Raw genomic sequence first — 56068 nt, forward strand, 5'->3', positions numbered from 1 at the left:
AGGCTCCGGTACCCGGCTGCACCCCATCACCCTGGGCGTATCCAAGCAGCTGCTGCCGATCTACGACAAGCCGATGGCCTACTACCCGATCTCGGTGCTGATGCTCGCCGGAATCCGCGACATCCTGCTGATCTCCACGCCACAGGACCTGCCGCAGTACAAAAATTTGCTGGGCGACGGCAGCCAGTTCGGGGTGAGCTTCAGCTACGCCGAACAGCCGTCACCGGACGGCCTGGCCCAGGCCTTTCTGATCGGTGAGGAATTCATCGGTGATGACTCGGTGTGCCTGATCCTCGGCGACAACATCTTCCACGGTCAGCATTTCACCGAGAAGCTGCAGCGTGCCTCGGCGCAGCAGAAAGGCGCCACGGTGTTCGGCTATTGGGTCAAGGACCCGGAACGCTTCGGCGTGATCGACTTCGACGAGACCGGCAAGGCGCTGTCGATCGAAGAAAAGCCGGCGAAGCCGAAATCCAGCTATGCCGTCACCGGTCTGTATTTCTACGACAACGACGTGGTCGAGATCGCCAAGTCGATCAAGCCATCGCCACGCGGCGAACTGGAGATCACCGACGTCAACAATGCCTATCTCAAGCGCGGCGACCTCAACGTCGAGCGCTTCGGCCGCGGGTTCGCCTGGCTCGACACCGGCACCCACGACAGCCTGCTGGAAGCCTCGCAGTACGTGCAGACCATCGAGCATCGCCAAGGCCTGAAAGTCGCCTGCCTGGAAGAGATCGCCTATCAGCACAAATGGATCGACCGCGAGCAGTTGCTGCGTCGCGCCGATGCCCTGGGCAAGACCGGCTATGGCCAGTACCTGTTCAAGCTGGCCGGTGAAGACGCATGAAGGTCATCGCCACCGATATCCCCGATGTGTTGATCATCGAGCCCAAGGTATTTGGCGATGAGCGCGGGTTCTTCTACGAGAGCTTCAACGCCGCGGCTTTCGAGGCCGCGACAGGGGTCAAGCGCAGCTTCGTGCAGGACAACCATTCGAAGTCCCAGCGCGGCGTGCTGCGCGGGCTCCACTACCAGATCCAGCAGCCGCAGGGAAAGCTGGTACGGGTGGTGGCCGGTGAAGTATTCGACGTGGCCGTTGACCTTCGCCGCAGCTCGGCGACCTTCGGGCGTTGGGTCGGCGTCAGTCTGAGCGCGCAGAACCAGCGCCAGCTGTGGATTCCCGAAGGCTTTGCTCACGGCTTCGTGGTGCTCAGCGAAAGCGCCGAATTCCTTTACAAGACCACCGATTACTATGCGCCGGACCATGAGCGCTCATTGCTCTGGAACGACCCACAGATCGGCATCGAATGGCCGTTCCAGGAGTTGCCGCAGCTGTCACAGAAGGACGCCGCGGGCAAGATCCTCAGCGAGGCGGAGCTGTTTGCATGAAGATCCTCATCACCGGTAGCAAGGGGCAATTGTCTCAGGCGCTGCAGCTGGCACTCGCCGGTGAAGGAAAGGTCCTCGCACTGGGTCACAAGGTGCTGGATTTGGCCGAACCGACACAGATTCGTCACCAGGTTCGCCTGCTACGCCCCGACCTGATCATCAACGCCGCCGCTTATACCGCCGTCGACCCGGCGCAGGGCGATCGCGATCAGGCCTTCGCGGTGAATGCCACCGGCCCTGGCGTGTTGGCCGAAGAAGCCGCAGCGCTGGGTGTACCGCTGATTCACTACTCCACCGATTACGTCTTCGACGGGCACAAGACCGAGCCTTATTGCGAGGAGGATCAACCGGCCCCTTTGAGCGTATACGGGGCCAGCAAGCTGGCCGGCGAACAGGCGATTCAGGCAGTCGGCGGCGAGCATCTGATCCTGCGCACCAGCTGGGTCTACTCGTTGCAAGGGCGCAACTTCCTGCTGACCATGCAGCGGCTGCTGCAGGAACGCGAATCGCTGTCAGTGGTTGACGATGAGATCGGAGCACCGACCTGGGCCGGCACCATCGCCTCTGTCACGACGGAGATGATTCGCAAGTGGCGAAACGGAACCGGCGGGCCCAGCGGTTTGTACCATCTGACCGCCACTGGCGAGACGTCTTGGTACGGCTTCGCCTGCAGCATCGCCCGACACCTGGAGCAGCGGGGCCTGCTGCGCGCCAACATCGCCCCCATTCTGTCCACGGATTACCCCACCGCCGCTCAGCGCCCCCTCAACTCACGCCTTAGCTGCGCACGGCTGCAGCGTGACTGGAATATCGAGCTGCCGGATTGGGAAGCTGCACTGCATCAGTGTCTCGGCAGTACCAACGAGATGCTGGCAGAGCATAGCGTCCAGACCATACAGAGCGTTTGAATTTGCCCGACCGGCTCAGCCGGCAAGGTTCCAGCACCGGAGCACCGGCGATGGGCTGAACGTGCATAATGTCGCCCGACTCACAGGCGCATCCGCATGACACCATCCGAATCTCCTCGTCGCCCACGCTGGCGCAATCTGGCCCTGGTCGCTTTGCTGCTGGCGCCGCTGCTGTGGCCGCTGCAACAACTGGCCGAGCGCTACTACAGCAACGAACTGATCGAGCAGAATCGCCAGACGCTCGATCTCTACGTGGCCAACCTGCTCGGTTCGCTACGCCGCTACGAAGTGCTGCCACGCATTCTCGGCGACCTACCGGCGCTGCGCACTGCGCTGCGCCAGCCAAGCAGTCCGGCCGTCAAGGATCAGGCCAATCGCCTGCTCGACCAGCTGCGCAAGGAAACCGGAGCCGACGTCATTTATCTGATGGCACCGGACGGCGAAACGCTCGCCGCCTCCAACTGGAACGAGGAAGACAGCTTCGTCGGCCGCAACTTCGCCTTTCGGCCCTATTTCCGCGAAGCCATGGCCGGCAAGCTGGGCCGCTTCTTCGGCCTCGGCACCACCTCGGGCAAGCGCGGCTACTACTTTGGCGCGGCCGTACGCGATGGCAACAAGACACTCGGCGTACTGGTAGTCAAGGTGGATCTGGACCACACCGAGACCCTGTGGGGCAGCACGCCTGAACAGCTGATGGTCACCGACTACTTCGGCGTGGTGATCCTGACCTCCAAACCCGAATGGCGTTTTCGCGCCAGTCGCGCATTGGATGCCGACGAGCGTGAGCAGATCGCTTCCGAGCGGCCCTATCCGACGCTCGACCCTCAGGCGCTGACGCTCGACATCGATGCCTGGCTGATCCAAAGCCGCGAGCTCAAGGAAACCGGTTGGACGGTGCGTATTCTGGCGCCGATCAGCCTGGTCGAGCGGCCGGTGCAGACGGTGGTGGCCATCGGCGCCGCCACCCTCGCCGCTCTGTTGCTGCTGCTCGGTTTGCTGATGCAGCGGCGCCGCCATTATCTGGAGCGCATTGCGCTGGATGCGAAGGCGCGACAGCAACTCGAGCGCCGCGTACAGGAACGCACGCAGGACCTCGAAGCGTTGAACAGCCGTCTCAAGGAAGAGGTGCTGGAACGCGAGCAGGCCCAGCAGGAACTGGTCCGCGCCCAGGACGAACTGCTGCAGGCCGGCAAGCTGTCGGCGTTGGGCACCATGTCGGCCAGCATCAGCCACGAACTCAATCAACCGCTGGGAGCGATTCGCAGCTATGCCGATAACGCTGGCGTGCTGCTCGACCAGCAGCGCAATGAGGAAGCCCGCGACAACCTCCGGCTGATCAGCGAGCTGACCGCGCGCATGGCGTCGATCATCGCCCATCTGCGCGCGTTCGCGCGGCGTGATCGGCATGCGCCGGAGCGGGTGGCGCTGCAACCGGCACTCGATGATGCGCTGGCGCTGTTGGCCAAGCGCCGCCAGGCCATGGGCGTCGAGCTGATTCGAGATCTTCCGGACGCGACGCTGTGGGTCCAGGCGGGCGAAACCCGTCTGCGTCAGATTATCTCCAACCTGCTGGCCAATGCGCTCGATGCGCTCAATGAGCGGCCGCCGGTACGGCGCATCTGGCTGCGCGCCGAACGCAAGGACGATGGGGTGTTACTCACGCTGCGCGACAATGGCCCCGGGTTTTCCGACGCAGCGTTGCAGCGCGCCCGCGAGCCCTTCTTCACCACCAAGACCAGCGCTCAGGGGTTGGGGCTCGGTTTGGCCATCTGCGATACCCTGACGCGTGCCCTGGACGGCGAGCTGACGATGACCAATCATCCCGAGGGCGGCGCCCAGCTCAGCCTCTATCTGCGATCCGCCGATCCCGGCGTCACCTTCCCCAGCGAGGACTAGCATGACCAGCCAGATCGACCCGCAGTTTCAGGTAGTCCTGGTCGATGACGATCCGCACCTGCGTAAGGCGTTGAGCCAGACACTCGATCTCGCCGGGCTCAAGGTGCTCAGCCTGGGCGACGCGCGCGGTCTGCCGGCGATGTTACCGGTGGACTGGCCCGGCGTGGTGGTCAGCGACATTCGCATGCCCGGCCTGGACGGCCTCGAACTGCAGCAGCAGTTGCACGCACTGGACAGCGAACTTCCGGTGCTGCTGATTACCGGCCACGGGGATATTCAGCTGGCGGTGCAGGCGATGCGCGCCGGTGCCTACGATTTTCTCGAAAAACCCTTTCCCAGCGAGGCGCTGCTCGACGGCGTACGCCGTGCGTTGGCCTTGCGCCAGCTGGTTCTAGACAACCGCAGCCTGCGCCTGGCGTTGGCCGATCGTCAGCAACTCTCGGCCCGCCTGCTCGGACAGTCGCCGGCCATGCAGCGCCTGCGCGAACAGATTGGCGCGCTCGCCGGAACCCAGGCCGATGTGCTGATCCTCGGCGAAACCGGCGCCGGCAAGGAAGTGGTGGCGCGCGCGCTGCATGATCTGTCCAGCCGCCGCAGTGGCCCATTCGTCGCCATCAACGCCGGAGCGCTGGCCGAATCGGTGGTCGAGAGCGAACTCTTCGGCCACGAGGCCGGCGCCTTCACCGGTGCCCAGAAGCGCCGCATCGGCAAGTTCGAATTCGCTAATGGCGGCACCCTGTTTCTCGACGAGATCGAGAGCATGAGCCTGGACGTGCAGGTCAAGCTACTTCGCATGCTGCAGGAGCGGGTGGTCGAGCGCCTTGGTGGCAATCAGTCGATCGCGCTGGACATCCGGGTCATTGCCGCCACCAAGGAAGACCTGCGCCAAGCCGCCGATCAAGGCCGTTTCCGGGCCGACCTTTACTATCGGCTAAACGTCGCGCCGCTGCGCATCCCACCGCTGCGTGAGCGTAGCGAGGACCTGTTGTTCCTGTTCCAGCATTTTGCCGAGACCGCTTCCAGCCGCCACGACTTGCCGATCCGTGAGCTACGGCCTGAGCAGCGCGCGCAACTGCTCAGGCATACCTGGCCAGGTAACGTCCGCGAGCTGCAAAACACCGCGGAGCGCTTTGCCCTCGGCCTCGAGCTGGGCCTTGAAGAGCCCGCACATGTCCCAGACGGTATCGCCGCAGCGACCGCCAGCACGCTCAACGAGCAAGTCGATGGCTTCGAACGCGCGCTGATCGCCGCCGAGCTGGCCCGTCCCCACAGCTCGTTGCGCAGTGTGGCCGAAGCTCTTGGCCTGCCACGCAAGACCCTTCATGACAAGTTGCGCAAGCATGGCCTGGTCTTCAACGATGCTGGCGGAACCTCGCCGGATGATGGCGACTAGCTGGCGGATTTCCGCCACGCATTGAGCAAGGATCTCAGAAGACGAAGCGCCGCCATCGCGCCTCTGACAGCTGAGCCGCAGTGCCAACCCGCTCATCAATCGCGAATCCTCCTCCCGAGAACCGGCACTCCCAGGCCCCCGCATTCGCGAAAGGCGAAGCCCGGCTTGTTCAATGATGAATTTCCAGCGGCCAAGGGCGCCGAGTAGAGTCATCCGAAACGTGCATCACTCGAAAGATGAACGGAGCCGATCGCCAGCACAGCATTTCGCCGCTTGCGGCTTATGGCCATGAGCCGCTGACAATACGCCAAACCTGCGAGCCAGACGGGCCGGCTGAGAATTATTCGTCAGTATTTTGCCATCATGCGAGTAAACTCCCGCGTTACGAGTCGCATCGCCCTGCGCATTTGGCATAGGGCTTGCTCTCGCTAACACGATGAACCGGCAAGCCGAGCCGATTAGGGGCGCATGTTCCCGATGGCTTCTAGACTTGTCTTGCTGGTTACAGCCGAGCTTTTCGCTCCCAAGCGGTAGCTCAATTCACAACAAGAGGAAAACAACAATGTTCAAACTGACCGCCACCGCGCTTGCCTGCGCCCTGTCCCTGGGAATCGCAGGCCTGGCCCAGGCTGCCGATCCAATTCTGATCAAGTTCTCCCACGTGGTTGCCGACAACACGCCAAAAGGCCAGGGCGCCAACCTGTTTAAGAAGCTGGTGGAAGAGCGCCTGCCAGGCAAGGTCGAGGTTCAGGTCTACCCGAACTCGTCGCTGTTCGGTGATGGCAAGGAAATGGAAGCGCTGCTGCTGGGCGACGTGCAGCTGATCGCACCTTCGCTGGCCAAGTTCGAGCACTACTCCAAGGGCGTTCAGGTATTCGACCTGCCGTTCCTGTTCGACAACATCCAGGCGGTCGACCGCTTCCAGCAGAGCGAAGCCGGCCAGAGCCTGCTGAGTTCCATGGAAGACAAGAACATCACCGGCCTGGGCTACTGGCACAACGGCATGAAGCAGCTGTCCGCCAACAAGGAATTGCGCGAGCCAAAAGACGCCCGTGGCCTGAAGTTCCGCGTACAGGCGTCGGCGGTGCTGGACGAGCAGTTCAAGGCCCTGCGCGCCAACCCGCGCAAGATGAGCTTCGCCGAGGTCTACCAAGGTCTGCAGACCGGCGTGGTCAACGGTGCCGAGAACCCGTACTCGAACATCTACTCGCAGAAGATGCATGAAGTGCAGAAGCACATCACCGAGTCCGACCATGGTTTGCTCGACTACATGCTGATCACCAATACCAAGTTCTGGAACGGTCTGCCGGATGACGTCCGTGGCGAACTGGAAACCATCCTGGACGAAGTCACTGTCGAAGTGAACAAGCAGGCTGACGCGCTGAACCAGAAAGCCAAGGCTGACATCCTGGCCGCTGGCACCACCGAAATCCTGGTTCTGACGCCGGAAGAGCGTGCCAAGTGGCGCGAAGCCATGAAGCCGGTCTGGAAGAAGTTCGAGAACGAAATTGGTGCTGACCTGATCAAGGCCGCCGAAGCGTCCAACCAGGCGCAGTAAGCCCTGACCGGAGGGAGCGGGGGCATTCGCTCCCTCCGTTACGAGATTGGCAATACCGACAGTGCAGTGAAAAACACAGCGGCCAGGCAAACGTCACGGCAAGCCGATCCAGGCTCTGCGCCTCGCCTAGAACAACATTTTTCATTGCTCTGTCATCATCCGGTTACCAGACCGGTTCATGGCGCACGTTCCGTACGCCTGTCGAAACAACGCATTCCATCGGGAGATGTCATCCATGAACGCCCTCTGGCGGGTCTGGGACCATTTCGAGGAAGGATTCATTGCCTTCCTGTTGGCCGCCATGACTCTGGTGACCTTCGTTTATGTGGTCCTGAACAACCTCTATACCGTTTTCTACAGCCTTGGTGACACCTTTGAGGCGGCCAGTGATTTCTTCTTCGCACTCGGCGACTTCATCATCGGTTTGGCCCAGGCGATGACCTGGAGCACCGCGCTGACCAAGGCCCTCTTCGCCTGGCTGATCTTCTCTGGCCTCGCCTACGGTGTACGCACTGCCGGGCACATCGGGGTCGATGCGCTGGTTAAGCTGGCCCCGCGCCACGTACAGCGCTACATCGGCGTGATCGCCTGCCTGGTCTGCCTGGGCTACGCCGGTCTACTGACTGTGGCCAGCTTCGAGTGGATCCAGGCCCTGTTCACCGCCAACATCGGTGCCGAAGATCTGGGCCATTTCGGCGTCAAACAGTGGCACATCGGCATGATCGTGCCGATCGGATTCGCCCTGGTCTTCATCCGTTTTGCCGAAATTTTCGTGCGCATCCTGCGCAACGAACAAACCGGCCTAGGCCTTGCAGACGAAGCGGCCGAAGCGGCCAAGCTCGGTGAAGAGGAGCCGAAGTAATGACTATCCTGTTCCTCTTCCTGGCGCTCTTCGTGCTGATGTTCATCGGTGTGCCGGTGGCCATTTCCCTTGGCCTGGCCGGTTCGCTGACCATCTTCTTCTTCAGCCCCGATTCGGTGCGCTCACTGGCGATCAAGCTGTTCGAGACCTCCGAGCATTACACCCTGCTGGCGATTCCGTTCTTCCTGCTCGCTGGCGCCTTCATGACCACCGGCGGCGTGGCCAAGCGTCTCATCGACTTCGCCAACGCGACCGTCGGCCACATCCGTGGCGGTCTGGCCATCGGCGCGGTACTGGCGTGCATGCTGTTCGCGGCCCTGTCCGGTTCGTCGCCGGCTACCGTGGCGGCGGTCGGCTCCATCGCCATCGCCGGCATGGTCCGCTCCGGCTACCCCCAGGCCTTCGGCGCCGGCATCGTATGTAATGCCGGTACCCTGGGCATTCTGATCCCGCCATCGATCGTCATGGTGGTGTACGCCGCGGCCACCGAAACCTCGGTAGGCAAGCTGTTCATGGCCGGTGTGGTTCCTGGCATTCTGCTGGGCGTCGGGCTGATGGTAGCGATCTACATCGTCGCGGTGAAAAAGAACCTGCCCGCCATGCCGCGCGCGACTCTGCGCCAATGGCTGTCGTCGGCCCGCAAGGCGCTGTGGGGCCTGCTGCTGATGGTGATCATCCTCGGCGGCATCTACTCGGGCATGTTCACCCCGACTGAAGCAGCAGCCGTGGCGGCGGTGTATTCGGCCTTCATCGCGCTGTTCGTCTATAAGGACATCAGCTTTCGCGACTGCCCGAAGGTGCTGCTGGAGTCGGGCAAGCTCACCATCATGCTGATGTTCATCATCGCCAACGCCATGCTCTTCGCGCATGTGTTGACCACCGAACAGATTCCGCAGCAGATCACCGCCATGGTGCTCGAGGCCGGCCTGCAACCGTGGATGTTCCTGCTGGTGGTGAACATCGTGCTGCTGATCGCCGGCGCCTTCATGGAGCCCTCGGCGATCATCCTGATCCTGGCACCGATCCTGTTCCCGATCGCCGTGCAACTGGGTATCGACCCGATCCACCTGGGCATCATCATGGTGGTGAACATGGAGATCGGCCTGATCACCCCGCCGGTGGGTCTGAACCTGTTCGTCGCCTCAGCCGTGACCGGCATGCCGGTGACTCAGGTGATCCGGGCGGTGCTGCCGTGGTTGGCGCTGCTGCTGAGCTTCCTGATGATTATCACCTACGTGCCGGTGATATCCCTCGGCCTGCCGAACCTGCTGGGGATGTGACACCCCAACGCAAGCTTTGCCTTAAGCCCGGCCCCTGTGCCGGGCTTTTTTATCTGTCGTCGCAGCTATTCAGGTTTCAAAGCGCCAGCACATCTACCGGACGTCGGCGAAACCAGCCGGTCAGTGACAGTCGGTCAGTCTGGGTAACCAACACCTCGTGAGGGAAGTCGCCGGATAGAAACATCAGCAGATTGCCAGCCAGCGGTGCAATGTCGAGGCTGGAACCGTCGGCGAAATGCATGCGCAGCTCGCCGCCATCAGTCGGTTGCCAATCCGGATTCAGATAGAGCACCGCGCTTACGCAGCGGCTGTCGTCATCACGGAAACGATCCAGATGGGTCTGATAAAAAGCACCGGGCGGATAGAGCGCGAAGTGGCATTCGAATTCTTCCAGGCCGAGGAACAGCTCGCGATTGAGCGTCTGCCGCAGCTCGTCCATCAATGCCAGGTAGGCATCGCAGACCTCCGCCTGCCCCTCTTCCAGCCAGTGAATGTGGTCGCCGCGAATGCCTTCGCGCACCGCCTGCTCCTCGCCTCGGCCGACACCGGCGGGCGCCAGCGCCCCTTCGGCATAGCGTCTGCGGCACTCGTCGGCCAGCTTTCGGGTCACATCACTGGACAGGAATGAACTCTGCAGCGACCAGCCGCGTGCGGCCAGGTCGTCGATGATCGTAGAGAACGGCAAGGAAAGTGACTCCAACGGGTCAGGATGACGCTTCCCTTCGGCCTCGGTGGGCCCGCAGGGAAACAGCGGCTGAGTCTAGCAGCAGTGCTTTCGCTCCTCGACAAGCCCGGGTCGCGGCGCTGAAAATAAACCGCCCGCCACAGAGGAGCTTCCATGCGCGCCCTTATCGCTTGTGTATTACTCGCCTTCAGCCTGAACACGCTGGCCGATAGCTACGATGAACTTTACGAGGCCGCGGGCTGGACCGAACAACGCGCCAATTTTTCCGATGCCCTGACCGCCGCCCAGCAGCGCTACAAGAACAGCCTCCCGCCGGCGGTCTATCAGGCCCTGGTGACCAACAGCAACCGACGCTTCGCCGCTAATGCCATCGACCAGCGTGCCCAGCGCGCACTGCGCCAGAACCTGCCGGATCCTCAACCAGCGCTGGATTTCTTCCAGTCGACGCTGGGCCACAAGGTAGTCGCAGCCGAAACATTGGCCGGCCGACGCGAGCAGCTGGCCCGCTATGAAAATGGTTTGCCGCGAATGGAGGCCGGCAGCAATCGGCAGCTGTTGATTCGCCACCTGGCCCAGGCGTTACCGGCCGCCGAAGCCGGGGCCGAGGTGAGCCTGGCGCTGGCGGGGGTCGCAGCCGACAGTCTCAGCCAGATGATTCCCGGGCTGTTAGGCGGCGATCAGGCACAGGGACTGCTGGATAGCCAGCGCGAACGCTTGCAGCAACAGGTCGAGAGCGATCTGGACAATACCCTGCTGTATATCTATCGCGACCTGTCCGACGTCGAGCTGGAGAAATTCGTCGAGTTCGCCCAGTCAGAAGCCGGCCAGCGCTACTACCAGGCCGCGCTACAAGCCCTGCGAGCAGGTCTCGCGGTCGGCATGAGCGGCAGCGCGGTCTAGGCACAAGCGGGCGCCGCGCGCTAGGGCTGAGGTTATCGCAGCCGTTCGCTGAGAAAATCGAAGTACGCGTCGCGTATGGCTTCGCGTTCGTTGACCAGATGATGACGCGCCTCTGGGAGGCGCAGGATCTCCGGCTCGCTGAACTTACGCTCGAGCACTGGTAGGTTGTGCTGCCAGTCGACGGTCATGTCAGCGTCCCCCTGAATGATGATCGGACTGTGCGGGCTACGCGGTGCGCCTTCGATTCGCGGGATCCAACGCGACAGCGCGCCGACCCAGGCAGTGGGCAGAATATCCGGCTGCAGCGGGTCGTTCGATTGAATGAAGTCGAGAAACGCCGGATCGCCCGAGTTCTCACTGAAGCGCCGGGGGATCTGTTTGACGAAACGGCGCATGACTTCGTAGCTCATTCTGGACCAACCCCAGGCGCGCGGTCGCACCAGCGGCGCCAGGAGAATACCGCGACCCAGCTGCGGTTGCCGTGGATGGCTGAGCAGATAATCCAGCACGATTGCGGCGCCAGTGCTTTGTCCCAGCAGATGCCACGGCTGAGGTAATCGCAACGCGGCGGCCTCATGCAGCAGCCCCTGCAGAACCGTCTGATACTCATCGAACTCATTGATACTGGCGCGCGGCCCGCTGGACAGTCCATGCCCCGGGAGGTCGCAGGCGAGTACCGCGAACCCCATGCGCAGGCCCCAGTCCACCACATGCCGGTAGAGGCCCATGTGGTCGTAGTAACCGTGCAGGATCAGCAGCGTCGCCACCGGCTGTTCGGGATACCACGCCTGCGCGACCACCTTGTAGCCGTGCACCGCAAAGCACCCCAGCCGGCGTTGCACGTTGGCATGCTGGGGTAGATCCAGACCGTAATACGCCTGATAAAAGCGGGCTTGCGAGGAAAGCTCGCCATCATGACTGAGCGGTTTCAGCTGTGCGCGGAGGGTGTCGGGATCGATTCGCGAGGGCATGACAGGATTTCTAGCTCGAATTGAACGGAATATTCAGCTCTGCAACGCGACGTGGCAAGCTGGCGTATTCCCTGATGCGTATCCGCTGAAGAGTGCCGTCATGTCCGTCCGCAACAAATATCTGATCGCCGCACTCGTCGCGCTGCTCTGGGGCGGCGCCATGCTGGCCGCCTTCCGGTGGTTCGAAGCGCGTTATCTGAGGCCCTTCGAAAGCGAACGTGCGGCGCTGTTCTCAGGCGAAAAGCTGGCATTGCCCGAGGCCTTGAAAGGAGCCGGGCCGATCCGCTTGGTGCATTTCTGGGATCCCGCCTGCCCCTGCAACGCCGGCAACCAGCAACATCTGGCCGAGCTGGTACAGCGCTTCGGCGCCCGAGGCGTCAGTTTTTACGCACTGCAAAAACCGGGAAGCCACGGTCGTCTGCCGGAACAGCTGGCCGGCCTGCAGACCCTCACCGCGTTGCCGGGCGCGGAAGACCTGCCGGCCAGCCCGGCCGTGGGCATCTGGGATGCCAGTGGCCGGTTGGTGTACATCGGCCCCTATAGCGAAGGGGCGGTGTGCAATTCCAGCAACAGCTTCATCGAGCCGATCCTCGAAGCGGTGCTGGCCGGCCGGCAGGTCAACGCCACGCACTCGCTCGCGGTGGGCTGCTTCTGTGACTGGAACGGTTACCTGCCGGAGGGCTGAGATACCGCTACGGTAGCCAACCTGCCGTGGCCAGGCATTCCGGCCGACCGGCCTACCGATCAGCTATGCGCCGAGGGCGGCGTCGCCACGTTGCTGGTGGCTGGTTGCCAGTTCTGCTTGGCGCCCTCGTCCATGGCCTGCCGCATCGCGCGCACGCGACGCTTCTCGGCGCGGCGGCTGACGTACCAGGCAATGAAGGTTGCCAGCGACACCACCAACAAAATCAGGCTCGCCACGGCATTGATCTCGGGCTTCACGCCGAGTCGGACCGCAGAGAAGATTTCCATCGGCAGCGTGGTCGAACCCGGCCCGGAGACGAAGCTGGCCAGGACCAGATCATCCAGTGACAGCGCGAACGAGAGCATCCCGCCAGCTGCCAGCGATGGTGCAATCATCGGTATGGTGATCAGGAAGAACACCTTCCAGGGCCGTGCGCCAAGGTCCATCGCCGCCTCCTCGATGGACTGGTCGAGCTCGCGCAGCCGCGCCATCACGACCACCGCGACATAAGCCGAGCAGAAGGTGGTGTGCGCGATCCAGATGGTCGTGATACCCCGCTGCGCCGGCCAACCGATCAATTGGGCCATCGCCACGAACAACAGCAGCAGCGACAGACCGGTGATCACTTCGGGCATTACCAGCGGTGCCGTCACCAGGCCACCGAATAACGTGCGGCCGCGGAAGTTGGGAATCCGAGTCAGTACGAACGCCGCCATGGTGCCCAGTGCCACTGCTGTGACTGCCGTGTAGAGCGCAATCTCCAGCGAGCGCATCACAGCCCCCATCAGCTGGCTATTGTCCAGCAGCCCCGCATACCACTTCAGCGACCAGCCACCCCACACCGTCACCAGCCGCGAGGCGTTGAACGAGTAAATAACCAGCAACACCATCGGCAAATAGATGAACAGCAGCCCGAGGACCAGGATCAGGTTGGAAAAGCTGTAGCGCTTCATAGCTTGCCCTCCAACTCTTTCGCCATGCTTGTGGGTAGAGTGCCGGTTGAACAGGGCAGCCAGCTAGTTAGGTGAGTCATAGCTTGCCCTCAAGCTCTTTGGCTTGGTTGCGGTTGAACAGAATGATCGGCACCAGCAGGATCGCCAGCATCACCACCGCCAGGGCGGACGCCACCGGCCAGTCACGGTTGTTGAAGAACTCCTGCCAGAGTACCTTGCCGATCATCAGCGTTTCCGGACCACCGAGCAGCTCGGGGATCACGAATTCGCCCACCACCGGGATGAACACCAGCATGCAGCCGGCGATGATGCCGTTCTTCGACAGCGGCACGGTGATCTTCCAGAACGCTTTCAGATTGCTGGCGCCGAGGTCCGAGGCCGCCTCGAGCAGGCTCGTGTCATGCTTCACCAGGTTGGCGTAGAGCGGCAGGATCATGAACGGCAGGTAGGAATAGACCACTCCGATGTACACCGCCAGATCGGTGTTGAGGATGCGCAGCGGCTCGTCGATCAGCCCCATTCCCAACAGCAGGCCATTGAGGATGCCGTTGCTGCTGAGAATGCCCATCCAGGCGTAGACCCGGATCAGAATCGCCGTCCAGGTGGGCATCATGATCAGCAGCAACAGGACCGTCTGTAGATCCTTGCGCGCCCGGGCGATGGCGTAGGCCATGGGATAGCCGACCGCCAGACAGATCAGGGTGCTGAAGAAGGCGATGCGCAGCGAGCCGGCGTAGGCCGCCCAGTACAGGTCATCCTCGCTGAGGAAAATGTAGTTGCCGAGGTTGATCACCAGCTGCAGCTGTTGCTCGGCGTAGGTGAATATCTCCGTATAGGGAGGGATCGCCACGTCCGCCTCGGCAAAGCTGATCTTCAGCACGATGGCGAACGGCAGCAGGAAAAACAGCATCAGCCAGATGAAGGGTACGCCGATGACCAGTCGGCGCCCGGTATTCAAGCGTGAGCGGTTCATGCCTGCAGTACCACGCCGCTGTCGTCCCACCAATAGACGAACACTTCTTCCTCCCATGTCGGCCATTTCACGTGGCGTTCGGCGTTGGCGAGAAAAGCCTGCACGATCATCCCCGACGAGAGCTTGATGTAGTAGACCGAATGCCCGCCCAGATAGGCGATGTCGTGCACCACGCCCTTGGCCCAGTTGTAGCCCGGCCGCTGCAGCTCAGGGAGTTCGGTGCCGATCAGCAGCTTCTCTGGACGAATGGCATAGGTAATCTGTTTGTCCTGCGCACGGGTGCTGATGCCATGCCCGACGTAGATCGGATTCTCCAGACCGGGAGAGGCGATGACGGCGTGATCTTCCACGTCTTCGATCAGCTCGCCCTCGAACAGGTTGACATTGCCTATGAACTCACAGACCAGCCGGCTTGCCGGAGTCTCGTAGATATCCATCGGACTGCCGACCTGGGCGATCCAGCCCAGGTGCATGATGGCGATACGTTCGGCCATGGTCATGGCCTCTTCCTGATCGTGGGTGACCATCACGCAGGTCACGCCGACCCGCTCGATGATCTGCACCAGTTCCAGCTGCATCTGCGAGCGCAGCTTCTTGTCCAGCGCGCCCATGGGCTCGTCGAGCAGCAACAGCTTGGGCCGCTTGGCCAGCGAGCGGGCCAGGGCGACGCGCTGACGCTGGCCGCCGGACAGCTGATGCGGCTTGCGCTTGGCGTACTGACTCATCTGCACCAAGGTCAGCATCTCATCGACGCGCGCCTGCACCTCATCCTTGGGCAGTCCGTCCTGCTTGAGGCCGAAGGCAATATTCTGCGCAACCGTCATGTGCGGGAACAGTGCATAGGACTGGAACATCATGTTGATCGGCCGCTCGTAAGGCGGCATGTCGGTGATGTCCTGACCGTCGAGAAAAATCCGCCCTTCGGTCGGTCGCTCGAAACCCGCCAGCATGCGCAGCAAGGTCGACTTGCCCGAGCCGGAACCGCCCAGCAGAGCGAAGATTTCGCCCTGATGGATGCTCAGCGAGACATCATCGACGGCCACCGTTTCGTCGAACTTCTTGGTGACGCGGTCGATCTTCAGCAGCACCTGTTTGTTCTGACTCTCGCCGGTGAGGGCTTTTTTGTAGGCGCTGGAGGCAACGGCCATGCGCGAACTCCCGATTGGAAAAAAGAATGGGCCCGGACAGCACCGGGAATATCGATTCGATACGCGGCGGCAGCTCCGCCGCGCTCGTGTTGTTCGCGGCTTTTACTGACCGGACTTCACCTTGTTCCAACTGCGCGTTTTAAGACGCAAGATCTTTTGCGGCAGCTCGGCGGAGACATACAACCGGTCCAATACTTCCTGCGGCGGATAAACCGCGGGGTCATTGCGCACCTCCTGGTCCATGAGCCCGTCCGCTTTCGGGTTGGGGTTGGCATAGCCCACGTAATCGCTGACGGATGCAATCACCTCCGGCTTCAGCAGGTAGTTGATGAACGCATGGGCTTCGTCGACATTCTGCGCGTCGGCCGGAATGGCAAGCATGTCGAACCAGAGATTGCCGCCCTCCTTGGGAATGGCATAGGCGATGTCGATGCCTTTGCCGGCCTCATCGGCACGAGCGGCGGCCTGGAAGACATCCCCGGAGTAACCGGCAGCGATGCAGATGTTTCCATTGGCCAGATCGGAAATGTATTTGGAAGAGTGGAAATACCGCACGTAAGGACGCACTTCCAGCAGTTTGGCTTCGGCCTTGGCGTAGTCGTCCGGGTTTTCGCTATTGGGGTCCAGCCCCAGATAATTGAGCATCGCCGGAATCATCTCGTCGGCCGAGTCGAAAAAGGCAATGCCGCAACCGGCGAGCTTCTTGGCGTTTTCCGGTTCGAACAACACGGCCCAGGAGTCGACCTTCTCGACGCCCAGCGCTGCGGTCACTTTCTCGACGTTGTAGCCGATGCCGTTGGTACCCCAGAGATAAGGCGCCGCGTACGCGTTGCCCGGGTCGTTCTTCTGCAACTGCTTGAGCAACGCCGGATCCAGGTTCTCCCAGTTCGGCAGCTTGCTCTTGTCCAGCTTTTGGAAAGCCCCGGCCTGGATCTGCTTGCCGAGGAAATGGTTGGAGGGCACCACCACGTCGTAGCCGGTGCGGCCGGCGAGGAGTTTGCCCTCGAGGGTTTCGTTGGAGTCGAAGACGTCATAGACGGGCTTGATGCCAGTGTCTTTCTCGAATTCTTCCAGAGTGGTTTCACCGATGTAATCGGACCAGTTGTAGATATGCACCGTGGCAGCCTGAGCGGATGCAGCACCGCTGACCGCAGCGGTTAGAAGAAGCGACTTCAATGTCGAACGCATGAGAGTGTCCTCTTGTTGCAAGCCGCGCGATCAGCGGGCGAAAGGCGGGCTGTTTATTGGAAAAACCTCTAAAAATCAACTGGCACTGCGTAAAGAGCGATACGGCTACGCTCGAAAGGAGGCACTGCATGCAGATCGCAAGCCAGAGATGCGGGTCCGTACATGGCTTCCTTCAGGGTTTTGTTGCCAACCCGCCAGACCTGCAAGGGGATCTGGCGAGTTGGCTGTGCATCAACGACCGGACTTGATCTTGGTCCAGCTGCGAGTCATCGCCCGCTGGGTTTTCGGATCCAGGTCCGGGAAGGTATAGAGCTTCTGCAGGACAGCCTTGCTCGGGTAGATACCAGGGTCCGTGCGGATCGCCTCGTCCACCAGCGGGGTGGCCGCTGCGTTGCCGTTGGGGAACTGCACGTAGTCGGTAATAGAGGCCATCACCTCAGGCTTCATCAGGTAATTGAGGAACACATGCGCACTCTCGACATTCTTCGCGTCGGCCGGGATGGCCAGCATGTCGAAGAAAGTGCCCGCGCCTTCCTGCGGAATGTTGTATTTCACCGTGACCGTATTGCCCGCTTCCTCTGCACGCGCCTTGGCCTGGTAGATATCGCCGGAATAGCCGATGGCGACGCAGACGTTGCCGTTGGCCAGGTCCGAGATGTACTTGGAAGAATGGAAGTAGGCCACGTTCGGACGGATCTGCATGAACAGCTCCTCGGCCTTTTTCAGCTCATCGGACTTCGTGGTGTCCGGCTTGTAGCCCAGATAATGCAATGCGGCCGGCAGGATCTCCGTTGGCGAGTCAAGGAAGGACACCCCGCACGACTTCAGCTTTTCCATGTTCTCTGGCTTGAATACCAGGTCCCAAGAATCCACCGGAGCGTCCGCACCGAGCGCGGCCTTGATCTTCTCGGGGTTGTAGCCAATGCCGATGGTGCCCCACATGTAGGGAACCGAATACTGGTTGCCCGGATCGCTCGGTTGCAGTGCCTTGAGCAGGTCCTCATCGAGGTTTTGCCAGTTCGGCAGCTGGCTCTTGTCGAGCTTCTGGAATACGCCGGCCTTGATCTGCTTGGCCAGGAAGGGGTTGGACGGTACGACCACGTCATAGCCTGAGCTGCCGGCGAGCAGCTTGGCTTCCAGCACTTCGTTACTGTCAAAGACGTCGTAGACGACCTTGATACCGGTTTCCTTGGTGAAGTTCTCCAAGGTGTCTTCGGCGATATAGTCGGACCAGTTATAGACGTGCAGCACCTTGTCTTCAGCCTGCGCGGCACCGGCGACTGCGCCGGCCAGCGTCATGGCGAGTAGGGTCTTGGCAAAGGGTTTCATCCGTGCAGCTCCTGTTGTCGTCGTTAGTATCGGGGCTAGGGACAGGCTGGAAAGATGAGTGCCATCTTCCACCACTTCCCGGCAGCAAACTGAGGCAGTGCTGGCATCGACACACCCCTCGGTAAGTCAGGCCAAAGCACGCGCGCAGTCTGGCAAGGTCGGGGGCCGTTTTTCAACAACCTGAGCGTGCTGGCACGCTCATTGGTTGCATTCATCCCGGCGCCGGTGTGCATCGCCCGGTGCACCTCGCCCCGCTCAGCCGAGCGCGTCCTTGGCAGTCGCATCCAGACATAGGCGAACCTTGCCGATCAGCTCGTCGATCTGCTCTTCGTTTATCACCAGCGGCGGCGAAATGATCATGGTGTCGCCTACCGCCCGCATTACCAGGCCGTTACGGAAGCAATGTTCGCGGCAGAGCATGCCCACTCCCGGATCAGCGAAACGCTCACGGGTTTTCTTGTTCTTTACCAACTCCAGCGCGCCGAGCATGCCGACGCCACGCGCCTCGCCCACCAACGGATGCTCGACCAACTCACGCCAGCGAGACTGCAAATAAGGTGCCGTCTTGCTCTTCACCTGCTCGACGATTTTCTCTTCACGCATGATGCGGATGTTCTCCAGCGCCACCGCCGCGGCTACCGGGTGCCCCGAGTAGGTAAAGCCGTGATAGAACTCGCCGCCCTCGTTGAGTGTGTGCACCACTTCGTCGCGTACCACCACGCCGCCCATCGGCAGGTAGCCGGAGGTCAGGCCCTTGGCGATCGGCATCAGGTCAGGCGCATTGCCGTAGTAGTCGCTGCCGAACCATTCTCCGGTGCGCCCGAAGCCACAGATCACTTCGTCGGCAATGAACAGGATGTCGTAGCGGGCAAGAATCTCGCGAATCTTCGGCCAGTAGCTGTCCGGCGGAATGATCACGCCGCCGGCGCCCTGGATCGGTTCGGCGATGAAGGCCGCGACCTTGTCCTCACCCACCTCGAGAATCTTCTGCTCCAGCTGCTCAGCCACACGAGCGCCGAACTCCTCCGGCTCCATGTCGCCGCTCTCACCGAACCAGTAGGGCTGGTCGATGTGCTCGATCCCCGGAATCGGACCATCGCCTTGTTCGTGCATGGCTTTCATCCCGCCGAGGCTGGCGCCAGCGATGGTCGACCCGTGATAGCCATTCCAGCGGCCAATGACCACCTTCTTCTGCGGCTGACCCTTGATCGCCCAGTAATGGCGCACCATACGCAGCACGGTGTCGTTGGCTTCCGAACCCGAGCCGGTGAAGAACACATGGTTCATGCCGTCCGGCGCGATTTCGGCAATCGCCTTGGCTAGCGCGAGGGCCGGCGGGTGGGCAGTCTGGAAAAACAGGTTGTAGTAGGGCAGCTCGCGCATCTGCCGAGTCGCCGCCTCGACCAGCTCCTCGCGGCCATAACCCAGATTGACGCACCAGAGCCCGGCCATCGCATCGAGGATCTTGTGACCCTCGCTGTCCCATAGATAGACGCCTTCGCCACGGGTGATGATGCGCGTGCCCTTGGCGTTGAGTGCCTTGAAGTCGGTGAACGGCGGCAGGTGATGGTCGCGGCTCAGGGCTTGCCACTGCAGGGTTTGCGAATCGCTCATCGATCACCTCTTTAATCCGTAATGTTTGATGGATGAAAACCTCATCCACCCTGCGCCTCGGCCAAACGTAGGGTGGATCACCTTTGATCGATCTACCGGGTGGCGGTCCACCGAACGGAGCCATGGTGGATGAAAAAAGCGTCATCCACCCTACGGCTGTCCGTTACACCGAGAGCATCAGGAATTCGCGCTCCCAGGAACTGATGACCCGGTGGTAATTTTCTTGCTCGGCCCGTTTGACTGCGACGTAGCCGGTGATGAATTTCGGGCTCAAGTATTTCTCCAGTTGCCGACAGCTCTCCATCCGTTCCAGCGCGGCTTCCAGAGTCAATGGCAGGCGCAGGTTGCGCCGTTCATAGCCCCGCCCCTTCACCGCCTGGCTCGGTGGCAACTCCTCGACCATGCCGATGTAGCCACACAGCAAGCTCGCCGCGATGGCCAGGTACGGGTTGGCATCAGCCCCCGGCAGACGGTTCTCGACGCGACGGTTCTGCGGGTCTGAATCCGGCACGCGCAGGCCGACGGTACGGTTCTCCTCACCCCATTCGACATTGACCGGCGCCGAGGTGTCAGGCAGGAACCGACGAAACGAATTGACGTTGGGTGCGAACAGCGGAAGGAGCTCGGGAATGTACTTCTGCAGGCCGCCGACGTGATGCAGGAACAGCTGGCTCATGGTGCCGTCGCTGTTGGAAAAGATATTGCGCCCGGTCTCGTCGATCACGCTCTGGTGCAGATGCATGGCGCTACCCGGCTCGCCGGTCATGGGCTTGGCCATGAAGGTAGCCGCGACGTTGTGCTTGAGCGCCGCCTCACGCATGGTGCGCTTGAACACCAGGATCTGATCGGCCAGATGCAGCGCTTCGCCATGACGGAAATTGATTTCCATCTGCGCGGTGCCTTCCTCATGAATCAGGGTGTCCAGATCCAGGCCCTGGGCTTCGCACCAGTCGTACATGTCTTCGAACAGCGGGTCGAATTCGTTGGCCGCATCGATGGAGAACGACTGCCGGCCGGTCTCCTGGCGGCCCGAGCGGCCGACTGGCGGCTGGAACGGCAAATCCGGATCCTCGCAGCGCTTGGTCAGGTAGAACTCCATCTCCGGCGCGACGATAGGCTGCCAGCCTTTGTCGGCATACATCTTCAAGACGCGCTTCAGGATATTGCGTGGCGAGAGTTCGATGGGGTTGCCCATCTTGTCGTAGGTATCGTGAATCACCTGAGCCGTCGGTTCGATGGCCCAGGGCACCAGGAACACCGCATCCGGATCGGGTCGGCAGAACATGTCGATATCGGCCGGGTCGAGCAGCTCGTAATAGATGTCGTCCTCGACATAATCGCCGGTCACGGTCTGCAGCAGCACGCTCTCCGGCAGGCGCATGCCTTTCTCGTCGAGGAACTTGTTGGTGGGGGAAATCTTGCCGCGGGCGATGCCGGTCAAATCGCTGATCAGGCATTCCACCTCGGTGATCTTGCGTTCTTTCAGCCAGCCGGTGAGCTGGTCGAGCTTGCTGGACATAACGACCTCGATGTATGAAACAGGCACCGTGCAACTGCGCTTAACGGCGCTCTGCATGCTCCCGGCATGCTCGGGCAAAGCCTTGGAACAACGCCAGATAATAAGGGTGGTCGTGCACTTTCCATTCCGGATGCCATTGCACGCCGAGTGCGAAGCTTTGCGCATGCTCCACGGAGAAGGCTTCGATCAGCCCATCGGGCGCCAGCGCTTCGATGCGCAGCCCCCCCCCGAGGCGCTCGACGCCCTGACCGTGCACCGAATTGACCTCGATGCGCGGCGGCAGGCCGAGCCGCTCCAGCAGCCCGCCAGGCTGTACATGCAGGTCGTGGCTGAGCCCGTATTGAACCTCGACCGGATCTTCGGCGCGCTCGCGATGATCGGCGTAGGGGCCGGCTTCATGCACCTTCTGATGCAGGCTGCCACCGAACGCCACGTTCATCTCCTGAAACCCGCGGCAGACTCCAAATACCGGAAGGCCGGCCTCGACCGCCGCGCGAATCAGCGGCAGGGTCAGTTGGTCGCGAGAAGGGTCGTGCGGCGTGCCTTCGGCGCTGGCGGGTCCGCCATAGCGGTGAGGTTCGACGTTGGAAGGCGAGCCGGTGAGGAACAGCCCGTCTACGCTATCAAGAAGGGCGGCTGGATCGATGAGATCATCCAGCGCCGGGATGACCAGCGGCAAACCCGCGATAGCGACTGCACGCAGGTACTTGTCGCCGGCAATGTGAAAGTTGTGGTGGCCAATCTGCCTGGTACAGGCGGAAACGCCGATCAATGGCACGCTAGGCATGGGATACTCGTCTTTCCGGATGGGGCTCGTCGGAGAGTAGTCTTGTTCATTTTTATAGACAATAGCCGACCGTTGCCGCTTCGGAAAGCTGAGTAAGCGCTTTGCGATTTTTTCTCGAACCGCCCCAAAAACGCCCATTGTGGGCCTCGACGGGGCATTTCGAGGCGCTATTGACAGCGACCTGGCTTTTCGATTGACTCCGAGACAAGCTATTTGATGATTGAAATTTTTAACAATTAAGGTGCTTCATCATGCTCCCGCCGCCGCGTGCCGTTCAGCTCAACGAAGCGAACGCATTTCTCAAGGAACACCCGGAGGTCCAATACGTCGACCTGCTGATCGCAGACATGAATGGTGTCGTTCGAGGCAAGCGCATCGAGCGCGCCAGCCTGCATCGGGTGTATGAAAAAGGTATCAACCTCCCCGCCTCGCTGTTTGCCCTCGACATCAATGGCATCACTGTGGAAAGCACCGGGCTGGGGATGGACATCGGTGATTCCGACCGAACCTGCTTCCCCATCCCCAACACGCTGAGCAACGAACCCTGGCAGAAGCGCCCCACCGCGCAGCTACTGATGACCATGCACGAGCGCGACGGCTCGCCGTTCTTCGCCGATCCGCGTGAGGTGCTGCGCCAGGTGGTGAGCAAGTTCGACGAGCTGGGCCTGACCATTTGCGCGGCCTTCGAACTGGAGTTCTACCTGATCGATCAAGAGAACGTGAACGGCCGTCCGCAACCGCCACGCTCACCGATCTCCGGCAAGCGCCCGCACTCCACGCAGGTCTATCTGATCGATGACCTGGACGAATACGTCGATTGCCTGCAGGACATTCTCGAGGGCGCCAAGGAACAGGGCATTCCCGCCGATGCCATCGTCAAGGAAAGCGCCCCGGCGCAATTCGAGGTCAACCTCCACCACGTCGCCGACCCGATCAAGGCGTGTGACTATGCGGTGCTACTCAAGCGGCTGATCAAGAACATTGCCTACGACCATGAGATGGACACCACCTTTATGGCCAAGCCCTACCCGGGCCAGGCCGGTAACGGGTTGCACGTGCACATTTCGCTACTGGACAAGAACGGCAACAATATCTTCGCCACCGATAATCCGCTGGAAAGCGAGACGCTGCGCCACGCCATTGGCGGTATTCAGCAGACCATGGCCGCGTCGATGGCCTTCCTCTGCCCTAACGTCAACTCTTACCGCCGGTTCGGTGCTCAGTTCTACGTACCGAATGCGCCCTGCTGGGGTCTGGACAACCGCACCGTGGCACTACGAGTGCCGACCGACAGCCCGGACGCCGTGCGCATCGAGCATCGTGTAGCCGGCGCCGACGCCAACCCCTACCTGCTGCTGGCGGGCGTACTGGCCGGGGTTCACCACGGATTGACCAACAAGATCGCCCCGGACGAGCCGATCGAGGGCAACTCCTACGAGCAGGTCGAGCAGAGCCTGCCGACCAACCTGCGCGATGCCCTGCGCGAGCTGGACGACAGCGAGATCATGGCGCGCTATATCGACTCCACGTACATCGACATCTTCGTCGCTTGCAAAGAGAGTGAACTGGCCGAATTCGAACACTCGATCTCCGACCTGGAATACAACTGGTATCTGCACACCGTGTGACGCCCCGGGCCCCGCACCCGAGCGTGCGGGGCTCGCTGTTTCAGCGGCGCATCTGCAGCATTTTCCATCCGTTTCCGGATGGATCACGGAAACCGGCATCCACGTTGCCGTACCGATCTTCGGGCTCCTGCGTAAATTCCACACCCTGGTCGCGCATCCGCGTGTAGGCCTCACGGCAATCGTCGACAACCAGCACGAGGGGCGGCATCGCGCCTTTGGCTACCATTGCGAGCAGTGTCTGTGCGGTCGCCGCATCGTGAGTCGGCGGTCCCGGCAAGAGCAGCCCGAGCTGGAATGTCGGCTGATCGGGATGCTGTACCGTGAGCCAGCGGTAATCACCGTTGCGCACGTCCGTGTGAACGCGAAAGCCGAGTTTCGTGACATAGAACGCCAGCGCTTCATCCTGGTCACGAACGTACAAACCAGCCACTTCGATACCTTGAGTCATAGAGCCTCCTTTTCTTGGACTCCCGTTATATCGCCCGCTTTCCGACGTCGCTTCTCCGAAACTGCCATTGTCAGGGCGGGTCGCAGCGCTGCGCCGAGGACACAGGCGGGTACGCGACCGGGGTCTTGCATCCTGGACCGCTCGTACGCTCGGATCTCGCCCGGATTCCTGCCGGTTATGTCGCGGAAGGTGCGCCCGAACGTGCCCAGGCTTCGCCAACCTGTGCGATAGGCGATCTCGGTGATGGGCAGGTCAGTTTCTCGCAGCAATGTCGTGGCTCGCTCGATGCGTCGCGTGAGCAGGTAGCGATGTGGTGGAACGCCGAACGCCTGCTTGAACGATCGTGCGAAATGGGCCCCAGAAATGCAGCTGACGCGCGCCAACCGCCAGACAGGCCAATCCTCGGCCGGTGCGGCATCCATCCTATCCTTCGCGCGCAGCAGTCGACGCAGCAACTCGGGACTCTGGCTGGCGGTTTCTCCACTCATGCAGGATCCAAGGTTGAGTCCGGTTTCCCCGAATCAAGCCGCGGGCCGACTCGATTCAGTCATCAGCCCAGTGCGCAACGGTGCGCCTGATCATCAGGCGGTTATCACCACCGAGGGCGCACTGCGCTCGGCCGGTCCATGAAAGACGGCCTCGATATTGTTTCCATCAGGATCCAGGACGAACGCGCCAAAGTAGCCGGGATGATAAGGCCGTTCGCCCGGCGCGCCATTATCCCGACCGCCCGCCGCAAGCGCTGCCAGATGAAAGCGTTGCACCGTTTCGCGATCGGGCGCCTGAAAAGCGAGATGAACCCGGGTGATATAGCCATCGGCTTTGTCCACGAACAACTCATCGGCGTGAAAGAAGCCTGGCCCCTCTTGCAGTGCATCCTCGTGCCCCAACGCCGCGAACACCGCGCGATAGAAGTTTTTGCTGGCGTCAAGATCGGCGACCCGTAGGTGGATATGGTCAACGAGTCTGCCTCGGTGAAACTGCATGACGATCTCCTCGTAAGTAAGAGCCTGTAGAAAACACTTTGCAGAGCGACGCCAGACTTGAAGCGCCTTGCTGTTCTGCCGGAAATGCTGCGTCAGGGCTCGAGCGACTTGGCTACCCTGGCCGAACGAGTCTTGCGCGGCTTGGCGGCTTTCGGGGCAGGCATGAGCGCTGCGGTTTCAATGATGAGACGGCGAAGCACATCGGTATCGTCCAGCAGCTCGTCAGCGACAGGATAGTGCTTCGCGCCGGGATACGGCGGCCGTTGTGGCAGCTCGGGCGCAAGATCGGAGGCGGCCTGGGATGGCTTGACGAAGAGGCTGTTGTCACAAGCGAACGCCACGACCTTGCCGTCAAGATAGAGTGCGTACTCGCCAAACATCTTTCGATAGGTCAGGCGACCACCCAGACCAACCTGTTCAGCGATGTATTCCACGAAGTCGCGGCTGCTAGCCATACCTTCCTCGCACTCACATCTGAGTTGACGGGTTTCGCTCATGCTGCAGGATATTGACCAGCTTGCCCATCGGGTCCCTGACATAGAAGCGCCGAACACCCCAGGGCTCGATGACCGGGCCGTATTCCAAGGCGATACCCGCATCCTGAACACGACGCAGGGCGTCAGATAAATCATCCACCTCAATGGAAAGATCCGGGACAGCCGTGCCGGAGCCGCCCTGGCTTGCGAAGCTGACCTGCGCGGTCATGTTCGCCGGACTCGTATAGGTACGAATCCAGCCATGATCCATTGCCAGGTCAAGCCCCAGAACGTCTTTGTAGAATGCATGCGCAACAGCCGGATCGGCGACGGAAACGTTGGCCACGATACGTTTGACCTTCATGCGAACTCCCATAGGAGGCGACGCGCCATAGGCGATTGCCAGTAACCGATTTAAACCCCAGGTCAGCGTTGTGCATCATTTTCAGCGAGCAACGAATGAGCTGTGAGCTCGGCTTCGATGAACGCTGCAATCATGGCGCGATAAACGCTTTCCACCACGCGAGGGTTTGCCCCCTGCTCTTGCGCAAGCAAGCCGACCTTCGCGATGACCTGTTCTACCCGATCAGGGGCTTTTACTTCAGCCACCGTCGCTTTGAAGGATGCTGCTTGCGTGACGAACGTTCCTCGCTCGGCGAGTAACGTCACTATTTCTCTATCGACCCTGTCGATGTTGTCGCGGACTTCGCCGAGTGAGTGGCATTTGATGCCCATGGCCGACATACCCCGTTGGTTTCAATCTGACGTTGGAGACCTTTCCATAGGTCGATAAAGCGTTTGTAGCAGGCCAAGCCATTGAGCACCGTTATAGGTGAGCTTGGCCGGCATTTCCAGAAGGTGGGCGAACGCCGCGCTCAGGCTGAGGGCCGTCAGCATGATCGTGAGAAATCGCAGTGATTTCATCGTCTTGCTCCCGACGTGGCAAGCGCATGGCACTTCTTAAGCCGAGCCGTCAAGCGACGGTCCTGATGGGCAAGCACGTCCACCCACGCCTTTTTATGCGCGCTTGGCCAGCAGCGCCCATACACCCGCGATGGACAGAAGGGACCCGCCAGCCAGATTGAACCGCCGCTGTGCACGTGGCGAAGACAGCACCTTTCGAGCCGAGCCAGCAAAGACCGCGTACAAGGTCGCATTGAGCGTAGCCATGACCACGAACGTGATGGCAAGCACCCAAAGCTGCTGCGTGACACCCGCGCTCGGATCTATGAACTGAGGCAAGAAGGCTACGAAGAACACAATGCCCTTCGGGTTCAGCGCGGTTACGAGGTAGGTGTTCGCGAACAGCTTCCAACGTGAGCCCGGCGCGGCTGGTACGACCCGTTCAGTTGCCGAAATACCTGCGCGCAGGAGCTTGACGCCAAGATAGAGCAGATACAGACCGCCGGCCCACTTGATGACGGTGAACCAGAAGGCCGAAGTGGCGAGCAACGCGCCCAGCCCGAGAAGCGAGACAAGCAAGGCGGTTGAGTCACCCAGCGCCACAGCAGCAACGAGCGGCACATTGGCTCGCCGCCCATGAGCCATGGAGTAGCTGATGACCGTGAGAATGGTTGGGCCCGGGATGATCAGCAGGAGCGCAGACGCGGCGGCGAAGGCAAACCAGAGTTCGATGGACATGTGCGGTATTCCTTAAACGGCTAACGTTCGAACGAGAACGTGTCGTATATCCTGACGTTTGAGATGGGCGGGTTATTTCTCGCTGAGGGCGAGCTTGGCTCCGAGACAGGCAAAAGCGGCGGAGAAACTGTAGCGAAGCCACCGCTGCACGGTGGTGGACTCGATAACCATCCGGCGGAACGCATGGGCAACGAGCCCATAGATGACGAAGACAGTGAAAGTCATGGCCATGAACACCCCGCTGAGGAACAGCAGCTGCAACAGCGGCCGGGCCGTATTGGGCTCGATGAACTGAGGCAGGAACGCGAGAAAGAAGATGGTGAGCTTGGGGTTGAGGATGTTCAGTAGGAAGGCCTTGATGACCAGCTCCACGGCAGAGACCTTCGACAAGGTGCCATCGACGGCGAAGGCGGAACGGTCGCGCCAAGTGACGTAGGCGACGTAAAAGAGGTACGCGACGCCTGCGTACTTCAGCACCTGGAACGCCAAGGCACTGGTGTGCATGACGGCTGCCAGGCCGAGCACGGTGGCAAGAAGGTGCGGCACTATTCCGGCAGTGCACCCCAACGCGGCGTAGACACTGGCTCGGCGTCCCTGAGTAAGCCCTGTGGAGACGGTATAGATGACGCCCGTGCCGGGGATGAGCACAACGATGAGGGAAGTGAGAAGGAACTCGACACTGACCATGTTTGCTCCGTGCGCTACGCTTTGCGGCCTTGGTGACGGCTAACGATAGAACATGAGGCGGGTGTTGGCTCGTTCCATTGCGTGCAAACGGAGCGGTGTGAAATCCAGGAATGCGTTCTCCTCACACCACGCTTCTATACCAAGGCGTCGGTGATTGAAGAGCGGGGAGAACCGACCTGGCCGCCGTCTTCTACTCGGAAACCAACCCCGGCGCAAAACGCCACACAGCGCAACCTCAGCAACGACCCCGAGCGCTCGATGTAGGGCTGGCGTTTGGTTAGGGACCGGGGTTGGTGAGCGGAAGAAACGGTCATATATGGCCGTTAACATGCGCCGATAGATGCTGTAGTCCGCGATTACGACGTGAGGGATGGATACAGCCACAACAACTTCATACGACTCGTCAAAAATAACAGCGACGAGCTCATCGAAGTCCATTTTCTCCAGATTCCGTATTACCCCTAACTGCCTAGATCGATTGTCGGCAGTTACGCGGCGGGCTTTTATTTGAAATTTTCGACCGGAATCAGACTCGGCGTCATGGCCTGCCGCTGAGTTCTTTGCGAGCTTTAAATTCAAGGCTGAAGAAACCAGCCATTCGGCATAATCACCGACAGGGTTATTTTTCGTTCGAAGAATGCCCCTGTTTCTAAGCTCGCCTATTACGACGGCCTGGAGATTGAGCAGTTCTCGCGTAGTAAAGGTGGCTAGGTCCATGTCGTTAAAGCCTCTCTAACGCCTTAATTAAGTCGCGCCACGGAACGGCGTCGGTCGGAATGAATTGCTAGCTCCTTCTCATAGGCCAGATGCAAAGGGCTATACATTGCCCTCATCCGGAATCAAAGCCAGAAGGTCGGTAACCTCGACATTCCTACCCGCCTGAGATAGCAGCGTCGTTACCTGACCGCGGTGGTGAGTCTGATGGTTGAAGAAGTGAAGAATCAGGCTCGAAAACCGTTTATTACCCGGAACTCCTTTGGTGTTGCGGTAGCTGAGGACGAGCTCCAAGTCATCATTGGAGAGCTCACTGACCCAACTGCAGATCTGGCGATCCAACCAGAACCTTCGCTTGGACAAGGCGGCAACGTCTTCAAAAAGTATCTGATCCAGGCGACTCGGATATGGAAGCTCGACGATTTCGCGCAGAGCGGGCAGGCCGTGCGGCGGTGTAGCAAAGCGCTTCAGCCAAATGATATCGGCAACCAGGATGTGGTTCAGCGTACCCAAAATCGAACCAAAAAAAGCTCCACGGTCCATCGCCAGTTCATCTCTACCTAGCTGACCCGCAGCCTGATAGATCTTTGAATTCATCCATTGGTTGTAGGAAGCCATTAATTCGAAGTGATTTTTCAAGCTCATCGGAGACCTGCTCAGCCGTCAGTTACCCATCACATGTACCGAGCCTACCGACTGGTGCTGCGTCCAGAATGGGCTCCACCGACTCCGTCCGGTCTATCAATTCGCGCCTCTGTTACTTTAGACGACGTCTCGGCCGGAGCATGTAACCGGCTCATACCCCGAATCTCCGCCTTGTCACCGCGGCAGCTCCAAGCAGGGGATAGCGTGCTGGTAGGGACCGACAACGGCGTTAATCCTGGCGGCGGGCAAGACGGCCATAGCCGTTGCATCTGGCGCCGCCCTGGCATCCAATAGGATCCATGAGCGCAGCCACCCCTTCCTCGAACATTCCCACCAGCCGCAAGCCTCGCGCCAGTAGCCAGGCACGGATTGCGCAGATTCTCGCGGCCGCCCGCGAACTGCTCGCCGAACAGGGGGTGGTTGGCCTGTCGATCTACAGCGTGGCAGAGCGGGCGGCGATTCCGCCGTCCTCCGTCTATCATTTCTTCGCCAGCGTACCGGCGCTGCTCCGCGCGCTAACGGCCGACGTGCATGCGGCCTTTCGGGCCAGCCTTGAGCAGCCCGTCGACCCACAGACGTTGAACCGCTGGCAAGACCTGTCCCGGCTGATCGAACGACGCATGCTGATGATCTATGAGGACGATGCCGCGGCCCGGCAACTGATCCTGACACAGCATGGCCTGACCGAAGTCACCCAGGCGGACCGCCAGCACGACGTCGAACTCGGTGAACTGATGCGGGTCCTTTTTGAACGGCATTTCCATCTTCCCCCACTGCCCGGCGATATCGAGGTGTTCGCCCTCGCGCTGGAACTGGGCGACCGGGTGTATGCGCGGTCCGTGCAGGAGCACGGTCATATTACGAAGCGAATGGCGGAAGAAGGCATGCGAGTATTCGATGCGTATCTGGGTCTTTATCTTCCGCCGTTTCTGCCCAAACGTGATTAGTCGAACGCATGACCGATACTTATCGATAACCGGTGGTCATCTAAGCAGCCCTGGCAAAAAATAACGCTTCAAAAGCGGATAAGTATCGAATAAATTCCGCTCCGCCCGAGGTAGGGTTCACACTCACGCCGCATCCGCGAGGTTTTCCATGTCCCGCACCGTTACCGTCGCCGCTACCCAGATGGCTTGCTCCTGGGATCGCCAAGCCAACATTGCCAATGCCGAGAAGCTGGTTCGCGAAGCAGCCGCCAAGGGCGCGCAGGTAATCCTGATCCAGGAGCTGTTCGAGACGCCCTACTTCTGCCAGAAACCGAATCCGGAGTATCTGCAGCTGGCCACCACGGTCGAGGAGAACCCGGCGATCCAGCATTTCCAGCGAATCGCCGCCGAGCTGCAGGTGGTGCTGCCGGTCAGCTTCTTCGAGGTCGCCGGCCGTGCGCGTTTCAATTCCATCGCCATCATCGATGCCGACGGCAAGGTCCTCGGCGTCTATCGCAAAAGTCACATTCCAGACGGCCCCGGCTATCACGAGAAGTACTACTTCAACCCGGGCGACACCGGCTTCAAGGTTTGGAACACCCGCTACGCCAAGATCGGCGTGGCCATTTGCTGGGACCAGTGGTTCCCCGAGACGGCGCGCAGCATGGCGCTGATGGGCGCCGAGCTGCTGTTCTACCCCACCGCCATCGGCAGCGAGCCGCATGACCCCAACATCACCTCGCGCGACCACTGGCAGCGCGTTCAGCAGGGCCATGCCGGCGCCAACCTGATGCCGCTGATCGCCAGCAACCGCATCGGCAAGGAAGAGCAGGACGGCTACGACATCACGTTCTATGGCTCGTCCTTTATTGCCGACCAGTTCGGCGCCAAGGTCGAGGAAATGGACGAAACCAGCGAAGGCGTGCTGGTGCACGAGTTCGATCTCGATCAGCTGGAGCACATCCGCAGTGCCTGGGGCGTGTTCCGTGACCGCCGGCCGAACCTGTACAGCCCGATCAAGACATTGGATGGTTCGCTGGAGTCCTGAGCCCGGCCTCTGATCGGCACAGGATGCAACCGCACAGCTTTGGTGCGGCTGAATCCTGTCCGGCGTGGTCAGATAGTTCGTCCCTGATGAATGGCCGATCGTATCCCGGCCTCGAAAATTGCCGTCCTTGCCAGGTAAACCCATGACCACACTGACCACGACCCCGCGCGCCGACGACTACCACATGCCTGCCGAATGGGCCCCGCACAGCCAGACCTGGATGGTCTGGCCGCAGCGCCCGGACAACTGGCGCGACCAGGGCACGCCGGCGCAAGCGGCCTTTACCGCGGTGGCCAAAGCCATTGCGCGCTTCGAGCCCGTCACCGTCTGTGCCACCGCCGAGCAGTACGTGACCGCGCGGGAACAGCTGGACGACGCGCGCATCCGGCTGGTGGAGATCAGTAGCGACGACGCCTGGGTGCGCGACACGGGGCCGACCTTCGTGATCAACGGCAAGGGCGGTTTACGGGGTGTCGACTGGACGTTCAATGCCTGGGGCGGGCTGGAGGGCGGGCTCTACGAAGATTGGCAGCGCGACGATGAGGTGGCACGCAAGATCCTCGAAATAGAGCGCTGCGATCGCTACCGCACCGAGGGCTTCGTGCTTGAAGGCGGCTCGATTCACGTCGACGGCGAAGGCACCCTGATCACCACCGAGGAGTGTCTGCTCAACCACAACCGCAACCCACACCTGTCCCGCGAAGAAATCGAAGCGGTTCTCGCCGATTATCTAGCGATCGACAAGGTCATCTGGTTGCCGCACGGCCTGTACAACGACGAGACCGACGGCCATGTGGACAATTTCTGCTGCTTCGTCCGTCCAGGCGAAGTGCTGCTGGCCTGGACCGACGATCGCGACAACCCCAACTACGAGCGTTGCCAGGCCGCCATGCGCGTGCTGGAGCAGGCACGGGATGCGTGGGATCGTCCGCTGACCGTACACAAGATGCCGATTCCCGGCCCGCTGCACGCTACCGAGCAGGAATGCGCCGGTGTCGTGCCGCTGGTGGGCACCCAGCCGCGTGATCCCTCGATCCGCCTGGCGGGCAGCTACGTGAACTTCCTGATCGTCAATGGGGGCATCATCGCCCCGTCGTTCGGTGATCCGCTGGATCAGGAAGCTGAAACCATCCTGGCGCGACTGTTTCCCAATCACCAGGTGGTCATGGTGCCGGGTCGCGAGATTCTGCTCGGCGGCGGCAACATCCACTGCATTACCCAACAGCAGCCCGCCGCGTCGAGCCGCTCTTCGGCGTAGCGCACCCATCAGAGAAGGTCGCCGGCCATGCTTTTCAGAGCCGTTCTACTGTGCATGTTGCTGGCACCACCGGTTCAGGCGATCGAGGCCTATTCGTGCCGCAACGGCTTATTCCCGGCATTCGCAGGTCAGGTGCGCCAGGCCGAAGTGGTCGCTGATAGCGGCCAGCGGGTGCATTTCAGAAACGACGCCGCCGGCTGCCCCGAAGATGAGTCCTGCCTGCAGAAGGCCTATCTCGTGGATGGCGACAGGCTCCTTGTCGGCAACCAGGCGGATGGCTGGGCATGCGTCTGGTACTTCGCCGAGAAACGCGAGTTCGTCGGATGGCTGCCCGCACGCAATGTCAGCAGCAGAACCGCGCCAACACCCTCGACTGATGTCTGGATCGGCCGCTGGCTGCCGATTGCGGGCGGCAACAGCATCGTCATCAGCCGTCCCTCGCCGACCGGCCCGCTTTTCGCCGAGGGCGAGGCGATCTGGTATGGCGGTCTCAACAGCCATGGCGAGCGGATCGTGCATGTCGGTGCATTCGCGGGCAAGGCACAGCCTTCCGGCGATCTGCTGAAGATCGCCGAGGGTGATGGCGACCACGACTGCAGTGTCACCTTGCAGTACGTTGCCGGTAATCTGGTCGTGAGCGACAACAGCCATTGCGGCGGGATGAATGTTCGGTTCGACGACGTCTACCGCGAAGCACCCTAACGCTCTGTCTGATCTCGCTTCCTTGAAGCGCAGCCGATCTGGTCTAGAGTTCATGCTTTCAGACGGCGGCGGCGCCAGCACCGCGGTCGCCATCCCGATCACCTGACTATGAACAGGAACATGCTGCTGTGCTGATGCCCCGTTCTGCCCGGCCGGCTTTGTTGGCCCTTGCGCTTGTCACCGGCGGCTGCGATGACGATGGCGACCCCGGCGCCGATCCCAGCGCTGACTACGTCCCGCCGCCCCTGGAGCAACTTCCCAACTGCAACCAGATAGGCGCAACGCTTGGGCCGATGATCGACGGCCTGGTGCTGGTCGACGAAGAAGACGGCGGCCGCTATGACAATGTGAATGTCTACGGCATCAACTGCACCTGGCTATCTAAGGAAACGCAGTCCGGCAACGCGTTCGAGATGGTCAAGGGCGGCGGCTTGGCCATCGCCATCAGCGTGGACCCGGAGCCGTCGGACGCGATGCTGCTTCGACAGATGGAGGATGATCTACGACGATCACAGGGTTGAGGACATTGGTGGATTCGTCGTGGACCCGAGCAAGCAGCTGGATCCTGATGCCCAGCTGGGCATCGTTGGCCCGCAGGTAGTTGTCGGCAGAGTCACCGTTACCGCGGCGGCGGGAGGCATTGCGCTGCAGAAAGTCGAGAGCATGCGGGGCATCACCAACGACCAAGCCATTGAAGGTGCGGTTGCCGTTCACAAGATGCTTCGTTGACGTCACAGAAACTGAACGGGCAAGACAATGAACAAACTAAGCGCAGCGACAGCGCAGAATATAAAAACAGGAAACAGGAGCGAACATGTCTTTAGCGACAGGGCTGCAAACGCTTTCCATGGCCGGCGTACTCATGCTGATCAGCCTCAGCGGACAGGCTCAGGAACCGAGTCATCAGATGATGATGTCGAACATGCACGCCCAACTGGCGAACTTCGGCGGCTCTATGCACACGACGGCCAAGGTCTGCGGGGGTTCCTCGGACGAGCAGCTGGCCGAGCAAAAAGAGAAGCAAAGAGCCCTGTCGATCCAAAACGGTATGGACGCGGCCGCTTTTGACAAAGCCTTCAACGCCGGCGCAAGCGAGGCGAAAGCAAAATGGGCAACCATTCCGGCGTCTGAACGGCAGGCCAAATGCAATGAGTTCAAGCAAGAGATGGAAGGGTTAGCTCAGCAGTTCACGCAGTGACAGCATCCGCGACCGACGGCATAGGCCATCGGTCGCGGCAAGCGACGCCGTACCAGCCCGAGGCGCCACTCAGGACACGATCACCTGATTTTTGCCCAGACGCTTGGCCGTATACATGGCCGCGTCGGCGCGGGCGAACAGCGCGCTGAGGTCCGGGTCGCTGGCCCGGAGGTAGGTCACGCCAAGGCTGATGGTGACGCCGAAGCGCTGGCCGTCCGGGCTGGTGAAGACCAGCCGCTGGATTTCGCGCTGCAGGCGCTCGGCGATCTGCTCGGCGAGGTCTGGCTGGCAACCGGGTAGCAGCAAGGCAAATTCTTCACCGCCAATGCGGCCGAACAGGTCGCCACGGCGCAACACGGATGAACCGCACTGGGCCACGCGCTGCAACACCTGATCGCCCATCTGATGGCCATGGGTATCGTTGATCCGTTTGAAGTCGTCGATGTCCAGCAGCTGAAACGCCAGCGAGGTGGCGTATTGCCGAGCCAGGTCGAACTCACGCTGGGCGCATTCGAAGAAGTAGCGGCGGTTGCTGCTTTGAGTCAGCACGTCGACGGTGGCCAGACGCTGCAGCTCACCTTCGAGCTGCTTCTTTTCCGTAATGTCTTCGGCGATCCCGACAATGATCGGCCCGCGCGAGTTGTCCGCATTGCGTGCGATGAAGCACTTGTCGCTAAGCCAGCGCAGCTGCCCGTCGGCGCGGATGATGCGATATTCGCGCGCTTCGACGGAGCCCTTTTCCAGCACTTCGAGCAAGCTCTGCTGCGCGTATTCCGAATCGTCCGGATAAATGCTGTTGCGCCACTCGCCGAAATCCGCCAGCAACAAAGCGGCCGAGCGACCGAACACCTGCTCGTACGCCGGGCTGACATAGATCATCTGCTGGGCTTGCCAGTCGAAGGCCCAGAGCACCGCGTTGACGGCACCCATGAGGGTACTGAACAGCTGCTCTCGCTCGCTGAGGCGCTCGACCTCGGCGCGCGCGTGCATCAAAGCCAACAAAGTTTGCGCCTCGGTCGGAGGCACAATGCCAGCCCCCACTTCGCTTCGCTGCTTCACGAAATTCATACCTGCGTTCCGAAAGGCGCCAGGCACCAGCGGAGACCCGCAGGGGCAGCTGTCGCGTTAGCACAGAATGCCCATCAGAGAGTGCCAGATGGGCAAAGTTCCAGTTCGCCCTCCCGTCAGTGATCGTGTCGATCGAAGGTCATGCCAGGGCGACGGCTGGTCTTAATGAGTAGGTTTTCAGGTGCTCGGCAAACTCGCGTAGCGACTGGATCCCGCTGGCTTCGGCGTCCTGAACCCATTGCTTGATCGCCGCGAGCATGTCATGCCCGTTGGCGCTGGTACGGGTCCAGATCTGCTGCAACGCCAAGCGCTGCTCATAGATCACCCGCAGCGACTGGCTCTGTTCGAGGATCACGGCGATACGCGCCTGTTGCTCGTGCTGCAGCAGGCTCGGCTCGCGCGACAGCAGCCGTTTGGCCCGGCGGAACTGATGACGCACCGATGCATCGGCGCGATCCAGCTCCAGGCGCACCAACGGCTTGATGACCAATTTGCGGTACTGCGCCATGATCTGGAAGCGGTTGTTGAGAATAGCCATGGCACTGTCCATGTCCAGCTGATGCTTGGGCGTGACGCGATGGGCGATAGGCGCGGTGCGGTTCACCTTCGCCAGCCCGAACAGACTGAACAACTTGATCCAGGCCCAACCCATGTCGAATTCCCACTTGCGCACCGACAGCTTGGCCGAGTTCGGATAGGTATGGTGATTGTTGTGCAACTCTTCGCCGCCGATGAGGATGCCCCACGGCACTAGATTGGTCGCCGCGTCGCGGCACTCGAAGTTGCGATAGCCCACAGCGTGCCCCAGCCCGTTGACCACCCCTGCGGCCCAGAGCGGGATCCAGATCATCTGCACCGCCCAGACCGTCAGGCCCAGGACACCGAACAGCGCCAGATCGAGGCCGAGCATCAGCACGATGCCCAGGTTGGGGAAACGCGAATACAGATTGCGCTCGATCCAGTCGTCCGGACAGTTCTTGCCGTAGATGCGCAGGGTTTCTTCGTTTTTCGCCTCTTCCATATACAGCTCGGCGCCCCGCCGCAGGACCGTGCCCAGGCCCTTCTGCACCGGACTGTGCGGATCGTCCGGGGTTTCGCATTTGGCGTGGTGCTTGCGATGAATGGCGGTCCATTCGCGAGTGTTCATCGCCGTGGTCAGCCACAGCCAGAAACGGAAGAAATGCTTGAGCCCTGCGTTGAGCTCGAGCGAACGGTGAGCGGAATAACGATGGAGGTAGACGGTAACGGCAACGATCGTCACGTGAGTCAAAAGCAGGGTGGCGGCGATCACCCCCCAGGCCGAAAGGTCGAGGAAACCGGTGTACCACATAGTTGTTGCAGCCTCGCAGCGAAGAGAAACACAGGCCGGCAATGCCGGCACCCGAACATTATCTGCTTATGGCGGCGTATTGCCGCACCCGCCCGTCGCAAGATATCGATTTTGCGACGAGGCCAAGGCCCGTCCGGCGGCCAGCTGCCGGCGCGAGCGCAACGGATGGCCGCCGTCGCCCGGTCGCGGCTGCGCTATGGACAGCTCTAGTCCGGCATTTGCAGCGTGTAGCCTGCAGATGCCACTCACCTGAGTCCGGTAAATGAGCCGCGAGAAGGGCTCGCACGGGGAAATTCTCGTCTGGCCGCGAAGTCGAACGCTGTGAAGCCTTGGGACGAAACCGCAACTACGGGCGGCTGCGCATCGGCTCGGCCCGTTTTCGAACAGCTGCCCCGCATCAGCCGAACGTCAGCAACCCTGGGCTATTCCGTCTGTAAGGCTATTTTTCGTGAGCGATGTGCCAGCATACCTGCAAGGTGGCAAACTGCTCGTTTCGAGCGTTCGAAGTATTGTTGTCGGAGGACCCGCATGACCGAGCTGAAACGGATTATGCACGTCGAGGACGACCCCTCCATCCAGGCGGTGGTCAAGGTCGCGCTGGAGATGATCGGTGGTTATCAGGTGCTGTCCTGCTCGTCCGGCCTGCAGGCCTTGGAGGAGGTTGAACGCTTCGTCCCCCACTTCATCCTGCTCGATGTGATGATGCCCGGCATGGGCGGCACTGAGACCCTGACCAGACTAGGCGAGCGGATTGACCTGGCACAGGTGCCGGTGGCCTTCATGACCGCCAAGGTTCAGCCCGGCGAGATCGAACATCTGCGCAAACTCGGCGCGCGCGACGTCATCATCAAGCCCTTCGACCCGATGCGTCTGGCCAGCCAGATCCAAGCCATCTGGGACGCCGACGGCGATTAGCCGTCATCGACCAGCCCTCAGCCCAGCGAGAAAGGACCGCCAGATGGAGTCACCGAAATCGATGCCCGCCCCCCGTGAGCTGTCCCGACTCGCTGCGCTGCTGCGCTACGAGATTCTCGACACGCCGGACGAGTCCGCCTTCGACGATTTCGCCCAATTGGCTGCATACATCTGCGACACCCCGATCGCCCTGATCTCGCTGGTGGACGACCATCGCCAGTGGTTCAAAAGCCGCATTGGTCTGGAGGTCAGCGAGACGCCACGGGACATCTCCTTCTGCACTCATACCATCGAAGGTCAGGGCATTTTCGAGATCGATGACGCGAGCCAGGATCAGCGCTTTCGCGACAACCCGCTGGTGACCGACGACCCGCACATCCGTTTCTATGCCGGCGCGCCGTTGACCACCCCGGATGGCTACAACCTCGGCACGCTGTGCGTGATCGACCGCCAGCCGCGTCAGCTCAGCGAGGCGCAACGCGGCGCCTTGGTGCGCTTGAGCCGCCAGATCATGCGTCTGTTCGAGGAGCGTCTGCAGGCGCACCGCTATGCCGAGCAGGCAGCGCTGCAGCAGGCCCTGCTCAACAGCGCCGCGAGTGCGATGCTGGTCACCACCGCCGAAGGACGGATATCGGGGGTCAACCCGACGGCCGAGCGCCTGTTCGGCTATTCCGAGCAGATGCTGATCGGTCATCCACTGACCTCGGTACTGTTTCCGCCGGCCGCGCTGGCCCGCCGCGCAGCCATCCTCAGTAACGAACTGGGTGAGCCCGTCGCGCCGGGGTTCGCCGTGCTGACCGCGCCGCTGCTCGAAGGGCGTCGCGAGATGCGCGAATGGCGCCTGCTGCATCGCAACGGCGGCAGCGTGCCCGTGCTGCTGAATGTCTCGGCGATCCATGACGAACACGAGCTGCTGCGCGGCTACATCGTCAGCGCCTATGACCTGGCCCATCAGGAACACTTACAGCTACGTCTGCAGCAGATTGCCGCGCAAGTCCCAGGCATGCTGTTCCAGTTCTGCTGGAAGCCCGATGGCAACAGCTCATTCCCCTACCTCAGCGAAGGCGTCGAAGACATTTACGGGCTGAGCGCGGCCGAGATGGCGCCAAGCATTGGTCCGGTCTACGAACGGGTTCATCCCGAGGATCGCGAGCATGTGCTGGCGAGCATCCGCCACGCAGCCTCGACGCTCACGCCGTGGCATTTCGAGCACCGGATCAACCATCCGCGCAAGGGTTGTATCTGGGTCGAGGCGCGCGCCACGCCTATGTGCCAGGCGGATGGCTCGGTGCTCTGGCACGGGTTGGTGACCGACATTACCGAGCGCAAGGCCGAGCAGCTGGAGCTGGACAAGCAGCAGGAAATGAATCGGCGCCTACTTGAGGCGCTGTCCGAAGCCGTCGTGGCCTGCGATGCCGAAGGCAATCTGACCCTGTTCAATCACACCGCCCGACGCTGGCACGGGCTCGACGCGCAACGCCTTGCACCAGAACAGTGGCCGAACGTCTACCGCCTCTACCACGCCGACGGCGTGACGCCGATGGCTTACGACGAGGTCCCGCTGATGCGCGCGCTGCGTGGCGAGCAGATCCGCAACGTGGAAATGGCCATCGTGCTGCACGGCAAGGCCCGCCATGTGCTGGCCAATGCCGATCCAATGTATGCATCCAATGGCCAGCAGAGCGGTGCGGTGGTGGTGCTGCATGACATCACCGAACGCAAGCAGATCGAAAACCTGCAGCGTGATTTCGTTTCGACCGTCAGCCATGAACTGCGCACGCCGCTGACCTCTATCACCGCTTCGCTGGGGCTGATTTGCGGGCAGGTGATGGGCGAGGTGCCGGAGCATCTGCAGGAGTTGCTCGAGATCGCCCACCAGAACAGCAAACGCCTGAGCGCGCTGATCGATGACCTGCTCGACATCGACAAGCTCAATGCCGGCAAGATGCGCTTCGAGTTTCAGCGGCAACCGCTGCAACCATTGCTAGAGCAAGCCCTTCGTAGCAACCAGGGGTACGCCGAGAGCTATGCTGTCACTATCGAACTGCGCAGTTGTCCGGCCGTATTGATCGAGGTCGATACGATGCGTCTGGAACAGGTATTGAGCAATCTGTTGTCCAACGCGGCGAAATATTCACCGCCTGGTGAAACCGTTGAACTGTGGGCCGAGGCGATCGGAGAGCACAGGGTACGCGTAAGCGTGCAAGACAAGGGACCGGGAATCGCCGATGCATTCCGCGCGCGGATATTCAGCAAGTTCGCCCAGGCGGACGCCTCCGATACCCGGCAACAAGGCGGCACCGGCCTGGGATTGGCCATCAGCAAGGAGTTGATCGAGCATATGGCCGGACAGATCGGTTTCGATTCGACACCCGGTGCAGGCGCCTGTTTCTGGTTCGAGCTGCCCTGCCATCCGCTGCACGAGCCTCGGACGTGAAGCCGCTGCGGCGAATCCTGCATGTCGAAGACGTGCCTTCCATCCGGGTGGTGACCCGGGTCGCCCTGGAAAAAATTGGTGGCTTCGAGGTGCTCAGCTGCGCCTCTGGCCAGGAAGCGCTGGATCAGGTCCAACACTTCGCCCCGGACATGATTCTGATGGACATGATGCTGCCGCGAATGAGCGGTATGGAGCTGCTGTGCCAGCTGGCGCAGCTGATCGACTTGCGGGCCACGCCGGTGGTACTACTCACCGGCCAGTCGCACACGCCCACCGATCCGGAAGAATTCCGGCGGCTCGGTGTGCGCAAGCTGCTTCACAAACCCTTCGACCCCTTACAGCTGGCGGCGCAGCTGAATGAAGTATGGAATGCTAAGCATGAATGACAGCGCCAACGAAGCGTTGCACGACCAACTGCGGGCTCTGAACGAGAAGTTTGCCGACCGCCTGAAAGAGGAATTGGCGGCCCTCGAACAAGGTGCCGAGCGGTTGTTGCTGATTCGTGAGCAGGAGCAGCGCCGGCAGATGGTGGTTGATCTTCACCAACGTCTGCACCGCCTGGCGGGCACGGCTGGCACCTTCGGCTTCACCGCTCTGGGCGAGCAGTCGCGGTCGCTCGAGCAGCGTGCCGATTGCTGGCTGAACGCGGCCAGGCCCAGCGGTCAGGCACTCTCCGCGCTGACTCAGGCCATCCACCAACTGGCCGCTGCCGCGCAGACCGGAACCCTCGGCCAGGCCGAGCCATTGGAGAACCACGAACAATTGCCGGCAGGCTGCCGCATTTATCTACTCGAAAAAAAATGTCGAAGCCGGACAGGAAATGTGCCGAACATTGAGCAATTTCGGCTACGACGTGCTGCTGTTTCCGGAACCCCACCTTCTGCAGACCGCTATCCACGGGCAGTTGCCGGACGCCCTGATCGTCAGCCAGCACGAGGCTGAGCTCGAGGAGGTGGACAGGCTGCAGCAGACCCTGGAATCGCCGTTGCCCCTGCTGGTGATCGGCCATCACGTCGATTTCGACAGTCAGTTGGCGGCCGTACGCGCCGGCGCTAAAGGCTATTTCACGCGTCCGCTGGACGTTACCCAGCTGGAAAACAAGCTGGAAAACTGCCTCAACCTGCAGCTAAGCGAGCCATACCGAGTGCTGATCGTCGATGACGATACCGATCTGGCGGCGCGTTACAGCCTGGTGCTGCGCAATTCGCAGATGCTGGTGCAGACCCTGACCGATCCCAGCCAGCTGTTCGAGGTCATGCGGGCGTTCAATCCCGAGGTGGTGCTGCTCGACATGAACATGCCAGATTTCACCGGGCTCGAACTGGCCCAGATGATTCGGCTCAATGACGAGTGGTTGCGCGTGACGCTCATCTACCTCTCCGGCGAAACCGACATCAACCGGCAAATGGCGGCGCTGCTCAAGGCGGGCGACGATTTCATCACCAAACCCATCGGCGACGGCGCCTTGACCGCCGCGGTGCTTTCCCATGCACAGCGAGCCCGCGCGCTGAGTATGGCGCTGTCGCGCGACAGCCTCACCGGGCTGCTCAAACATGCCGATATCAAGGAGCAGGTCGCCTTGGAAGTGGAGCGCGCGCTGCGCAGCGGCAAACCCGCGAGCGTGGTCATGCTCGATCTCGACCATTTCAAGCAGGTCAACGACCAGTACGGCCACGCGGCCGGTGACAATGTCATCCGATCGCTGGCCAACCTGATGCGTCAGCGCCTGCGCCGCATCGACAGCCTCGGCCGCTATGGTGGCGAGGAATTCGTCGCGGTATTGCCTGACTGCAACCTGGAGCAGGCCAGGCAGATCTTCGATGAAATCCGTCAACGCTTCTCAGCGCTACCCTTCCATGCAGATTCCAGGGTGTTCAGCGTGTCGCTGAGTGCCGGCATCAGCGAGACCGACGGCCATTCCAGCTCATCGGCATTGCTGGAGCGAGCCGATCAGGCCCTCTATGCCGCCAAGCACAACGGCCGCGATCAGGTTCAGATCGCGTTACCGCGCTAATCGCCTCGTCGCGCGAAACCAGGCGAACCGCTGCGCAGTCCGGGACTCCAACTACACTGTATTAAATCTTGCAGCCACGTCGCACGCCCCCAGGTTTGCAGCGCTGGACGTAGCTAAAGCCGATTCCATTGCGGTCCATGCTGAACCACGGCGCGCGCAGAAGGTGGATGTGAAAAGCGACATCCACCCTACCTGTATCGTCAAAGCTTGATCCAGGTGGCCTTCAGCTCGGTGTATTTGTCGAACGCATGCAGGGACTTGTCGCGGCCGTTGCCGGACTGCTTGAAGCCCCCGAACGGCGCGGTCATGTCGCCGCCGTCGTACTGGTTGACCCAGACGCTACCGGCACGCAATGCCTTGGCGGTCAGGTGCGCCTTGGACAGATCCGCCGTCCACACCGCCGCGGCAAGGCCGTAGGGGGTATCGTTGGCGATGGCCACGGCTTCGGCCGCGGTGTCGAAAGTGATCACCGACAGCACCGGACCGAAGATCTCTTCCCGGGCGATCTTCATGGCATTGCTGACGCCATCGAAAATGGTCGGTTCGACGTATAGTCCGCCAGTGTCCTGCAGGGTCCGCTGGCCACCGATCAGCACTTGGGCGCCATCATTGCGCCCCGCCTCGATGTAGCCGAGCACGGTATCGAGCTGCTGGGTGTCGACCAGGGCGCCAACGTTGGTGGCCGGGTCCAGCGGATTGCCCGGCTTCCACCCCTTGAGCGCCTCGACCACCAGCGGCAGGAAGCGCTCCTTCACTGAGCTCTCGACCAGCAGGCGCGAGCCGGCGGTGCAAACCTCGCCCTGGTTGAAAGCAATGGCACTGGCCGCCGACTCGGCAGCCGCCTGCAGGTCCGGCGCATCGGCGAAGACGATGTTCGGGCTCTTGCCGCCCGCCTCCAGCCAGACGCGTTTCATGTTCGACTCGCCCGCGTAGATCATCAGCTGCTTAGCGACCCGGGTTGAGCCGGTGAACACCAGTGTGTCGACGTCCATGTGCAGCGCTAGCGCCTTGCCGACCGTATGACCATAACCGGGCAGCACGTTGAACACACCTGGCGGGATGCCGGCTTCGATGGCAAGTTGCGCCACGCGGATCGCGCTCAGCGGTGATTTCTCGGAGGGTTTGAGTACCACCGAGTTACCGGTGGACAACGCCGGGCCGAGTTTCCAGCAGGCCATCATCAGGGGGAAATTCCAAGGCACGATGGCTGCCACCACGCCGACCGGCTCGCGGGTAACCAGGCCCAGCTGATTGTGCGGGGTGGCCGCCACTTCATCGTAAATCTTATCGATGGCTTCGCCGGACCAACGCAACGCCCGCGCCGCACCGGGAATGTCCACGCCCAGGGCATCGCTGATCGGCTTGCCCATGTCGAGGGTTTCCAACAGCGCCAGCTCTTGCGCATTGGCTTCCAACAGATCGGCGAAACGGATCATCACGGCCTTGCGCTTGGCCGGCGCCAGCCGCGACCAGACGCCGGATTCGAAGGCCATGCGCGCGCTGATCACGGCACGATCGGCATCAGCCTCATCGCAGCTCGCCACTTGCGCCAGTACCCGCCCGTCGACAGGGCTGATGCAGTCGAAACTGGCTCCAGCCGTGGATGCCGTGTATTCGCCCTGGATGAAGGCCCGGCCTTCGATGTGCAGATCGCGAGCGCGCTGTTGCCAGTCGGCAAGTGTCAGGGTGGTCATGGGGCATCCTCGGTATCTGTCGAACAATCAGAAGAGCACCCTAAACCAGCAGTGCCAGGCCTATCAATATTTTTTACGAAACTGCTGTTGACGCCTTGTTTTGTGCGTTTTATCAAACATAGACTCGCCGAAACCGCTGTGCGCTGGAATGACGTCGCGTTACAGCATAGCCGTCAAAACTGTCCTGTCGGAGCGAGTCATGGCCAACGATCTGCACGCTGCCGCGTCTGCCGAACACTTCTGGATGCCCTTTACCGCCAATCGCCAGTTCAAAGGCAGCCCGCGCCTGCTCGAAAGCGCCGAGGGCATGTATTACACCGCCAGCGATGGACGCCAGGTGATCGATGGCACCGCCGGGCTCTGGTGCTGCAATGCCGGTCATGGTCGCCGCGAAATTACCGAGGCGGTCAGCCGACAAATCGCCCGCATGGACTTCGCACCGACCTTCCAGATGGGTCATCCGCTGGCCTTCGAACTGGCCGAGCGGCTGGCGCAGATCAGCCCGACCGGACTGAACCGGGTGTTTTTTACCAACTCGGGCTCGGAGTCCGCCGACACCGCATTGAAAATCGCCCTGGCCTACCAACGCGCCATCGGCCAGGGCAGTCGCACCCGCCTGATCGGTCGCGAGCTGGCCTATCACGGGGTCGGCTTCGGTGGCATTTCGGTCGGCGGCATGGCCAACAACCGCAAGGCCTTCGGCGCGCTGCTGCCGGGCGTCGATCATCTGCCGCATACCTTGGACGTCCAACGCAACGCCTTCAGCCGTGGCCTGCCGCAGCACGGCATGGAAAAAGCCGACGAGCTGGAGCGCCTGGTCACGCTGCATGGTGCGGAGAATATCGCGGCGGTGATCGTTGAACCGATGTCCGGCTCGGCCGGCGTCGTTCTACCGCCGCTGGGCTACTTGCAGCGTCTGCGCGACATCACCGCCAAACACGGCATCCTGCTGATATTCGATGAGGTGATCACCGGTTTCGGGCGCGTCGGTGAAGCTTTCGCCGCGCAGCGCTGGGGCGTCACGCCGGACATTATCACTTGCGCCAAAGGCCTGACCAACGGGGCGATCCCTATGGGTGCGGTGTTCGTCGCCGAAACGATTCACGACGCCTTCATGCAAGGCCCGGAAGGCGCCATCGAGTTCTTCCACGGCTACACCTATTCCGGTCACCCGGTGGCCTGCGCCGCTGCGCTGGCGGCCCAGGAGATCTACCAGCGGGACAACCTGTTCCAGAAGGCCATCGAGATCGAGGATTATTGGCAGGACGCGCTGTTCAGCCTGCAGGGTCTGCCCAACGTCACCGATATCCGGACCGTTGGCCTGGTCGCCGGCGTCCAGTTCGCCGCCCACCCTGAGGGCGCCGGCAGGCGCGGCTACGAGGTGTTCCGCCAATGCTTCGAGGATGGCCTCCTAGCGCGCGCCAGCGGCGACACCATCGCCCTGTCGCCAGCACTGATCGTCGAGCGTGAACACATCGACGCGATGATCGAGCGCCTGGCTGACGCCATCCGCAAGACAGCCTGACAGGAGCGCTAGCGCAGAAACGAAAAAACCCGCCGAGGCGGGTTTTTCTTCAAGGGCCGATCAATTACTTGATCTTGGCTTCCTTGTAGATCACGTGCTTACGCACAACCGGATCGTACTTCTTGATTTCGATCTTGTCGGGCGTGGTGCGCTTGTTCTTGTCGGTGGTGTAGAAATGGCCGGTACCGGCGCTGGACACCAAACGGATCAGGTCACGCATGATAGTTCTCCTTAAACCTTTTCGCCGCGAGCGCGGAGTTCAGCCAGAACGGCGTCGATGCCGCGCTTGTCGATGACGCGCATGCCCTTGGCAGTCAGGCGCAGACGGACGAAGCGGTTCTCGGACTCGACCCAGAAGCGGTGATGCTGCAGGTTCGGCAGAAAACGACGACGGGTTTTGTTGTTCGCGTGGGAAATGTTGTTCCCGGTTACCGGACCCTTACCGGTAACTTGACAGACTCTCGACATGCCTCAGCCCTCTAAAACCACATGCCCAACCCGGCATGGGTTGGCCGCTTGAATTCAAATGTCTTTTTTGGCGCTCAGCGCCACGTTTCGTTGGGGTCTTACCGGCTACGCGGCAAGCGAAGAAACCGGGCCCCTAGAAAAGAGCGCTGCTTTATATCAGAAACCCCCCCGAGCAACAAGCGCGGAGTGACTTTTCCTCGCTGGCCCCGCTCGTCTCGAACACCCGCCAGGCCGCACCGTGGCCGGATCGCATGAATTCGCCATTCGTCGCCTCGCAGACTTAGTCGTCTACCTTATATAGGCTTATAGCGTCGAAACGGACTGCCGCAGCTGCAGCGGCCAAGGACATTGCCCGGCAGGCGCTCGCCATCAGCGGCTAAGCCTCCAATCATTGGCGTCCAGGCATCCGAAATCCTCGGAGGAAAAGGCTTCCGGTCACATAGAGCGAATTATTATTTTACTGTGCGGAATTCAGATTCGCTTTTATTGACTATCATGGAATAAAGTTCCCCGCAGCAACGGGTCCATGCCAGGCTTCGGGGCGATCTGCTATCGTTCGCCCCCGCTGCCCACTACCAGACAGACTGACACCACCATGAGCGATGTTGAAGAGATCGAGAACCCCAAGGACCGCAAGTTCGTCGAGGCCCTGTCTCGCGGCCTGGATGTGTTGCGCGCCTTCACCCACGGCTCGGTGGTGATGGGCAATCAGGACATCGCTCGCATCACCGGCTTGCCCAAGCCTACGGTGTCGCGCATGACCTACACCTTGACCAAGCTCGGCTACCTCAGCTACTCCCAGCAACTGGAGAAGTACCAGCTCGATTCCGGCGTGTTGGCCTTGGGTTATGCCTATGTGTCCAACCTGCGCGTGCGCCAGCTGGCCAAGCCGTACATGGACGAGTTTTCTCGTCGCACCAATACCTCCGTGGGCCTTACCTGCCGCGATCGGCTGTCGATGATCTACGTCGAGAACTGTCGTCCACCCGAGATTTCGACGCTGCGGATGGATGCAGGTGTGCGCCTGCCGCTGGCCACCACCTCGGCAGGCCGCGCCTTTCTCGCCGCCACACCGGAAAAAGAGCGTGAGCACCTGATGGCCGCGCTGGAAACCAAATACGGCGAAGACTGGCCCACCATGAAAAAGTCGCTACAGGAGTCCTTCGAGGAATTCCGTCAGCATGGCTTCTGCTTGTCCCTCGGCGATTGGGACCGCAATGTAATGGCCGCTGGCGTGCCGCTGCACCTGGCCGACGGCAGCATCATGGCGTTGACCTGTGGCGCACCGTCGTTCCAGCTCAGCGAAGAAACGCTCAGGGGCTCATTGGCGCACCAGTTGGAAATGCTCGCGCGTGACATCGAGAGTCTCGGCGTCTGACCTACGCGGGCAACCACTAGGCTTTGACACTCGCCCAGGCGATGTCGGCGAGCAGATCGCGGCAATCGGCCAACGGCGTTCGCGCACGCCCGGCCAACCAGTTACGGGCCATGTCGTGACAGGGCCCGATCACCACTGCAAGGAAGCAGTCGCCGGGCATGCGGCGAAAGGCGCCGCTGTCGCGATGGCGACGCAGAATCGCAGCAACTCGCTCGCCATGGGTTCGATTCACCTCACGTAGACGCTCGCCCATTTCTCCCGCCTCGACCCGACCACGGTTATGCAGCACGAAGCGCGCCCAGTCCGGGTTCGCCACCACCCAATCGATATAGCTGGTAACGAAGAGTTTTACGCAGGCCTCGGCCTCCAGCGTCTCGATCAGCCCGGCCTCCAGCAATGCGGCATACTCGCCGATGCCTTCCAGATACAGCGCCGCAATGATCCGCTCGCGGTTGCCGAAATGGTGATAAAGGCTGCCGATGCTCGCGCCGGAACGGTCGCGGATCATCTCGATGGTGGTGGCTTCCACTCCGTTTTCGGTGAAACAGGCCAGCGCGGCCTGGAGAATTTCCTGCTTGCGACTGCTTCGGGCCATCGGCGCTCCGATTAGAATAATGTTCTAGAATTAATTTCTAGTGTTCGTATACTGCACCGATCCAGGCACAACAAACAGGACCGGAGAAGAATATGGCGACGATACAGGCCGAAGCACGCTCAATCGACAACGGTAACGGCCATCAGCTGGCCAGTTGCTGGTATCACCCCGCCGATACACCTCGCGGTGCCGTGTTGATCGCTCCAGCGATGGCTGTGAAGCAGGACTTCTACGCCCATTTCGCCAGTTGGCTCGCCGAGCGCGGATTTCTGGTGGTGACCTTCGACTACCTCGGCATGGGCCGGTCCCGCCATATTCCTTTACGCCAGCTCGAGGTGAACATTCTCGACTGGGCCCGCCACGACTGCAGCGCCGTACTGGCAAACGTTGCGGAAGCGGCCGGAACGCTACCGCTTTATTGGATTGGCCACAGTGTCGGTGCGCAGATCCTGCCGTTGGTCAAAGGCCATGAGCAACTCGCCCGTATCGTCACCATTGCCGCAGGCAGCGGTTACTGGCGCGATAACAGTCCACAGATTCGTCGCCAAGCCTGGTTGCTCTGGCATGGGTTGGCTCCGCTGCTCACGCCTCTGTTCGGCTATTTCCCCGGTGGGCGTATCGGTGCAGTCGGCGACCTGCCGGCGGGCGTCATTCGTCAGTGGCGTCGCTGGTGCTTGCATCCTGATTACCTGGTTGGCATCGAGGGCGACCCCATGCGCCGTGCGTTCGCCGAGGTACAGACGCCGCTGACGTCCTTGTCGTTTACTGACGACGAGATGATGTCGGCGCGCAATACCGAGTCCTTGCATGGCTTCTACACCGCCGCACCGAAACAGATGCGCCGCATCGCCCCAGACGAAGTCGGTGCCGATCGCATCGGCCACTTCGGGTTCTTCCGCCGCGCCTTCGCACCTACACTCTGGACGCAGTATTTGTTGCCGGAGCTGGAGCAGAGCCACCAGGGCCAAACTGGTGCGCTGGCAACGGCGACGTAGCCTCATCGCCACCCACGACATCATCTACGTGAGCCGCAAATCGCCTGCGATCGTAGGGTGGATCACGCTTCACCGATCCACCGCAATGCGGCGGCGCCAAGCCACCCGCGCGGATGTAAAAGGCGACATCCACCCTACCGGCGCCAGCCGACAAAAAACCCGCTCCTGAGAGCGGGTTCTTGCGTTGCAAGCTGGCCGATTACGCCACCTGCATCAACTTCGCATAGGCCTTCAGATGATGATCATCATCACCGAACTGGTGGGCGATCATCACCAGGCGCTTGGCGTGGTGGGCGAGGTTGTATTCCCAGGTCATGCCGATGCCACCATGCAGCTGAATCGCCTCCTCAGCCACCTTGCGCGCGGCGCGGGCGCAGATGTACTTCGCCGCGGCGATGATACGACGGCGGTCGTCGTTGTCTTCACCATCGGCAAAGGTCGCGGCGAGGATCGCCATGCTGGTGGCCTGCTCCAGCTCGGTCTGCATGTCCACCATGCGGTGCTGCAGCACTTGGAACTTGCCGATCGGCACGCCGAACTGCTTGCGCGTCTTCAGGTAGTCGAGGGTCAGCTTGCAAGCTTCGTCCATGCTGCCCAACGCGTCGGCGCATTGCGCGGCGATAGCGCGGCCCTGCTGGTAGCGCAGCGCCGGGAGCGCGTTGCCGATCTCGCCCAGCACGGCGTCGGCGCCGACCTGCACGTTGTCGAGGAACAGTTCGCAGCCCTTGCGCCCGTCGATGGTCGGGTAGACGCGACGGCTGACGCCTTGGGCAGTCGGATCGACCAGAAACAGGCTGATACCCGTTTCGTCACGGCTATCGCCTGCCGTACGTGCCGAGACGATGATCTTGCCGGCGCTGTGGCCGCCGATCACCACGGCCTTGCGTCCGGACAGGCGATAACCGCCGTCCACCGCTTCAGCCTTGGTCTGTACATCGTTGAGGTTGTAATGACTCTGCGGCTCGTCGAGCGCCACCGCCAGTTGCAGCGAACCGGCGGCGACCTGGGGCAGCAGGTCCTGCTTCTGCGCGTCTGAACCGAGCTGGCTGAGCAAGCCGCCGCCAAAGATCACCGATTGCAGATACGGCTCCAGCGTCAGGCCACGGCCCAGCTCGGTCATGACCAGCATGGTTTCCACGCCGCCGCCGCCAAAGCCGCCGATCTCCTCGGCAAACGGCACGGCGGTCAGGCCCAGCTCGCCCAGCTGGCCCCAGAACTCGGCGGAGAAGCCCAGTTCCGACTCGCTGAATTTCTCGCGCTGCTCGAACGGGTAGGCGTCGCGCACCAGACGCGCCGCGGTGTCTTGCAGCATTTGCTGTTCTTCAGTCAGTTTGAAGTCCATTGCGGTGCCCCCTTACAGCTCGAGAATCATCTTCGAGACGATGTTCTTCTGGATTTCGTTGGAGCCGCCGAAAATCGACAGCTTGCGCATGTTGAAGTAGTCGCCGGCCAGCGACGCGCTGTAGTCGGCGTGCAGCAACTCGCCGTCGTAGTCCAGCTGCAGCTCCTCTTCGAGGAAGGGCAACGCGTAGGGCCCGATGACCTTGCGCAGCAGGTGGGTGATGGCCTGACGGATCTCGGTGCCCTTGACCTTGAGGATCGACGACTCGGCGCCGGGCACGCCGCCTTCCTTCGCCGCGGCGAGGATGCGCAGGGTGCTCATTTCGATGGCCATCAGCTGCATCTCGACCTCAGCCACCTGAGCGCGGAACAGCGGGTCTTCGAGCATCGGCTTGCCGTCGCTCACTTCCTTCATGGCGATGCGCTTCAGATGCGCCAGCGCCGCCTTGGAGGCACCGATGCCGGCCAGGCCCGTGCGCTCGTGGGTCAACAGGTACTTGGCGCAGGTCCAGCCCTGATTTTCCTCGCCGACGAGGTTTTCCACCGGCACGCGGACGTTGTCGAAGAAGACTTCGTTGACCTCGTGGTCGCCGTCCAGGGTGATGATCGGCCGCACGCTGATACCGGGGCTCTTCATGTCGATCAGCAGGAAGCTGATGCCGCGCTGCTGCTGGGCTTCGGGGTCGGTGCGCACCAGGCAGAAGATCATGTTGGCGTGCTGCCCGAGGGTGGTCCAGGTCTTCTGGCCGTTGACGACGTAGTGGTCGCCATCGCGCACGGCACGGGTCTTGAGGCTGGCAAGGTCGGAACCGGCGCCCGGCTCGGAATAGCCCTGGCACCACCAGTCTTCACCCGAGAGGATGCGCGGCAGGTAATGATCCTTCTGCTGCTGGGTGCCGAACTTGATGATCACCGGTGCGACCATGTTGACGCCGAACGGCACGCTACGCGGCGCGCCAAAGGCGGCGCATTCCTCGTCGAAGATGTGCTTTTCCACTGGGCCCCAGGTGGTGCCGCCCAGCTCCACCGGCCAGCCCGGCGCGTACCAGCCGCGCTTGACCAGGATCTGCTGCCAGCGCTGATGGTCTTCCTTGGACATGTGCTTGCCGAGCTTGACCTTCGCGGCGATGTCCGCGGGCAGCTCGTTTGTCAGGAAGGCGCGCACTTCATCGCGGAAGGCGAGCTCTTCGGCCGTGTAGTTGACGTTCATGGGAAGGTCCTCATGGTGCGTTCGGATTGCAGGCGGGTCGCGCTCATTGCCCGGCCTGCCATTCGGTAAAGGTGCGGCCTTCGGCGGCCAGTTTTTCCAGCAGCGGCGCTGGCTTCCACCAGTCGCCGCAACGTGCGTGCAGTTCCTTGACCCGCACCAGCACGGTGCCCAGCCCGACGCTGTCGGCATAGAACATCGGCCCGCCGCGGAAGGCCGGGAAGCCGTAACCGTTCAGGTAGATCACGTCGATATCGCTGGAACGCTGGGCGATGCCTTCTTCGAGGATCTTCGCGCCCTCGTTGACCAGCGCAAAGATGCAGCGCTCGACGATGTACTGCTCGTCCAGCGCCTTTCGCTCGATGCCCTTCTCCTGCGACGCTGCTTCCAGCATAGGCGCGAGTTCAGGGTTCTCCAGCGGCGTGCGGTTGCCCGGCTCGTAGCGGTAGTAACCGGCACCGGTCTTCTGCCCGAGCATGCCTGCGGCGCAGAGCTTGTCGGAGACGGTGGGGAAATCCAGATGTGCCGGCAGCGTCGCGCGCTGGCGCTTGCGGATCGCCTGGCCGATGTCGAGGCCGGACAGGTCGCGCATGGCGAACGGCCCCATGGCCATGCCGAAGTTGCGCAGCGCAGCGTCGACCTGTTGCGGCGTGGCGCCCTCTTCCAAGAGGAATTCCGCCTCGCGGCCGTACTGGAAGACCATGCGGTTACCGACGAAGCCGTCGCACACACCGACCACCACCGAGACCTTTTTCAACTGCTTGCCGATGGCCATGGCGGTCGCCAGCACTTCATTGCTGGTCTTCTCGCCGCGCACCACTTCGAGCAGGCGCATGACGTTGGCGGGACTGAAGAAATGCAGCCCGACCACATCTTCAGGACGCTTGGTGAAGGCGGCGATAGCGTTCAGATCAAGTGATGAGGTGTTGGAAGCGAGGATCGCGCCGGGTTTGCACACCGCATCCAGCTGTTCGAAGACCTGCTGCTTGACGCCCATTTCCTCGAATACCGCTTCGACCACCACATCAGCATCGGCGAGCACGGCGTAATCGGTCACGCCCGTGATCAGCGCGAGGCGCTTTTCCATTGCGTCTTCTGTCAGGCTGCCGCGCTTGACGCTCGCCGCATAGGTATCTCGAGCGCGCTGCAGGCCACGTTGCAGGGCCTCGTCATTGAGTTCCAACAGCTTCACCGGCACACCGACATTGGCGAAGCTCAGGGCGATCCCGACGCCCATGGTGCCGCCGCCGATCACCGCGGCCGTCTTGATCGGGCGTGGCTTCACATCGGACGGCAGGTCATTGATCTTGCCGGCCTGGCGCTCGGCGAAGAATGAATGAACCAACGCACCCCGCTGTGGCGAGTTCAGGCACTCGGCGAACAGCTCACGCTCACGCTTGAGACCTTCGGCCAGCGGCAGCTTGGTTGCCGCCTCGACCGCCGCGATACAACGCAGCGGCGAGAACAGCCCAGGCATACGTTTGGCGACTTCGGCATGCTTGGCGCGGATCAGCGCCTCATTGTCGGCACCCTCCAAGCCGCGGGTCTGCTCGCCGGTGCGACGCGGTGCGCGGCCTTCTTCGACCATACGGCGGGCATAGGCCAGGCCGCTTTCGCGCAGATCACCCTCGAAAAGCTCATCGACGATGCTGTGCTCAACCGCCTCGGCAGCACTGATCGGCGTGCCACTGACGATCATGTCCAGCGCCTTCTCGACGCCGGCCAGACGCGGCAGGCGCTGCGTGCCACCGGCGCCGGGCAACAAGCCCAGCTTCACTTCAGGCAGCCCGACCTTGGAATCCTTGCGGGCGATGCGGTAATGGCAGCCCAGCGCGACTTCCAATCCGCCGCCCAAGGCGGTGCCATGAATGACGGCGACGCTCGGCTTGCTGCTGCCTTCAATGACCTCGATCACCTCCGGCAGGCTCGGCGCTTGCGGGGGCTTGCCGAACTCCTTGATGTCAGCGCCGGCAATAAAGGTAGTGCCTTCGCACACCAGCGCCACTGCTCGGACTTGCTGGTCCGCTTCGGCGCTCTGAAAGGCCTGCAACAGACCTTCACGCACCGCCTGGCCGAGGGCGTTGACCGGTGGATTGTTGACCGTGATCAGAGCAATCTCGCCCTGAAGTTCGAGCCGTACGACGTCCGTCATGGCAGGCCTCCGCTTTGTGAAATGTGATTGGATTTATGATTTCACGGAATCATGTTTCGCACAGCAGAATAGTTGACTCATTTCCGCATGTCGAGAGACTGGCAATAATCCCCGCGGCTAGCAAGCGACATAAACCATGCCGCGCTCGGGGCATAACCGAGGCTTGGGAACTCTGCCATGCGAGATGGGCAGACGAGCGGCGCTCAGGGCACGCCGGTCATCAGGCAATGACGAAACCGGAACGAAAAAAAGAGCCAGCCCTGGATAGGAACTGGCTCCTCGTGGAACAGTGCGGGTTTACAACCCCAGGCAGAGGTATTTGATTTCCAGATAATCCTCGATTCCGTACTTCGAGCCTTCGCGGCCCAGACCGGAGGACTTCACGCCACCGAACGGCGCCACCTCGGTGGAAATCATCCCGGTGTTGATGCCGATCATCCCCGACTCGATCGCCTCGGCCACGCGGAACACGCGGCCCAGGTCGCGGGCATAGAAGTACGCAGCCAGGCCGAACTCGGTGTCGTTGGCCAGAGCGATGCCCTCGGCCTCGTCCTTGAAGCGGAACAACGGCGCCAGCGGACCGAAGGTTTCTTCCTTGGCCACCTTGGCGTTGTGCGGCACGTTGACCATCAATGTCGGTTCGAAATAGCTGCCACCCATCTGGTGCGCCTTGCCGCCGGTAACCAATTGCGCGCCGTTAGCGACTGCATCTTCGATATGCTCCCTGACCTTGGCCGCGGCCCGGTCGTCGATCAGCGGGCCGATGTCGGTGCCCTCTTCCAGCCCATTGCCGACCTTGAGTTTTTCCACTGCGGCCTGGAATTTCTTGGCGAAGGCGTCGTAGACGCCGTCCTGCACATAGATGCGGTTGACGCAGACACAGGTCTGGCCGGCGTTGCGGTATTTGGACTGCATCGCGCCTTTCACCGCCTCGTCGAGGTCGGCATCGTCGAATACCAAGAACGGCGCGTTGCCACCCAGCTCCAGCGATACCTTCTTGATCCCCGGCGCGCATTGCGCCATCAGCTTCGCACCGACTTCGGTGGAACCGGTGAAGGTGATCTTGCGCACGGTCGGGTTGGCGGTCAGCTCGTCGCCGATGTCGCCGGCCGAGCCAGTAATGACGCTGAACACGCCTTTCGGGATGCCGGCACGCTCAGCCAGTTCGGCCAGCGCCAACGCAGAAAACGGTGTCTGGCTCGCCGGTTTGAGCACCATGGTGCAACCGGCCGCCAATGCCGGGCCCGCTTTGCGGGTGATCATCGCCGCCGGGAAATTCCACGGCGTGATGGCCGCGGTCACACCGATCGGCTGCTTGATGACGATGATGCGCTTGTCTTTCTGATGGCCCGGGATGGTGTCGCCATAGATGCGCTTGGCTTCTTCGGCGAACCACTCGATAAAGGAGGCGGCGTAGGCGATCTCGCCCTTGGATTCAGCCAACGGCTTGCCCTGCTCCAGCGTCATCAGCCGACCCAGATCGTCTTGGTTCTCCATCATCAGCTCGAACCAGCGGCGCAGCTTCTGCGAACGCTCCTTGGCGGTCAGGTCACGCCAGGCCGGCAGTGCGCGCTCGGCCGCTTCGATGGCACGGCGGGTTTCGGCGGCGCCCATCTTCGGCACGGTACCGAGAATCTCGTTGCTGGCCGGGTTGTTGACCTTGATGGTCTGGCCGCTGTCCGCGTCCTGCCAGGCGCCGTCGATATAAGCCTGCTGGCGGAACAGCGAAGTGTCTTTGAGTTGCATGGCAGTCTCCTGAAAGCCGGCGCGATGCCGGGAATTGGACCGAGGCCGTCTGGCCGATACGGGGGCGATCAACAGTGGAACCGTCCGACCTTGTCAGAGCGAGGGATGACCTCAGGGTTCCTGTTATGGGGCGAAGCGTTTGAAATCTCGAACGAATGCTAGGCCTTTCGCCCGATAACAGGCAACACCATGTTCGGAAAAATTAACGCTCCATAGCCCAGCCTGATGGTCGCTCGACTCGCCACCGCAGCCCTAACGCGATTCGCCACCCAGCTGTCCAAGCGCCATGGACGACCGCGGAGGACATGCGTATGATTGCGCCCCGCAACGCACTCGTAGCTCAGCTGGATAGAGTACTGCCCTCCGAAGGCAGGGGTCGTGGGTTCGAATCCCGCCGAGTGCGCCATCTTCAACGCAAAAGCCCCGGATGAAAGTCCGGGGCTTTTGCGTTTCGCGTCATGCCATTGCCATTGCCATTGCCATCGCGGCGATCAGACCTGCACCGCACCGATCGCCAGGGCGAAGGCCAGCATGACCAGGCTCACGCCCCACGCCCAGAAGAAGGTGAAGGCGATGTGCTTGCGCAGCTCGACGCCGGCCAGGGCGAGCGCCAGGTAGACGCTCGGGACCACGGGGCTGATGGCGAAGCCGGTGTTTTCACCGATCAGCATGGCCCGTGCGACAGCCTCCAGCGGCACACCTGCGGCCACCGCGACGTCGCGGATCACCGGCAGCAGGGCGAAGTAGTAGGCATCCGGGGAGAAAATCATGCCCAGCGGGACGCCGAAGGCACCGATAATCACGT

Annotated in this window: 55 protein-coding genes, 1 tRNA gene and 1 pseudogene (2 of these 57 cut by a window edge); 26 read left to right on the forward strand and 31 right to left on the reverse strand. The window is 61.5% G+C overall.

The genetic code is table 11. The features are described from left to right. From rfbA to dctM, 8 genes are all read left to right on the forward strand, one after another. A protein-coding gene (gene rfbA, locus MCB86_RS14750) for a glucose-1-phosphate thymidylyltransferase RfbA (RefSeq protein ID WP_045164220.1) crosses the window boundary here: on the forward strand, nucleotides 1-850 show its 3' portion. The gene continues 23 nt to the left of window position 1, outside the view; 850 of the gene's 873 nt are visible here — the last part of the coding sequence; its start codon lies beyond the left edge, outside the window; the stop codon is at nucleotides 848-850. Beyond that, nucleotides 847-1392, forward strand: coding sequence for a dTDP-4-dehydrorhamnose 3,5-epimerase (gene rfbC, locus MCB86_RS14755; RefSeq protein ID WP_045164221.1), 546 nt, complete (start codon nucleotides 847-849; stop codon nucleotides 1390-1392). Before rfbA ends, rfbC begins: the two co-directional genes overlap by 4 nt. After that, nucleotides 1389-2300 (forward strand): dTDP-4-dehydrorhamnose reductase, encoded by a 912-nt coding sequence (rfbD, locus tag MCB86_RS14760; RefSeq protein ID WP_239611345.1) that lies wholly within the window; start codon nucleotides 1389-1391, stop codon nucleotides 2298-2300. The genes rfbC and rfbD overlap by 4 nt, the downstream gene beginning before the upstream one ends. Before the next feature lie 96 nt (nucleotides 2301-2396). After that, the gene (locus tag MCB86_RS14765; protein ID WP_239611346.1) at nucleotides 2397-4196 is read left to right on the forward strand and encodes an ATP-binding protein; all 1800 of its coding nucleotides are present in this window, start codon (nucleotides 2397-2399) and stop codon (nucleotides 4194-4196) included. Between the two features lies 1 nt (nucleotide 4197). Continuing rightward, nucleotides 4198-5589 carry a sigma-54 dependent transcriptional regulator gene (locus tag MCB86_RS14770; protein ID WP_045164224.1) on the forward strand — a complete coding sequence of 464 codons (1392 nt, stop codon included), beginning with the start codon at nucleotides 4198-4200 and terminating at the stop codon, nucleotides 5587-5589. Nucleotides 5590-6151: 562 nt separating this feature from the next. Then, nucleotides 6152-7147, forward strand: coding sequence for a C4-dicarboxylate TRAP substrate-binding protein DctP (gene dctP / locus MCB86_RS14775; RefSeq protein WP_045164225.1), 996 nt, complete (start codon nucleotides 6152-6154; stop codon nucleotides 7145-7147). A gap of 235 nt (nucleotides 7148-7382) precedes the next feature. After that, entirely contained in the window at nucleotides 7383-8009 is a 627-nt protein-coding gene (locus MCB86_RS14780) for a TRAP transporter small permease (RefSeq protein ID WP_045164226.1), read from the forward strand. Further along, on the forward strand, nucleotides 8009-9289 hold the full coding sequence (gene dctM, locus MCB86_RS14785) for a C4-dicarboxylate TRAP transporter large permease protein DctM (protein WP_045164227.1): 1281 nt from the start codon (nucleotides 8009-8011) through the stop codon (nucleotides 9287-9289). Before MCB86_RS14780 ends, dctM begins: the two co-directional genes overlap by 1 nt. 76 nt (nucleotides 9290-9365) lie before the next feature. On the opposite strand, the gene MCB86_RS14790 is transcribed toward dctM, so the two are convergent. Then, nucleotides 9366-9974 (reverse strand): 2OG-Fe(II) oxygenase, encoded by a 609-nt coding sequence (locus MCB86_RS14790; RefSeq protein WP_045164228.1) that lies wholly within the window; start codon nucleotides 9972-9974, stop codon nucleotides 9366-9368. A gap of 153 nt (nucleotides 9975-10127) precedes the next feature. Between MCB86_RS14790 and MCB86_RS14795 the strand changes: the two genes are divergently transcribed. Then, nucleotides 10128-10874: a hypothetical protein gene (locus MCB86_RS14795; protein ID WP_239611347.1), complete on the forward strand. Its 747-nt coding sequence runs from the start codon at nucleotides 10128-10130 to the stop codon at nucleotides 10872-10874. Between the two features lie 32 nt (nucleotides 10875-10906). On the opposite strand, the gene MCB86_RS14800 is transcribed toward MCB86_RS14795, so the two are convergent. Then, nucleotides 10907-11845: an alpha/beta hydrolase gene (locus MCB86_RS14800; protein ID WP_239611348.1), complete on the reverse strand. Its 939-nt coding sequence runs from the start codon at nucleotides 11843-11845 to the stop codon at nucleotides 10907-10909. Between the two features lie 100 nt (nucleotides 11846-11945). Between MCB86_RS14800 and MCB86_RS14805 the strand changes: the two genes are divergently transcribed. Continuing rightward, a complete protein-coding gene (locus tag MCB86_RS14805; RefSeq protein ID WP_239611349.1) occupies nucleotides 11946-12530 on the forward strand; it encodes a DUF6436 domain-containing protein in 585 nt (194 codons plus the stop codon). A 59-nt stretch (nucleotides 12531-12589) separates the two neighbouring features. On the opposite strand, the gene MCB86_RS14810 is transcribed toward MCB86_RS14805, so the two are convergent. The 8 genes from MCB86_RS14810 to MCB86_RS14845 all read right to left on the reverse strand — a co-directional run bounded on the left by MCB86_RS14810 (nucleotide 12590) and on the right by MCB86_RS14845 (nucleotide 22041). Then, complete coding sequence (locus tag MCB86_RS14810; RefSeq protein WP_045164232.1) at nucleotides 12590-13483, reverse strand: ABC transporter permease subunit; 894 nt, start codon at nucleotides 13481-13483, stop codon at nucleotides 12590-12592. A 76-nt stretch (nucleotides 13484-13559) separates the two neighbouring features. Continuing rightward, the gene (locus tag MCB86_RS14815; RefSeq protein ID WP_239611601.1) at nucleotides 13560-14441 is read right to left on the reverse strand and encodes an ABC transporter permease subunit; all 882 of its coding nucleotides are present in this window, start codon (nucleotides 14439-14441) and stop codon (nucleotides 13560-13562) included. Nucleotides 14442-14452: 11 nt separating this feature from the next. Continuing rightward, nucleotides 14453-15604 (reverse strand): polyamine ABC transporter ATP-binding protein, encoded by a 1152-nt coding sequence (potA, locus tag MCB86_RS14820; RefSeq protein WP_045164234.1) that lies wholly within the window; start codon nucleotides 15602-15604, stop codon nucleotides 14453-14455. Nucleotides 15605-15706: 102 nt separating this feature from the next. After that, the gene (locus tag MCB86_RS14825) at nucleotides 15707-16792 is read right to left on the reverse strand and encodes a polyamine ABC transporter substrate-binding protein (RefSeq protein WP_239611350.1); all 1086 of its coding nucleotides are present in this window, start codon (nucleotides 16790-16792) and stop codon (nucleotides 15707-15709) included. Between the two features lie 231 nt (nucleotides 16793-17023). Beyond that, a complete protein-coding gene (locus MCB86_RS14830; protein ID WP_239611351.1) occupies nucleotides 17024-18121 on the reverse strand; it encodes a polyamine ABC transporter substrate-binding protein in 1098 nt (365 codons plus the stop codon). A 255-nt stretch (nucleotides 18122-18376) separates the two neighbouring features. After that, on the reverse strand, nucleotides 18377-19735 hold the full coding sequence (locus tag MCB86_RS14835; protein WP_239611352.1) for an aspartate aminotransferase family protein: 1359 nt from the start codon (nucleotides 19733-19735) through the stop codon (nucleotides 18377-18379). A gap of 163 nt (nucleotides 19736-19898) precedes the next feature. After that, the gene (locus tag MCB86_RS14840; protein WP_239611353.1) at nucleotides 19899-21254 is read right to left on the reverse strand and encodes a glutamine synthetase family protein; all 1356 of its coding nucleotides are present in this window, start codon (nucleotides 21252-21254) and stop codon (nucleotides 19899-19901) included. A 40-nt stretch (nucleotides 21255-21294) separates the two neighbouring features. Then, entirely contained in the window at nucleotides 21295-22041 is a 747-nt protein-coding gene (locus tag MCB86_RS14845) for a gamma-glutamyl-gamma-aminobutyrate hydrolase family protein (protein WP_239611354.1), read from the reverse strand. A gap of 251 nt (nucleotides 22042-22292) precedes the next feature. Here MCB86_RS14845 and MCB86_RS14850 point away from each other — a divergent pair, with 251 nt between their 5' ends. Beyond that, on the forward strand, nucleotides 22293-23669 hold the full coding sequence (locus tag MCB86_RS14850; RefSeq protein WP_045164240.1) for a glutamine synthetase family protein: 1377 nt from the start codon (nucleotides 22293-22295) through the stop codon (nucleotides 23667-23669). Nucleotides 23670-23709: 40 nt separating this feature from the next. Here the strand turns inward: MCB86_RS14850 and MCB86_RS14855 are convergent, their stop codons facing one another. The 10 genes from MCB86_RS14855 to MCB86_RS14900 all read right to left on the reverse strand — a co-directional run bounded on the left by MCB86_RS14855 (nucleotide 23710) and on the right by MCB86_RS14900 (nucleotide 29266). Continuing rightward, nucleotides 23710-24117 carry a VOC family protein gene (locus tag MCB86_RS14855; protein ID WP_239611355.1) on the reverse strand — a complete coding sequence of 136 codons (408 nt, stop codon included), beginning with the start codon at nucleotides 24115-24117 and terminating at the stop codon, nucleotides 23710-23712. Beyond that, on the reverse strand, nucleotides 24114-24605 hold the full coding sequence (locus MCB86_RS14860) for an AraC family transcriptional regulator (protein ID WP_239611356.1): 492 nt from the start codon (nucleotides 24603-24605) through the stop codon (nucleotides 24114-24116). The genes MCB86_RS14855 and MCB86_RS14860 overlap by 4 nt, the downstream gene beginning before the upstream one ends. Nucleotides 24606-24698: 93 nt before the next feature. Further along, on the reverse strand, nucleotides 24699-25103 hold the full coding sequence (locus tag MCB86_RS14865; protein ID WP_239611357.1) for a VOC family protein: 405 nt from the start codon (nucleotides 25101-25103) through the stop codon (nucleotides 24699-24701). A 92-nt stretch (nucleotides 25104-25195) separates the two neighbouring features. Beyond that, on the reverse strand, nucleotides 25196-25537 hold the full coding sequence (locus tag MCB86_RS14870; RefSeq protein ID WP_239611358.1) for a TfoX/Sxy family protein: 342 nt from the start codon (nucleotides 25535-25537) through the stop codon (nucleotides 25196-25198). Between the two features lie 34 nt (nucleotides 25538-25571). Continuing rightward, nucleotides 25572-25943, reverse strand: coding sequence for a VOC family protein (locus MCB86_RS14875; RefSeq protein ID WP_239611359.1), 372 nt, complete (start codon nucleotides 25941-25943; stop codon nucleotides 25572-25574). Between the two features lie 62 nt (nucleotides 25944-26005). Further along, complete coding sequence (locus MCB86_RS14880; RefSeq protein ID WP_239611360.1) at nucleotides 26006-26314, reverse strand: chorismate mutase; 309 nt, start codon at nucleotides 26312-26314, stop codon at nucleotides 26006-26008. Between the two features lie 21 nt (nucleotides 26315-26335). Next, the gene (locus tag MCB86_RS14885; RefSeq protein ID WP_239611361.1) at nucleotides 26336-26503 is read right to left on the reverse strand and encodes a hypothetical protein; all 168 of its coding nucleotides are present in this window, start codon (nucleotides 26501-26503) and stop codon (nucleotides 26336-26338) included. A gap of 93 nt (nucleotides 26504-26596) precedes the next feature. Continuing rightward, nucleotides 26597-27220 (reverse strand): LysE family translocator, encoded by a 624-nt coding sequence (locus MCB86_RS14890; protein ID WP_239611362.1) that lies wholly within the window; start codon nucleotides 27218-27220, stop codon nucleotides 26597-26599. A 72-nt stretch (nucleotides 27221-27292) separates the two neighbouring features. Beyond that, complete coding sequence (locus tag MCB86_RS14895; protein ID WP_045164248.1) at nucleotides 27293-27907, reverse strand: LysE family translocator; 615 nt, start codon at nucleotides 27905-27907, stop codon at nucleotides 27293-27295. A gap of 816 nt (nucleotides 27908-28723) precedes the next feature. Further along, entirely contained in the window at nucleotides 28724-29266 is a 543-nt protein-coding gene (locus tag MCB86_RS14900; protein WP_239611363.1) for a DinB family protein, read from the reverse strand. A gap of 299 nt (nucleotides 29267-29565) precedes the next feature. On the opposite strand from MCB86_RS14900, the gene MCB86_RS14905 reads away from it, so the two are divergent. From MCB86_RS14905 to MCB86_RS14935, 7 genes are all read left to right on the forward strand, one after another. Then, the gene (locus MCB86_RS14905) at nucleotides 29566-30213 is read left to right on the forward strand and encodes a TetR/AcrR family transcriptional regulator (protein ID WP_045164251.1); all 648 of its coding nucleotides are present in this window, start codon (nucleotides 29566-29568) and stop codon (nucleotides 30211-30213) included. 148 nt (nucleotides 30214-30361) lie between these two features. Beyond that, nucleotides 30362-31240, forward strand: a complete 879-nt coding sequence (gene aguB / locus MCB86_RS14910) for an N-carbamoylputrescine amidase (protein WP_045164252.1) — start codon at nucleotides 30362-30364, stop codon at nucleotides 31238-31240. A gap of 142 nt (nucleotides 31241-31382) precedes the next feature. Further along, a complete protein-coding gene (gene aguA, locus MCB86_RS14915; protein ID WP_045164253.1) occupies nucleotides 31383-32498 on the forward strand; it encodes an agmatine deiminase in 1116 nt (371 codons plus the stop codon). A gap of 132 nt (nucleotides 32499-32630) precedes the next feature. Next, nucleotides 32631-33200: a hypothetical protein gene (locus MCB86_RS14920; RefSeq protein ID WP_239611364.1), complete on the forward strand. Its 570-nt coding sequence runs from the start codon at nucleotides 32631-32633 to the stop codon at nucleotides 33198-33200. 128 nt (nucleotides 33201-33328) lie between these two features. After that, a complete protein-coding gene (locus tag MCB86_RS14925) occupies nucleotides 33329-33721 on the forward strand; it encodes a hypothetical protein (RefSeq protein WP_239611365.1) in 393 nt (130 codons plus the stop codon). Beyond that, on the forward strand, nucleotides 33696-33929 hold the full coding sequence (locus MCB86_RS14930) for a hypothetical protein (RefSeq protein WP_239611366.1): 234 nt from the start codon (nucleotides 33696-33698) through the stop codon (nucleotides 33927-33929). The genes MCB86_RS14925 and MCB86_RS14930 overlap by 26 nt, the downstream gene beginning before the upstream one ends. Before the next feature lie 85 nt (nucleotides 33930-34014). Continuing rightward, nucleotides 34015-34398, forward strand: coding sequence for a hypothetical protein (locus tag MCB86_RS14935; protein WP_045164256.1), 384 nt, complete (start codon nucleotides 34015-34017; stop codon nucleotides 34396-34398). 69 nt (nucleotides 34399-34467) lie between these two features. Here MCB86_RS14935 and MCB86_RS14940 read toward each other — a convergent pair whose 3' ends face one another. Beyond that, nucleotides 34468-35466, reverse strand: coding sequence for a sensor domain-containing diguanylate cyclase (locus MCB86_RS14940; RefSeq protein ID WP_045164257.1), 999 nt, complete (start codon nucleotides 35464-35466; stop codon nucleotides 34468-34470). Nucleotides 35467-35605: 139 nt separating this feature from the next. Further along, on the reverse strand, nucleotides 35606-36796 hold the full coding sequence (gene desA / locus MCB86_RS14945) for a delta-9 fatty acid desaturase DesA (RefSeq protein WP_045164258.1): 1191 nt from the start codon (nucleotides 36794-36796) through the stop codon (nucleotides 35606-35608). Between the two features lie 528 nt (nucleotides 36797-37324). Between desA and MCB86_RS14950 the strand changes: the two genes are divergently transcribed. The 4 genes and pseudogenes from MCB86_RS14950 to MCB86_RS14965 all read left to right on the forward strand — a co-directional run bounded on the left by MCB86_RS14950 (nucleotide 37325) and on the right by MCB86_RS14965 (nucleotide 42162). Further along, nucleotides 37325-37711, forward strand: a complete 387-nt coding sequence (locus MCB86_RS14950; RefSeq protein ID WP_239611367.1) for a response regulator — start codon at nucleotides 37325-37327, stop codon at nucleotides 37709-37711. A 43-nt stretch (nucleotides 37712-37754) separates the two neighbouring features. Beyond that, complete coding sequence (locus MCB86_RS14955) at nucleotides 37755-40148, forward strand: PAS domain S-box protein (protein ID WP_239611368.1); 2394 nt, start codon at nucleotides 37755-37757, stop codon at nucleotides 40146-40148. Then, a complete protein-coding gene (locus tag MCB86_RS14960; protein WP_239611369.1) occupies nucleotides 40145-40534 on the forward strand; it encodes a response regulator in 390 nt (129 codons plus the stop codon). Before MCB86_RS14955 ends, MCB86_RS14960 begins: the two co-directional genes overlap by 4 nt. Then, nucleotides 40527-42162 (forward strand): annotated as a pseudogene (locus MCB86_RS14965) (diguanylate cyclase). Before MCB86_RS14960 ends, MCB86_RS14965 begins: the two are co-directional and overlap by 8 nt. Nucleotides 42163-42362: 200 nt before the next feature. Here the strand turns inward: MCB86_RS14965 and MCB86_RS14970 are convergent. Beyond that, nucleotides 42363-43856 (reverse strand): aldehyde dehydrogenase, encoded by a 1494-nt coding sequence (locus MCB86_RS14970; RefSeq protein WP_045164266.1) that lies wholly within the window; start codon nucleotides 43854-43856, stop codon nucleotides 42363-42365. A gap of 199 nt (nucleotides 43857-44055) precedes the next feature. Between MCB86_RS14970 and MCB86_RS14975 the strand changes: the two genes are divergently transcribed. Further along, a complete protein-coding gene (locus MCB86_RS14975) occupies nucleotides 44056-45381 on the forward strand; it encodes an aspartate aminotransferase family protein (protein ID WP_239611370.1) in 1326 nt (441 codons plus the stop codon). A gap of 64 nt (nucleotides 45382-45445) precedes the next feature. On the opposite strand, the gene rpmG is transcribed toward MCB86_RS14975, so the two are convergent. Further along, a complete protein-coding gene (rpmG, locus tag MCB86_RS14980) occupies nucleotides 45446-45601 on the reverse strand; it encodes a 50S ribosomal protein L33 (RefSeq protein WP_014854577.1) in 156 nt (51 codons plus the stop codon). 11 nt (nucleotides 45602-45612) lie between these two features. Beyond that, a complete protein-coding gene (rpmB, locus tag MCB86_RS14985; protein WP_019339373.1) occupies nucleotides 45613-45849 on the reverse strand; it encodes a 50S ribosomal protein L28 in 237 nt (78 codons plus the stop codon). A gap of 595 nt (nucleotides 45850-46444) precedes the next feature. On the opposite strand from rpmB, the gene MCB86_RS14990 reads away from it, so the two are divergent. After that, the gene (locus MCB86_RS14990) at nucleotides 46445-47227 is read left to right on the forward strand and encodes an IclR family transcriptional regulator (protein WP_045164393.1); all 783 of its coding nucleotides are present in this window, start codon (nucleotides 46445-46447) and stop codon (nucleotides 47225-47227) included. Between the two features lie 16 nt (nucleotides 47228-47243). Here MCB86_RS14990 and MCB86_RS14995 read toward each other — a convergent pair whose 3' ends face one another. Then, the gene (locus MCB86_RS14995; protein ID WP_045164268.1) at nucleotides 47244-47822 is read right to left on the reverse strand and encodes a TetR/AcrR family transcriptional regulator; all 579 of its coding nucleotides are present in this window, start codon (nucleotides 47820-47822) and stop codon (nucleotides 47244-47246) included. A gap of 92 nt (nucleotides 47823-47914) precedes the next feature. Here MCB86_RS14995 and MCB86_RS15000 point away from each other — a divergent pair, with 92 nt between their 5' ends. Continuing rightward, complete coding sequence (locus MCB86_RS15000; RefSeq protein WP_045164269.1) at nucleotides 47915-48817, forward strand: alpha/beta hydrolase; 903 nt, start codon at nucleotides 47915-47917, stop codon at nucleotides 48815-48817. 199 nt (nucleotides 48818-49016) lie between these two features. Here the strand turns inward: MCB86_RS15000 and MCB86_RS15005 are convergent, their stop codons facing one another. The 4 genes from MCB86_RS15005 to gabD form a co-directional block, all read right to left on the reverse strand. Next, nucleotides 49017-50159 (reverse strand): acyl-CoA dehydrogenase, encoded by a 1143-nt coding sequence (locus tag MCB86_RS15005; RefSeq protein ID WP_239611371.1) that lies wholly within the window; start codon nucleotides 50157-50159, stop codon nucleotides 49017-49019. A 12-nt stretch (nucleotides 50160-50171) separates the two neighbouring features. After that, nucleotides 50172-51368 (reverse strand): acyl-CoA dehydrogenase family protein, encoded by a 1197-nt coding sequence (locus tag MCB86_RS15010; protein WP_239611372.1) that lies wholly within the window; start codon nucleotides 51366-51368, stop codon nucleotides 50172-50174. 43 nt (nucleotides 51369-51411) lie between these two features. After that, entirely contained in the window at nucleotides 51412-53517 is a 2106-nt protein-coding gene (locus MCB86_RS15015; protein ID WP_239611373.1) for a 3-hydroxyacyl-CoA dehydrogenase NAD-binding domain-containing protein, read from the reverse strand. 297 nt (nucleotides 53518-53814) lie between these two features. After that, nucleotides 53815-55263, reverse strand: a complete 1449-nt coding sequence (gabD, locus tag MCB86_RS15020) for an NADP-dependent succinate-semialdehyde dehydrogenase (RefSeq protein ID WP_239611374.1) — start codon at nucleotides 55261-55263, stop codon at nucleotides 53815-53817. A 329-nt stretch (nucleotides 55264-55592) separates the two neighbouring features. Here gabD and MCB86_RS15025 point away from each other — a divergent pair. Next, nucleotides 55593-55669: transfer RNA gene (locus MCB86_RS15025), tRNA-Arg, on the forward strand. Nucleotides 55670-55754: 85 nt separating this feature from the next. Here the strand turns inward: MCB86_RS15025 and MCB86_RS15030 are convergent. Beyond that, nucleotides 55755-56068: the 3' portion of a citrate:proton symporter gene (locus MCB86_RS15030; RefSeq protein WP_045164275.1), read on the reverse strand. The gene runs 994 nt beyond the window's last position; only the last 314 of its 1308 coding nucleotides appear in the window; the start codon falls outside the window, past its right edge; the stop codon is at nucleotides 55755-55757.

The organism is Pseudomonas sp. KSR10 (assembly GCF_022355455.1).
Taxonomy (GTDB): Bacteria; Pseudomonadota; Gammaproteobacteria; order Pseudomonadales; family Pseudomonadaceae; genus Stutzerimonas; species Stutzerimonas stutzeri_E.

Bases quoted from the DNA above. Each gene is read 5' to 3' on its own strand.
- rfbC (WP_045164221.1), top strand. From the start codon at position 847: ATGAAGGTCATCGCCACCGATATCCCCGATGTGTTGATCATCGAGCCC.
- rfbD (WP_239611345.1), top strand. From the start codon at position 1,389: ATGAAGATCCTCATCACCGGTAGCAAGGGGCAATTGTCTCAGGCGCTG.
- MCB86_RS14765 (WP_239611346.1), top strand. From the start codon at position 2,397: ATGACACCATCCGAATCTCCTCGTCGCCCACGCTGGCGCAATCTGGCC.
- MCB86_RS14770 (WP_045164224.1), top strand. From the start codon at position 4,198: ATGACCAGCCAGATCGACCCGCAGTTTCAGGTAGTCCTGGTCGATGAC.
- dctP (WP_045164225.1), top strand. From the start codon at position 6,152: ATGTTCAAACTGACCGCCACCGCGCTTGCCTGCGCCCTGTCCCTGGGA.
- MCB86_RS14780 (WP_045164226.1), top strand. From the start codon at position 7,383: ATGAACGCCCTCTGGCGGGTCTGGGACCATTTCGAGGAAGGATTCATT.
- dctM (WP_045164227.1), top strand. From the start codon at position 8,009: ATGACTATCCTGTTCCTCTTCCTGGCGCTCTTCGTGCTGATGTTCATC.
- MCB86_RS14795 (WP_239611347.1), top strand. From the start codon at position 10,128: ATGCGCGCCCTTATCGCTTGTGTATTACTCGCCTTCAGCCTGAACACG.
- MCB86_RS14800 (WP_239611348.1), bottom strand. From the start codon at position 11,845: ATGCCCTCGCGAATCGATCCCGACACCCTCCGCGCACAGCTGAAACCG.
- MCB86_RS14805 (WP_239611349.1), top strand. From the start codon at position 11,946: ATGTCCGTCCGCAACAAATATCTGATCGCCGCACTCGTCGCGCTGCTC.
- MCB86_RS14810 (WP_045164232.1), bottom strand. From the start codon at position 13,483: ATGAAGCGCTACAGCTTTTCCAACCTGATCCTGGTCCTCGGGCTGCTG.
- potA (WP_045164234.1), bottom strand. From the start codon at position 15,604: ATGGCCGTTGCCTCCAGCGCCTACAAAAAAGCCCTCACCGGCGAGAGT.
- MCB86_RS14825 (WP_239611350.1), bottom strand. From the start codon at position 16,792: ATGCGTTCGACATTGAAGTCGCTTCTTCTAACCGCTGCGGTCAGCGGT.
- MCB86_RS14830 (WP_239611351.1), bottom strand. From the start codon at position 18,121: ATGAAACCCTTTGCCAAGACCCTACTCGCCATGACGCTGGCCGGCGCA.
- MCB86_RS14835 (WP_239611352.1), bottom strand. From the start codon at position 19,735: ATGAGCGATTCGCAAACCCTGCAGTGGCAAGCCCTGAGCCGCGACCAT.
- MCB86_RS14840 (WP_239611353.1), bottom strand. From the start codon at position 21,254: ATGTCCAGCAAGCTCGACCAGCTCACCGGCTGGCTGAAAGAACGCAAG.
- MCB86_RS14845 (WP_239611354.1), bottom strand. From the start codon at position 22,041: ATGCCTAGCGTGCCATTGATCGGCGTTTCCGCCTGTACCAGGCAGATT.
- MCB86_RS14850 (WP_045164240.1), top strand. From the start codon at position 22,293: ATGCTCCCGCCGCCGCGTGCCGTTCAGCTCAACGAAGCGAACGCATTT.
- MCB86_RS14855 (WP_239611355.1), bottom strand. From the start codon at position 24,117: ATGACTCAAGGTATCGAAGTGGCTGGTTTGTACGTTCGTGACCAGGAT.
- MCB86_RS14860 (WP_239611356.1), bottom strand. From the start codon at position 24,605: ATGAGTGGAGAAACCGCCAGCCAGAGTCCCGAGTTGCTGCGTCGACTG.
- MCB86_RS14865 (WP_239611357.1), bottom strand. From the start codon at position 25,103: ATGCAGTTTCACCGAGGCAGACTCGTTGACCATATCCACCTACGGGTC.
- MCB86_RS14875 (WP_239611359.1), bottom strand. From the start codon at position 25,943: ATGAAGGTCAAACGTATCGTGGCCAACGTTTCCGTCGCCGATCCGGCT.
- MCB86_RS14880 (WP_239611360.1), bottom strand. From the start codon at position 26,314: ATGGGCATCAAATGCCACTCACTCGGCGAAGTCCGCGACAACATCGAC.
- MCB86_RS14885 (WP_239611361.1), bottom strand. From the start codon at position 26,503: ATGAAATCACTGCGATTTCTCACGATCATGCTGACGGCCCTCAGCCTG.
- MCB86_RS14890 (WP_239611362.1), bottom strand. From the start codon at position 27,220: ATGTCCATCGAACTCTGGTTTGCCTTCGCCGCCGCGTCTGCGCTCCTG.
- MCB86_RS14895 (WP_045164248.1), bottom strand. From the start codon at position 27,907: ATGGTCAGTGTCGAGTTCCTTCTCACTTCCCTCATCGTTGTGCTCATC.
- MCB86_RS14900 (WP_239611363.1), bottom strand. From the start codon at position 29,266: ATGAGCTTGAAAAATCACTTCGAATTAATGGCTTCCTACAACCAATGG.
- MCB86_RS14905 (WP_045164251.1), top strand. From the start codon at position 29,566: ATGAGCGCAGCCACCCCTTCCTCGAACATTCCCACCAGCCGCAAGCCT.
- aguB (WP_045164252.1), top strand. From the start codon at position 30,362: ATGTCCCGCACCGTTACCGTCGCCGCTACCCAGATGGCTTGCTCCTGG.
- aguA (WP_045164253.1), top strand. From the start codon at position 31,383: ATGACCACACTGACCACGACCCCGCGCGCCGACGACTACCACATGCCT.
- MCB86_RS14930 (WP_239611366.1), top strand. From the start codon at position 33,696: ATGATCTACGACGATCACAGGGTTGAGGACATTGGTGGATTCGTCGTG.
- MCB86_RS14935 (WP_045164256.1), top strand. From the start codon at position 34,015: ATGTCTTTAGCGACAGGGCTGCAAACGCTTTCCATGGCCGGCGTACTC.
- MCB86_RS14940 (WP_045164257.1), bottom strand. From the start codon at position 35,466: ATGAATTTCGTGAAGCAGCGAAGCGAAGTGGGGGCTGGCATTGTGCCT.
- desA (WP_045164258.1), bottom strand. From the start codon at position 36,796: ATGTGGTACACCGGTTTCCTCGACCTTTCGGCCTGGGGGGTGATCGCC.
- MCB86_RS14950 (WP_239611367.1), top strand. From the start codon at position 37,325: ATGACCGAGCTGAAACGGATTATGCACGTCGAGGACGACCCCTCCATC.
- MCB86_RS14955 (WP_239611368.1), top strand. From the start codon at position 37,755: ATGGAGTCACCGAAATCGATGCCCGCCCCCCGTGAGCTGTCCCGACTC.
- MCB86_RS14970 (WP_045164266.1), bottom strand. From the start codon at position 43,856: ATGACCACCCTGACACTTGCCGACTGGCAACAGCGCGCTCGCGATCTG.
- MCB86_RS14975 (WP_239611370.1), top strand. From the start codon at position 44,056: ATGGCCAACGATCTGCACGCTGCCGCGTCTGCCGAACACTTCTGGATG.
- rpmG (WP_014854577.1), bottom strand. From the start codon at position 45,601: ATGCGTGACCTGATCCGTTTGGTGTCCAGCGCCGGTACCGGCCATTTC.
- rpmB (WP_019339373.1), bottom strand. From the start codon at position 45,849: ATGTCGAGAGTCTGTCAAGTTACCGGTAAGGGTCCGGTAACCGGGAAC.
- MCB86_RS14990 (WP_045164393.1), top strand. From the start codon at position 46,445: ATGAGCGATGTTGAAGAGATCGAGAACCCCAAGGACCGCAAGTTCGTC.
- MCB86_RS14995 (WP_045164268.1), bottom strand. From the start codon at position 47,822: ATGGCCCGAAGCAGTCGCAAGCAGGAAATTCTCCAGGCCGCGCTGGCC.
- MCB86_RS15000 (WP_045164269.1), top strand. From the start codon at position 47,915: ATGGCGACGATACAGGCCGAAGCACGCTCAATCGACAACGGTAACGGC.
- MCB86_RS15005 (WP_239611371.1), bottom strand. From the start codon at position 50,159: ATGGACTTCAAACTGACTGAAGAACAGCAAATGCTGCAAGACACCGCG.
- MCB86_RS15010 (WP_239611372.1), bottom strand. From the start codon at position 51,368: ATGAACGTCAACTACACGGCCGAAGAGCTCGCCTTCCGCGATGAAGTG.
- MCB86_RS15015 (WP_239611373.1), bottom strand. From the start codon at position 53,517: ATGACGGACGTCGTACGGCTCGAACTTCAGGGCGAGATTGCTCTGATC.
- gabD (WP_239611374.1), bottom strand. From the start codon at position 55,263: ATGCAACTCAAAGACACTTCGCTGTTCCGCCAGCAGGCTTATATCGAC.